The organism is Sporosarcina luteola (assembly GCF_023715535.1).
Classification (GTDB): domain Bacteria; phylum Bacillota; class Bacilli; order Bacillales_A; family Planococcaceae; genus Sporosarcina; species Sporosarcina luteola_B.
Window position 1 is genome coordinate 345661 of record NZ_JAMBOI010000004.1, and the last position, 57671, is coordinate 403331.

General features: G+C 38.0%; 68 protein-coding genes (2 of these 68 only partly in view). 61 read left to right on the top strand and 7 right to left on the bottom strand.

All coding sequences use genetic code 11. The features are described 5' to 3' along the window. The 7 genes in view from M3191_RS11110 to ccsB are tightly spaced (at most 46 nt apart) and all read left to right on the top strand, a layout consistent with a single transcriptional unit that may run on beyond the window. On the top strand, positions 1-630 hold the end of the coding sequence (locus tag M3191_RS11110) for a sensor histidine kinase (RefSeq protein WP_251700443.1). 732 nt of this gene lie to the left of the window's left edge; the window shows 630 of its 1362 coding nt (coding positions 733-1362); its start codon lies off the left edge, out of view; its stop codon occupies positions 628-630. 20 nt (positions 631-650) lie between these two features. Beyond that, entirely contained in the window at positions 651-1328 is a 678-nt protein-coding gene (locus M3191_RS11115) for a response regulator transcription factor (protein WP_251700444.1), read from the top strand. Between the two features lie 14 nt (positions 1329-1342). Next, positions 1343-2260: a F510_1955 family glycosylhydrolase gene (locus M3191_RS11120; protein WP_251700445.1), complete on the top strand. Its 918-nt coding sequence runs from the start codon at positions 1343-1345 to the stop codon at positions 2258-2260. Positions 2261-2280: 20 nt separating this feature from the next. Continuing rightward, entirely contained in the window at positions 2281-3015 is a 735-nt protein-coding gene (locus M3191_RS11125) for an urease accessory protein UreH domain-containing protein (RefSeq protein WP_251700446.1), read from the top strand. A gap of 46 nt (positions 3016-3061) precedes the next feature. Beyond that, positions 3062-3772: a cytochrome c biogenesis CcdA family protein gene (locus M3191_RS11130; RefSeq protein ID WP_251700447.1), complete on the top strand. Its 711-nt coding sequence runs from the start codon at positions 3062-3064 to the stop codon at positions 3770-3772. A 34-nt stretch (positions 3773-3806) separates the two neighbouring features. Next, positions 3807-5456 carry a cytochrome c biogenesis protein ResB gene (gene resB, locus M3191_RS11135; protein ID WP_251700448.1) on the top strand — a complete coding sequence of 550 codons (1650 nt, stop codon included), beginning with the start codon at positions 3807-3809 and terminating at the stop codon, positions 5454-5456. Then, the gene (ccsB, locus tag M3191_RS11140; RefSeq protein WP_251700449.1) at positions 5456-6640 is read left to right on the top strand and encodes a c-type cytochrome biogenesis protein CcsB; all 1185 of its coding nucleotides are present in this window, start codon (positions 5456-5458) and stop codon (positions 6638-6640) included. Before resB ends, ccsB begins: the two co-directional genes overlap by 1 nt. A gap of 145 nt (positions 6641-6785) precedes the next feature. Here the strand turns inward: ccsB and M3191_RS11145 are convergent, their stop codons facing one another. After that, positions 6786-7712 (bottom strand): endonuclease I family protein, encoded by a 927-nt coding sequence (locus tag M3191_RS11145; protein WP_251700450.1) that lies wholly within the window; start codon positions 7710-7712, stop codon positions 6786-6788. A gap of 44 nt (positions 7713-7756) precedes the next feature. Then, complete coding sequence (locus M3191_RS11150; RefSeq protein WP_371922506.1) at positions 7757-9901, bottom strand: copper-translocating P-type ATPase; 2145 nt, start codon at positions 9899-9901, stop codon at positions 7757-7759. Between the two features lie 114 nt (positions 9902-10015). Between M3191_RS11150 and M3191_RS11155 the strand changes: the two genes are divergently transcribed. The 16 genes from M3191_RS11155 to M3191_RS11230 all read left to right on the top strand — a co-directional run bounded on the left by M3191_RS11155 (position 10016) and on the right by M3191_RS11230 (position 25715). Next, positions 10016-10987, top strand: a complete 972-nt coding sequence (locus M3191_RS11155; RefSeq protein ID WP_251700452.1) for a plastocyanin/azurin family copper-binding protein — start codon at positions 10016-10018, stop codon at positions 10985-10987. Positions 10988-11002: 15 nt separating this feature from the next. Beyond that, positions 11003-11590, top strand: coding sequence for a peroxiredoxin family protein (locus M3191_RS11160; protein WP_251700453.1), 588 nt, complete (start codon positions 11003-11005; stop codon positions 11588-11590). Positions 11591-11821: 231 nt separating this feature from the next. Then, the gene (locus M3191_RS11165; protein WP_251700454.1) at positions 11822-12865 is read left to right on the top strand and encodes a C40 family peptidase; all 1044 of its coding nucleotides are present in this window, start codon (positions 11822-11824) and stop codon (positions 12863-12865) included. Positions 12866-13932: 1067 nt separating this feature from the next. Further along, the gene (gene spoIIP / locus M3191_RS11170; RefSeq protein ID WP_251700455.1) at positions 13933-14736 is read left to right on the top strand and encodes a stage II sporulation protein P; all 804 of its coding nucleotides are present in this window, start codon (positions 13933-13935) and stop codon (positions 14734-14736) included. 323 nt (positions 14737-15059) lie between these two features. Next, the gene (locus tag M3191_RS11175) at positions 15060-15680 is read left to right on the top strand and encodes a nitrite reductase (RefSeq protein ID WP_251700456.1); all 621 of its coding nucleotides are present in this window, start codon (positions 15060-15062) and stop codon (positions 15678-15680) included. A gap of 89 nt (positions 15681-15769) precedes the next feature. Then, positions 15770-16057, top strand: coding sequence for a metal-sensitive transcriptional regulator (locus M3191_RS11180; RefSeq protein ID WP_251700457.1), 288 nt, complete (start codon positions 15770-15772; stop codon positions 16055-16057). Positions 16058-16142: 85 nt separating this feature from the next. After that, positions 16143-16346, top strand: coding sequence for a copper chaperone CopZ (copZ, locus tag M3191_RS11185; RefSeq protein WP_251700458.1), 204 nt, complete (start codon positions 16143-16145; stop codon positions 16344-16346). Positions 16347-16495: 149 nt separating this feature from the next. Continuing rightward, on the top strand, positions 16496-18916 hold the full coding sequence (locus M3191_RS11190; protein WP_251700524.1) for a heavy metal translocating P-type ATPase: 2421 nt from the start codon (positions 16496-16498) through the stop codon (positions 18914-18916). A 197-nt stretch (positions 18917-19113) separates the two neighbouring features. Continuing rightward, positions 19114-19806 (top strand): response regulator transcription factor, encoded by a 693-nt coding sequence (locus tag M3191_RS11195; protein WP_251700459.1) that lies wholly within the window; start codon positions 19114-19116, stop codon positions 19804-19806. Continuing rightward, positions 19803-20879, top strand: a complete 1077-nt coding sequence (locus M3191_RS11200) for a sensor histidine kinase (RefSeq protein ID WP_251700460.1) — start codon at positions 19803-19805, stop codon at positions 20877-20879. Before M3191_RS11195 ends, M3191_RS11200 begins: the two co-directional genes overlap by 4 nt. 128 nt (positions 20880-21007) lie before the next feature. Next, entirely contained in the window at positions 21008-21190 is a 183-nt protein-coding gene (locus tag M3191_RS11205) for a hypothetical protein (RefSeq protein WP_251700461.1), read from the top strand. Further along, on the top strand, positions 21181-21702 hold the full coding sequence (locus M3191_RS11210) for a DUF2269 domain-containing protein (RefSeq protein WP_251700462.1): 522 nt from the start codon (positions 21181-21183) through the stop codon (positions 21700-21702). The genes M3191_RS11205 and M3191_RS11210 overlap by 10 nt, the downstream gene beginning before the upstream one ends. A gap of 185 nt (positions 21703-21887) precedes the next feature. Then, on the top strand, positions 21888-23390 hold the full coding sequence (locus tag M3191_RS11215) for a multicopper oxidase domain-containing protein (protein ID WP_251700463.1): 1503 nt from the start codon (positions 21888-21890) through the stop codon (positions 23388-23390). A 119-nt stretch (positions 23391-23509) separates the two neighbouring features. After that, positions 23510-24616, top strand: coding sequence for a stage II sporulation protein P (locus M3191_RS11220; RefSeq protein WP_251700464.1), 1107 nt, complete (start codon positions 23510-23512; stop codon positions 24614-24616). Positions 24617-24720: 104 nt separating this feature from the next. Beyond that, the gene (locus M3191_RS11225) at positions 24721-25047 is read left to right on the top strand and encodes a four-helix bundle copper-binding protein (protein WP_251700465.1); all 327 of its coding nucleotides are present in this window, start codon (positions 24721-24723) and stop codon (positions 25045-25047) included. A gap of 101 nt (positions 25048-25148) precedes the next feature. After that, complete coding sequence (locus tag M3191_RS11230; RefSeq protein WP_251700466.1) at positions 25149-25715, top strand: YdhK family protein; 567 nt, start codon at positions 25149-25151, stop codon at positions 25713-25715. 200 nt (positions 25716-25915) lie between these two features. Here M3191_RS11230 and M3191_RS11235 read toward each other — a convergent pair whose 3' ends face one another. Further along, complete coding sequence (locus tag M3191_RS11235; protein ID WP_251700467.1) at positions 25916-26473, bottom strand: TVP38/TMEM64 family protein; 558 nt, start codon at positions 26471-26473, stop codon at positions 25916-25918. Between the two features lie 938 nt (positions 26474-27411). Here M3191_RS11235 and M3191_RS11240 point away from each other — a divergent pair. The 14 genes from M3191_RS11240 to M3191_RS11305 all read left to right on the top strand — a co-directional run bounded on the left by M3191_RS11240 (position 27412) and on the right by M3191_RS11305 (position 38460). After that, positions 27412-28308 carry a DUF6744 family protein gene (locus M3191_RS11240; protein ID WP_251700468.1) on the top strand — a complete coding sequence of 299 codons (897 nt, stop codon included), beginning with the start codon at positions 27412-27414 and terminating at the stop codon, positions 28306-28308. Between the two features lie 15 nt (positions 28309-28323). After that, complete coding sequence (locus M3191_RS11245) at positions 28324-28503, top strand: hypothetical protein (protein ID WP_251700469.1); 180 nt, start codon at positions 28324-28326, stop codon at positions 28501-28503. Positions 28504-28589: 86 nt separating this feature from the next. Next, positions 28590-29711 (top strand): AAA family ATPase, encoded by a 1122-nt coding sequence (locus M3191_RS11250; protein WP_251700470.1) that lies wholly within the window; start codon positions 28590-28592, stop codon positions 29709-29711. Positions 29712-29833: 122 nt separating this feature from the next. Next, a complete protein-coding gene (locus M3191_RS11255) occupies positions 29834-31267 on the top strand; it encodes a VWA domain-containing protein (protein ID WP_251700525.1) in 1434 nt (477 codons plus the stop codon). Between the two features lie 345 nt (positions 31268-31612). Next, on the top strand, positions 31613-31927 hold the full coding sequence (locus tag M3191_RS11260; protein WP_251700471.1) for a hypothetical protein: 315 nt from the start codon (positions 31613-31615) through the stop codon (positions 31925-31927). A 217-nt stretch (positions 31928-32144) separates the two neighbouring features. Beyond that, a complete protein-coding gene (locus M3191_RS11265; RefSeq protein ID WP_251700472.1) occupies positions 32145-32468 on the top strand; it encodes a hypothetical protein in 324 nt (107 codons plus the stop codon). A gap of 137 nt (positions 32469-32605) precedes the next feature. Then, on the top strand, positions 32606-33292 hold the full coding sequence (locus M3191_RS11270; RefSeq protein ID WP_251700473.1) for a metal-dependent hydrolase: 687 nt from the start codon (positions 32606-32608) through the stop codon (positions 33290-33292). 170 nt (positions 33293-33462) lie between these two features. Then, on the top strand, positions 33463-33648 hold the full coding sequence (locus tag M3191_RS11275) for a hypothetical protein (protein ID WP_251700474.1): 186 nt from the start codon (positions 33463-33465) through the stop codon (positions 33646-33648). 757 nt (positions 33649-34405) lie between these two features. Beyond that, positions 34406-34666, top strand: coding sequence for a hypothetical protein (locus M3191_RS11280; protein WP_251700475.1), 261 nt, complete (start codon positions 34406-34408; stop codon positions 34664-34666). Between the two features lie 246 nt (positions 34667-34912). Continuing rightward, positions 34913-35461 carry a hypothetical protein gene (locus tag M3191_RS11285; RefSeq protein ID WP_251700476.1) on the top strand — a complete coding sequence of 183 codons (549 nt, stop codon included), beginning with the start codon at positions 34913-34915 and terminating at the stop codon, positions 35459-35461. 270 nt (positions 35462-35731) lie between these two features. Next, positions 35732-36157, top strand: a complete 426-nt coding sequence (locus M3191_RS11290; protein ID WP_251700477.1) for a hypothetical protein — start codon at positions 35732-35734, stop codon at positions 36155-36157. A gap of 574 nt (positions 36158-36731) precedes the next feature. Further along, positions 36732-36926, top strand: coding sequence for a hypothetical protein (locus M3191_RS11295; protein WP_251700478.1), 195 nt, complete (start codon positions 36732-36734; stop codon positions 36924-36926). Positions 36927-37536: 610 nt separating this feature from the next. Continuing rightward, on the top strand, positions 37537-37944 hold the full coding sequence (locus M3191_RS11300; RefSeq protein ID WP_251700479.1) for a hypothetical protein: 408 nt from the start codon (positions 37537-37539) through the stop codon (positions 37942-37944). Positions 37945-38181: 237 nt separating this feature from the next. Then, a complete protein-coding gene (locus M3191_RS11305; protein WP_251700480.1) occupies positions 38182-38460 on the top strand; it encodes a hypothetical protein in 279 nt (92 codons plus the stop codon). Between the two features lie 356 nt (positions 38461-38816). Here M3191_RS11305 and M3191_RS11310 read toward each other — a convergent pair whose 3' ends face one another. Beyond that, entirely contained in the window at positions 38817-39437 is a 621-nt protein-coding gene (locus tag M3191_RS11310) for an NAD(P)-dependent oxidoreductase (RefSeq protein WP_251700481.1), read from the bottom strand. Positions 39438-39592: 155 nt separating this feature from the next. Next, the gene (locus tag M3191_RS11315; protein ID WP_251700482.1) at positions 39593-40513 is read right to left on the bottom strand and encodes an MBL fold metallo-hydrolase; all 921 of its coding nucleotides are present in this window, start codon (positions 40511-40513) and stop codon (positions 39593-39595) included. A gap of 223 nt (positions 40514-40736) precedes the next feature. Between M3191_RS11315 and M3191_RS11320 the strand changes: the two genes are divergently transcribed. The 13 genes from M3191_RS11320 to istB all read left to right on the top strand — a co-directional run bounded on the left by M3191_RS11320 (position 40737) and on the right by istB (position 49885). Further along, positions 40737-41000 (top strand): hypothetical protein, encoded by a 264-nt coding sequence (locus M3191_RS11320; RefSeq protein WP_251700483.1) that lies wholly within the window; start codon positions 40737-40739, stop codon positions 40998-41000. 314 nt (positions 41001-41314) lie between these two features. Next, a complete protein-coding gene (locus M3191_RS11325) occupies positions 41315-41905 on the top strand; it encodes a hypothetical protein (protein ID WP_251700484.1) in 591 nt (196 codons plus the stop codon). 27 nt (positions 41906-41932) lie between these two features. Further along, positions 41933-42346 (top strand): SMI1/KNR4 family protein, encoded by a 414-nt coding sequence (locus tag M3191_RS11330; RefSeq protein WP_251700485.1) that lies wholly within the window; start codon positions 41933-41935, stop codon positions 42344-42346. Positions 42347-42388: 42 nt separating this feature from the next. Continuing rightward, positions 42389-42526, top strand: coding sequence for a hypothetical protein (locus M3191_RS11335; RefSeq protein ID WP_251700486.1), 138 nt, complete (start codon positions 42389-42391; stop codon positions 42524-42526). A 38-nt stretch (positions 42527-42564) separates the two neighbouring features. Next, a complete protein-coding gene (locus tag M3191_RS11340; RefSeq protein WP_251700487.1) occupies positions 42565-43041 on the top strand; it encodes an NUDIX domain-containing protein in 477 nt (158 codons plus the stop codon). A 60-nt stretch (positions 43042-43101) separates the two neighbouring features. Then, entirely contained in the window at positions 43102-43965 is an 864-nt protein-coding gene (locus M3191_RS11345) for a DUF2785 domain-containing protein (protein WP_251700488.1), read from the top strand. 276 nt (positions 43966-44241) lie between these two features. Further along, positions 44242-45459, top strand: a complete 1218-nt coding sequence (locus M3191_RS11350) for an IS110 family transposase (RefSeq protein ID WP_251700489.1) — start codon at positions 44242-44244, stop codon at positions 45457-45459. Positions 45460-45892: 433 nt separating this feature from the next. Then, positions 45893-46477, top strand: coding sequence for a hypothetical protein (locus tag M3191_RS11355; RefSeq protein ID WP_251700490.1), 585 nt, complete (start codon positions 45893-45895; stop codon positions 46475-46477). Positions 46478-46667: 190 nt separating this feature from the next. Beyond that, positions 46668-47027 carry a hypothetical protein gene (locus M3191_RS11360; RefSeq protein ID WP_251700491.1) on the top strand — a complete coding sequence of 120 codons (360 nt, stop codon included), beginning with the start codon at positions 46668-46670 and terminating at the stop codon, positions 47025-47027. Between the two features lie 125 nt (positions 47028-47152). Continuing rightward, complete coding sequence (locus M3191_RS11365) at positions 47153-47515, top strand: hypothetical protein (RefSeq protein ID WP_251700492.1); 363 nt, start codon at positions 47153-47155, stop codon at positions 47513-47515. Between the two features lie 86 nt (positions 47516-47601). Then, positions 47602-48018: a hypothetical protein gene (locus tag M3191_RS11370; RefSeq protein WP_251700493.1), complete on the top strand. Its 417-nt coding sequence runs from the start codon at positions 47602-47604 to the stop codon at positions 48016-48018. Continuing rightward, positions 47979-49136 carry a Mu transposase domain-containing protein gene (locus tag M3191_RS11375; RefSeq protein ID WP_251700494.1) on the top strand — a complete coding sequence of 386 codons (1158 nt, stop codon included), beginning with the start codon at positions 47979-47981 and terminating at the stop codon, positions 49134-49136. Before M3191_RS11370 ends, M3191_RS11375 begins: the two co-directional genes overlap by 40 nt. Then, positions 49133-49885 (top strand): IS21-like element helper ATPase IstB, encoded by a 753-nt coding sequence (gene istB, locus M3191_RS11380; RefSeq protein WP_251700495.1) that lies wholly within the window; start codon positions 49133-49135, stop codon positions 49883-49885. The genes M3191_RS11375 and istB overlap by 4 nt, the downstream gene beginning before the upstream one ends. 220 nt (positions 49886-50105) lie before the next feature. Here the strand turns inward: istB and M3191_RS11385 are convergent, their stop codons facing one another. Beyond that, complete coding sequence (locus M3191_RS11385; RefSeq protein ID WP_251700496.1) at positions 50106-50420, bottom strand: hypothetical protein; 315 nt, start codon at positions 50418-50420, stop codon at positions 50106-50108. Positions 50421-50663: 243 nt separating this feature from the next. Between M3191_RS11385 and M3191_RS11390 the strand changes: the two genes are divergently transcribed. The 5 genes from M3191_RS11390 to M3191_RS11410 all read left to right on the top strand — a co-directional run bounded on the left by M3191_RS11390 (position 50664) and on the right by M3191_RS11410 (position 53869). Then, positions 50664-51191: a sigma-70 family RNA polymerase sigma factor gene (locus M3191_RS11390; RefSeq protein WP_251700497.1), complete on the top strand. Its 528-nt coding sequence runs from the start codon at positions 50664-50666 to the stop codon at positions 51189-51191. Continuing rightward, complete coding sequence (locus tag M3191_RS11395) at positions 51181-52224, top strand: LCP family protein (RefSeq protein ID WP_251700498.1); 1044 nt, start codon at positions 51181-51183, stop codon at positions 52222-52224. The genes M3191_RS11390 and M3191_RS11395 overlap by 11 nt, the downstream gene beginning before the upstream one ends. A 162-nt stretch (positions 52225-52386) precedes the next feature. Next, the gene (locus M3191_RS11400; protein ID WP_251700499.1) at positions 52387-52746 is read left to right on the top strand and encodes a hypothetical protein; all 360 of its coding nucleotides are present in this window, start codon (positions 52387-52389) and stop codon (positions 52744-52746) included. A gap of 173 nt (positions 52747-52919) precedes the next feature. Further along, entirely contained in the window at positions 52920-53348 is a 429-nt protein-coding gene (locus tag M3191_RS11405; protein WP_251700500.1) for a hypothetical protein, read from the top strand. Positions 53349-53491: 143 nt separating this feature from the next. After that, entirely contained in the window at positions 53492-53869 is a 378-nt protein-coding gene (locus M3191_RS11410) for a hypothetical protein (protein WP_251700501.1), read from the top strand. A gap of 26 nt (positions 53870-53895) precedes the next feature. Here the strand turns inward: M3191_RS11410 and M3191_RS11415 are convergent, their stop codons facing one another. Next, positions 53896-54798 (bottom strand): DMT family transporter, encoded by a 903-nt coding sequence (locus M3191_RS11415; protein WP_251700502.1) that lies wholly within the window; start codon positions 54796-54798, stop codon positions 53896-53898. Positions 54799-54962: 164 nt separating this feature from the next. Between M3191_RS11415 and M3191_RS11420 the strand changes: the two genes are divergently transcribed. The 6 genes from M3191_RS11420 to M3191_RS11445 form a co-directional block, all read left to right on the top strand. Beyond that, positions 54963-55472 (top strand): lysozyme inhibitor LprI family protein, encoded by a 510-nt coding sequence (locus M3191_RS11420; protein WP_251700503.1) that lies wholly within the window; start codon positions 54963-54965, stop codon positions 55470-55472. Between the two features lie 34 nt (positions 55473-55506). Beyond that, the gene (locus M3191_RS11425; RefSeq protein ID WP_251700504.1) at positions 55507-55722 is read left to right on the top strand and encodes a hypothetical protein; all 216 of its coding nucleotides are present in this window, start codon (positions 55507-55509) and stop codon (positions 55720-55722) included. Positions 55723-55818: 96 nt separating this feature from the next. Then, a complete protein-coding gene (locus M3191_RS11430) occupies positions 55819-56205 on the top strand; it encodes a DUF3888 domain-containing protein (protein WP_251700505.1) in 387 nt (128 codons plus the stop codon). Positions 56206-56325: 120 nt separating this feature from the next. Next, the gene (locus M3191_RS11435) at positions 56326-56784 is read left to right on the top strand and encodes a hypothetical protein (protein WP_251700506.1); all 459 of its coding nucleotides are present in this window, start codon (positions 56326-56328) and stop codon (positions 56782-56784) included. A 45-nt stretch (positions 56785-56829) separates the two neighbouring features. Further along, positions 56830-57228 carry an ABC transporter permease gene (locus M3191_RS11440; protein WP_251700507.1) on the top strand — a complete coding sequence of 133 codons (399 nt, stop codon included), beginning with the start codon at positions 56830-56832 and terminating at the stop codon, positions 57226-57228. A gap of 10 nt (positions 57229-57238) precedes the next feature. Next, positions 57239-57671 carry the 5' portion of a hypothetical protein gene (locus M3191_RS11445; protein WP_251700508.1) on the top strand. 137 nt of this gene lie beyond the right edge of the window, so 433 of the gene's 570 nt are visible here — the first part of the coding sequence; the start codon lies at positions 57239-57241; its stop codon lies beyond the right edge, outside the window.

Genomic DNA, 57671 nt, shown 5'->3' on the forward strand with positions numbered 1-57671 from the left:
GAACTAAGTACTCCGTTAACCTATTTGATTGGCTATTTGAAAGTTGCTATGCGACATGATTTGACCGAAGAGGAAAGAAATAGCTATCTATTGATTATTGCTGAAGAATCCAATCGCATGAAGGATCTTGTGAAAAACTTAATGGATTTGGCGAAAATGGATGAAAGGGCATTCGTTGTATCTAAGGAGAATTTTTCATCCAAAAAGTTTGCAAAAGATATCTACCGACTAGTCGAACCTTCATTTGCCCTAAAGAAAGTAAATCTGAATTTGATATGCAAGGCTGATTTTTCGATTCATGCAGATCCTGTGCGACTTGAACAGGTTGTACTGAATCTATTAGATAATGCATTAAAATATTCAAATGAAAACACAACTGTGAGATTTGAAATTTCCAAAGAACAAAATCAAACTGTCATTTCAATTGCAGATGAAGGAATTGGAATACCGGAAGAACAAATCGATTTGATTTTTGAAAAGCTTTTTAGAGTTGAAAAATCCCGCTCTAGAACGTTTGGTGGATCTGGCCTTGGACTTGCCATTGTAAAAGAATTGGTAGAAGCTCATGGGGGATCGATAGAGGTGAAAAGTGAGTTTGGAAAAGGGAGTAGATTTACATTAAAGATTTAAGCCGGTAAGGAGTTGATAAGATGCAGACGATCTTACTTATAGACGACGAGCAGAGAATGCTCGATTTACTTGAATTGTTTTTGGAGCCCCATGGGTTCAACTGTATAAAAGCGGATACCGGGAAAAAGGGATTGGAAATGGTAAGGGATGAAAAGGTCGATATTGTTCTATTGGATGTGATGATGCCTGATTTGGATGGTTGGGAAGTGTGCAAGAACATACGGGAACTATCGACCATTCCGGTGATTATGCTTACAGCGAGGACAGACAAAGCGGATATTGTAAAAGGACTTGAATACGGGGCGGATGATTATATTACAAAGCCTTTTGACGAGCGGGAACTTGTGGCAAGAGTGAATGCATTACTACGCCGCACTTCAAGCGAAAACGTAGAAAACAGCAATACGGTGTATGGGGATTTCATGTTAAATCGGGATTCTTATTCATTGCATTATAATAACTTGGAAGTGCAGCTGACCTTGAAGGAATTTTATATAATTGAGGCGTTAATCACTCATCCGAAAAGGACTTTTACCCGGGAACAGCTTTTACGTACCGCTTGGGACTATAACACATTCACAGATATCCGGACAGTGGACTCGCATATCCGTAATTTAAGGGAGAAATTAAAAGCTGCGGGATTCCCTATCAATGACTTCTTATTAACAGTGTGGGGAATCGGATACAAATGGAATTAAAGGAGATCGAAATGATGAAAAAAATAGCGAAATATATTGGCATTGCGGGGATGATCACGCTTTTGTCTGCATGTAATGCGACTAAGGATGATACCTTCGGGTATGAGGAATTGGAAAACAGTAAAATTGATCATCTACATGGTCTAGGTTATATAAATGGAGGTCCGGAAGTGGTCATTTCAACACATGAAGGGCTCTACGCTTATGGTGAAGATGGTTGGAAAGAAGCGAATAGCGAAAAGCACGATTATATGGGTTTCCAAGCAGTACGTGAAGGTTTCTTTTCAAGCGGACATCCGGAACCAAATTCAGAACTTGAAAATCCACTTGGACTTGTGAAAAGTACAGATCGTGGTGCGAGCTTTGAAAAATTGGCATTTTACGGTGAAATCGATTTTCACTATATGGCAGTCGGATATGAGTCAAATGCCATCTATGCATTGAATGAAATGCCGACAAAAGATATGCCAGCGGGTCTTCATTATTCACTCGATGAGGGAAGTTCATGGAAGCAAGCTTCAATGAATGGTTTCGATTCCGAGTATATCTCGAATTTAGCAGCACATCCTTCCCGCGAAGAAATAATTACAATCGGGAGTAAAGATGGATTGTTTTTCTCACAGGACTTTGGTGAAAGCTTTGCCCCTCTAAATGAGGCGGGAATGGTTACATTTGTGATGTTGACTGAAACAGGAGGATTGTATGCCAGCTACGAGAATGACATTGTGAAGCTCAGCTCGTTTGTATCAGATGGAAAAGAGGAAGTGGAAATTTCGCTTCCAAACGAAATTGCTCCAATCGTATATATAGCGGTTAATCCAGATGATCAAGAGGAGATTGTAATTGCCACTTTTACTAATGATATTTATAGGACAACAGACGGAGGAGTAAATTGGGATACCCTTGCTAAAAATGGAGAGTTACTAAATTAAAGTAGGGTTGGTGATTTTCAATGTATGGATTTTTGTCGAAAATCAGTCAAATAATCACGGAGCCTGTCACTGGCCTTATTAATGCGTATGCAGATTTCCCACTCATGTTTGCATTACTGTTAGGAGTGGTTGGCGCTGTTGCCCCATGTCAATTGACAGGGAATATGAGCGCCATCACTCTTTACGGTAATCGGACCATTCAATTCAAAACGGATTGGCTAGAAATATTTTCTTTTATTGCGGGAAAGGTTGTCGTATTCAGTGCATTTGGTCTTTTGGCATGGATGTTCGGTCAAACATTCGAATCGAAGATGACGGAGTACTTTCCACTTTTCCGAAAGGCGATCGGTCCTCTCATTGTTGTCACTGGCCTTGTACTATTGGGAGTATTGAAACTGAGAATCTTTCAACGCATGACTATACATATACCGGTACGAATGCGAGAAGGGAAGGTTGGTTCTTTCCTTCTAGGTGCAAGTTTTTCACTTGCATTCTGCCCGACAATGTTCGTTCTGTTTTTCGTTTGGCTTATGCCAACCGTTTCGTCAACTTCGTATGGTTTTGTACTCCCCGCGGTTTTTGGAATCGCAACATCGTTCCCTCTCATTCTTCTATTCCTGATGATATGGCTTTTTGAAACAGACCGCCGCATCATGAGGAAGAGCGTGAAAATCGGTCGTGCCATTCAACGATTAGCGGGAGTGCTGCTTGTGTTGATCGGATTATTTGATACGCTGACGTATTGGGGAATCTAACTTTTGACTCTAGTAAATTGCTGTTTGTTATTAAGGAGTGTCATATATGTTCACTGATTTAAATTTATTTCTAGCATTCGGTGCAGGGCTACTTAACTTCATATCACCCTGCACATTACCTCTCTACCCGGCGTTCCTTTCTTATATTACGGGCATGTCACTGGATGAATTGAAATCCGATAAAAGGAAGATCCGGAAAAGCGGAATAGTGCACACACTGTTGTTTCTATTAGGGTTTTCAATCATTTTCATATTTCTCGGATTTAGCTCTTCATTCGTAGGGACTTTCTTTATTCAATACCAAGATCTCCTTCGACAAATTGGTTCCATTTTCATCATTGTATTTGGATTGATGATCATTGGCCTTTTTAAACCTGAATTCCTTATGAAGGAGAAAAAACTGCAATTTAAGAACCGACCTGCTGGTTATTTTGGTACATTTCTTATCGGACTTGCGTTTGCAGCGGGATGGACGCCTTGTACGGGTCCAATCACAGGGGCAGTCTTTATGCTGGCTTCTCAAAATCCGGGATCTGGCATCTGGTATATGCTTGCCTATGTTCTTGGATTCGCGATTCCATTTTTCCTACTCTCCATTTTCATCACCCGTGTTAAATGGATTCAAAAATATAGCCGAACAATTACCAAAGTCGGTGGTTATATCATGATTGCACTTGGAATCCTGCTTTTCTTTGATGGATTGACGTTCATTATTGCTTGGCTTAGTCCATTTTTCGGGGATTTCATGGGGTTTTAACAGCAAATTAAAATCTTTAAGGAGAAATTGATAAATGAGTAAAATAAAATGCCAATGTGGTCATGAAAACCCTTTTGGCACGGTTCTTTGTGAGCAATGCGGACGTCCTCAGACGGATGAGGCGAGGGAAAGTAAACTTATCGATATGCGATATGAAGGATCGGCAAGAAGATCACAGACATATAAACGATCGATTGTTGATAAAATATGGAACTTCTTTTCTAGTGTTAAGGTAGGAATAAATATCATTATTGCCGTACTTGTTACGTCGGCGATAGGCACAATTTTCCCACAGAAGCTTTTTGTTCCGGCAACGACCGAGGCTGACATCTTTGCATATTACGAAAAGCATTATGGTTTTGCTGGAACCTTGTATTATAAGCTTGGATTTTATGATATGTACAATAGCTGGTGGTTCATAATACTAATTGGGATGCTTGGTACTTCCATCATCATCGCTAGTGTGGATAGGGTTATTCCGCTCTACAAATCATTGAAAAAGCAACGTACGAAACGACATACATCTTTTTTAAAGAAGCAAAGGATTTATGCCGAAGGGGTAGTTGCTGATTCAAATAGCTCATTTGATAAAGCGGAGGAGAAGCTTAAAGAGCTTCGATACAACGTTAAGATAGAAGAAGGAGCGCTACTTGCGGAGAAAGGGCGTTTTTCCAGATGGGGTCCTTACGTCAATCATACGGGGTTGATCATCTTCCTGTTTGCGGTTCTTTTACGAACTCTTCCCGGTTTTTATGTCGATGAAACGGTTTGGCTTAGAGAAGGGGAGACACGTGCCATCCCGGGTGCTCCCGGCTATTACTTAAAGAACAATGATTTCATTATAGAGACTTATTCGAAGGAAGAAGATGCAGCTTTCGGTCAAGCTATAGATCGAGTTGGGACCATCGTGAAAAATTTCCAATCAGATGTCACCTTATTTAAAGATCCGGAGGGCGGTCTTCCAGGTCAATCAGAACAGATGGAATTTGTGAAAGACTACTCAATTACCGTGAATAACCCTCTAAACTTTGACGGATTCAACGTATACCAAATGGATTACCGTCTCAACGAATTAAAATCGATGACATTCCAGTTGATGGAAAAGACGACGGACAAGTCATTTGGCGAATTTACTGTTGACCTTCTCAATCCCGAGCGTTTGTATGAATTAAACGAAGGCGCGATTGTCGAGCTATTAGAATTCTATCCAGATTTTGATGGTGTTGAAGACGGAGAACCCGTTACTAAGTCACCGATTCCAAACAATCCAGCATTCATATTTAATATGGTGACGACAGCCAAACCGGAAGGTGAAAAAAGTTTTGTTGCTATCAGACAGACGCTTGAAACAAATGTGAATGATTATGAAGTGAAGTTTGTCAGCGCAGAAACACGAGACATTACAGGCCTAGTGGTTCGGAAGGATAAAACGCTCTATCTATTGCTCCTAGGGGGTATTATTTTCATGATTGGAGTTGCACAAGGCTCCTACTGGAACCATCGGAGAATATGGATACAAAAAGGTGATGGAAATGAACTTGTCCTTGCAGGTCATACGAATAAAAACTGGTTCAGCTTAAAAAAAGAGCTTGATAAAGTGAAACTTTACGCTGACTTGCCTCAATATGAAGATAGGCAAGAGACTAAGTTTGATGATGATGGTAAGAAAGGGGACAAGTCATAATGCAATTAGCATCATTGAGTGGAAATTTATTGTACTTCTCATTTGTTGCATATCTTGTTGCAACGCTATTCTTCGGCGGAGCAGTAAAAGGTGCAAAAACACAAGAGTCATATAAAAATAATCGATGGAGAAAAATTGCGATCAGTATTACGATAATTGGATTTATCACTCATCTAGGATATTTTATTACACGATGGATTGCTTCTGCTCATGCACCGGTTAGTAACATGTTTGAATTTATTACCGCATTTGCAATGATGGTTGTTGGCGCGTTCATCTTACTATTTTTCCTTTACAGAACACCATCCCTTGGGTTGTTTGCATTACCACTAGCTGTTGTGATGATCGGGTATGCAAGTATGTTCCCGAGGGAGCTCACGCCATTAATTCCAGCGTTGCAAACCCACTGGCTGACGATACACGTAATTACAGCGGCGATGGGTGAGGCGATTCTCGCAATTAGTGCGGTTGCAGGTCTCGTATTTCTATTGAAAAACATTGATCTAACGAAGAGATCAAAGCAACGTTTTTGGTTGGAATCAGTGATGTTCACTCTTATCCTTGTTGTCGGATTTATATTGTCCTCCTCCACATTTGCGATCATGGGGTATGAAGCGAAGTTCACCTATATTAATAAAAATGAACAAACAGCACAAATAGTATATAATTATCCGCCATTATTTGGGATGAATGAGTATGAATCACTTACTCCCGACAAGATGACGCCGCTGGCTGAAATGCCTCCAATCGTTAATGCGAAGACGCTTACGACATTCGTTTGGTCAGTTGCAACAGGCATAGTCCTTTATTTATTGCTAAGACTTATTTTGCGTCGCCCGATTGCAGCATTGTTTCAGCCGTTCGCGAAAAAGGCGAATTCCGAAGTTATGGATGAAATTGGTTACAGGTCAGTCCTGATCGGATTCCCGGTATTTACCCTTGGGGCACTCGTTTTTGCAATGATTTGGGCACATGAAGCATGGTCCAGATTTTGGGGGTGGGATCCGAAAGAAGTATGGGCGCTCATTACGTGGTTATTCTATGCAGCCTACTTACATCTTCGGCTCTCCCGCGGATGGGAAGGTGAGAAATCAGCCTGGCTTGCAGTCATTGGTTTTATCATTATCATGTTTAACTTAATTGCAGTTAACTTGATTATTGCAGGACTGCATTCATACGCATGATTCTGAAAAATAAACTGCTGATAATATAACCTGAGGCATTTTTTATACGGCCATAGAGGAATCTCGGTGCTATTGTCTCTTTTGTTACAGTGGCGATTAAACTAAAATTCCGGTGTGTATGATACTACTACACGCCGGAATTTTTTTATTGGAAATCTATTTCATTTGTCAGATTGGGAAAATCGATAAACGGATTTCGGTTTCCCTGAATCTCAAAAATAGCTTTATTTCTATGCTTTTCGTAGATGTTTACCGGGAATTGTTCATGCCACCGGACCAATAAAGGGAGACTAATGGTTTTTTTATAGTGCTGTAAGATTTCTGTTGGGTATCGCAATAAGAAATAAAGGGTTGCACGGGCAACTTGTCCTTTACCGTACTCTGGTTCAAATTGGTTGATATCAAATAAGCCGCAGTAACTACGTTTTCTAACCGACGCTGCTGATGAATCGAATTCATAATAGGGAAAGTTAGACCGTGTACTATTACACTCCGGCTCACATGCAAAGAGATGGTGTAAATCTCCTTTCATAGGTTCCCTCGCCTTAAACCAAGATTGGGGAACAACGTGTTCAGCATTGAATTTATGTTCATTCGAAACTCTTCTGACATGCCTGCCGATTTCTTTGCTAGAGTACCTTTGCTGAAAGACAAGTTTTCGGTACTTTTGAAACCGTTTTTGAACCGTATTGAAATCTTCTTCAATGACTACTTTAGGATTTTTTTGCACACCGGAATAGATGTTTTTTAGTTGACCGTCTGGTTGAAGGTCAACCCAAGTGTAAAGATATTGATCTTTACTAATGTGATAAGGGTGCTGATATTTGTGAGTTTCGGTTACAAGCTTACATAGGTCCTGGAATAAACGGTTAGGTGTAGTTTCACTAAAAGAAATTTGGCAGTAATAATGCTCGATCCATGATTGATCCTGTTCTTCCTTATAATATAGCTCATGGCTTGATGTAATTAGTTGTTGATTTTTTGTTAATTGGGCCACAAGGATATCGGAATCGCATTCCTCCATACACTCTAATTCTTTCAGCTCTTTTTGAATCAAGTCGTTATTCTCCATGACTCCACCGCCCTTAACTACTCTTTGCATAATCTCAGTAGTCCTTAAAGTTTCAGAAGTCTTGCATTGATTGCTACAATGATCGTACTTAAAGACATTAATATGGCTCCCACGGCTGGGCTTAGAACAATGCCAATAGGATATAAAACACCGGCGGCTAATGGGATTGCAGCGATATTATATCCTGCAGCCCACCACAAGTTTTGTGTCATCTTTCGATAGGTAGCCCTTGAAAGCCTGATAATATTTACTACATCAAGCGGATTGCTTTTAACAAGAACGACATCGGCGGTTTCGATGGCTACATCAGTACCTGCCCCTACAGCAATACCTAAATCTGCTTTTGCGAGAGCAGGTGCATCGTTGACCCCATCTCCAGTCATTGCTGTTCGGAGTCGTTCAACTTGTTGGATATGCTCAATCTTTTCGGACTTCTCGTGTGGAAGGACTTCAGCAAAAATTTCTTCCATTTTGAGTTGTTCACCTATATAATGCGCCACCTTCACATTATCGCCGGTCAGCATGATAGATTTGATATCCATTTCTTTTAACTGATTAATGGCGTCTATTGCTGTTTCACGTACGATATCCGCAAGAGCGATCATTCCTGCAAAAACTCCATCGATTAGCGTGAACACAACGGTTTTCCCTTCTGCAGACCATTCATCAAATTGCACTACATCAAATTGAAGGTTTTGCTCTTTCACATATCCTGGACTGACGACTAAAACATGCCTTCCATTAACAGTTCCTTCTAAACCTTTACCAGTCAATGACTGAAAATTCTCCACTCGTTGAAGAGAGATGCCCATTTCTTCTGCTTTTCTAGTTACACCTTTTGCAAGAGGATGTTGCGATTGCGCTTCGACCGCTGCTGCATAAGAAATGACATCTTCTTCTTTGAAGTCTCCAGACGTGTAAATGTTTGTTACACCGAACTCACCTTTCGTTAGTGTACCGGTTTTATCGAAGACGACTGCTTCAATATTTCGGGCGCCTTCAAAAGCAGCCCGATTTCGGATGAGAAGTCCATTTTTAGCTGCGATCGATGTTGAAACTGCCACAACCAATGGAGCTGCCAATCCTAAAGCATGTGGACAAGCAATGATTAGCACTGTCACCATTCTCTCCATGGCGAATGAAACGGGATAACCAAGGGAAATCCAAATAATGAACGTGATTAGGCCTGCTGCCAGTGCACCGTAAAACAACCACTTTGCAGCACGGTTGGCAAGGTCTTGTGCACGTGATTTGGATGCTTGTGCTTCTCTTACTAAGGTAATTACTTGTGAAAGGTACGTTTCACTACCGGTTTTCATGACAGAGATGACTAAGGATCCTTCACCATTTATAGATCCTCCTATTGCCTCTAGACCGGCTTCTTTTTCCACAGGCACTGATTCACCAGTAAGCATCGATTCATCAATTGTTGATTTTCCTTCAAGTATCATTCCATCAACCGGCACTTTTTCACCAGGCTTGACGAGTACATGATCCCCTTTTTTTAACTCCGTTACGTCAACTTCTTTAATATTTCCGTCAGCATCGATTAGATGTGCCTCCGAAGGCATCAGCTTTGCCAGCTCTTCCAAAGCCTTTGAAGCACCCATGACTGAACGCATTTCAATCCAATGACCAAGAAGCATAATGTCCACTAAAGTAGCCAATTCCCAGAAGAAATCATTGTCTGCAAAGCCGAAAACTGCTGCTGTGCTATACACATAGGCCACAGTAATCGCCAAAGTAATTAACGTCATCATTCCGGGATTTCTACTTTTTATTTCATCCTTAGCTCCAACAAGAAATGGCCAACCCCCATAAAAGAATACAAAGGTTGATAATGCGAAAAGAATATACATATCCCCGGTAAAACGCCAGTCAACGTTCAAAAACATTTGAATCATTGGTGACAAAATTAAGATTGGGATAGTTACAATTAGCGAAATATAAAAACGCCTTTTGAAATCTTTGACCATATGTGCATGGTGATCATGATGTCCGTGATTATGTTTTTCATGGGAATGTTGATCATGATGCCCGTGATGTTCTTCGTTGGAGTGATGGGCATGCTGATCATGATTGTGCTCTGATGCAGTATGTTTTTCCGATTTGTGGTGATGATGTGAATGGTTCGACACACCATTACCTCCTCTCTCAGCGGTTTTTAGGTATGTGTTAATTATACCCATTACATATGCAAAGATTATGCACTATTTGCCATTTAACATATTATTATTGAATTCTTCAAATGAATTCATCATTTAGAGGACAGATTCGACATACCCTTGTAAGGTATATAGCTTTTGAAATGTGATTATGGTTTGATGAATATTGCCAAAGGTGGGGGATTAATGGGGGATTATCAGTTATTTGTACTAGGTTCACTAGGTTTATTGACTTTCATCGTTGTTATCTTGGCTGCAAGATTGAAAAAAGTATTAGGTACTATGCAAGGTATGATCATTTCAATGTTCTACGGCATGAACGTGGGCTTGACTGCGGGTGTTTTACTAGGTGTAACTTATCAAGGGGACCTCTTCCTTTCAACTATCATCTCAATTGCGATTGGGGTTTTAGCTGGCTCGTTATGTGGACTGTGTTTTGGAATTCTTTCTGTATTAGAGGGATTTATGGCCGGATTAATGGGCGGTATGATGGGGGCAATGGTTGGAGAGATGATTCGTGCAGACCAGTCGATAAGCTTGATCCAGATTTTCTTGTTTTTATCAGTCTGCACTATTTTTATTATAGCTATTGTGAAAACTCCTCGAAATGCAAAGGTACACACTAAAAAGTGGTTATTAAAACCTTTGGTGATCTCAACATTTATTGCTGTTTACTTAATTGGTGGCAATTCCATAGCGGAGAAAAATAGAATGCTAGGGGAATCGTCATCATATAATAGTCATCATTCAGCAACATCTAATTCAACTGAAAAAATTAATAAAGAAAGACAAATTATTGCTATAGATGCTATTAATATGAAGTACTCAAATAATAAAATTAATGTTGAGAAAGACAGGGAGGTCACCTTGACACTCAAAAACCTAGATAATATAGAGCATGATATTGAAATTAAAGTTCCGTCCCTTCCAAATAATAATGAATCACATCATAATCATGAAACAGGAAGCAATGTAATACATCTCCATGCCTCACCAAAAAGTACTGAAACTCTTACATTTACACCTACTGAATCAGGAGTTTATGAATTTTATTGTACTATTCCAGGGCATAAAGAATTTGGTATGATTGGTCAATTCATTGTAAGCTAGCACTTATCAGAAGGGATGAATGTGATTAAATGGACCGTAGGTATTCTTATAGCAGTACTAATTATCAGTGGATTTATTGTTAAAATGGTCAAGTCAAATACAGAAATAACTGAGCCGATCGATACAGTTCAAGCCGCGTATGTAACATCGGTAATAGATGATGAATCAGGACTTGAAAAAGGAAAAGCATCACCGAATTTTGAACTTCCTACGCTTTCGGGTGAAAAAGTGAAGCTAACTGATTATAAAGGGAAAATAGTTATTCTTAATTTCTGGGCGTCATGGTGTGGTCCATGCAAGGTAGAAATGCCCCATATGCAAAATTATTATAAGAATAAGAAGGATGCTGCAAATGTGGAAATCATTGCAGTTAATATGACCTCCGAAGAGAGAGGAGGGAAGAAAAGTATTGAGAAGTTTGTCAAGGAGTACGGACTAACTTTTCCTATCCTACTGGATAATGATGGGAATGTATTGGATTTGTATAATATCATAACCATTCCGACCACGTACGTAATTGGCACGGATGGAGTTATTAGTCAAAAGATACTTGGACCTATGGATGAAAAGATGATAAATGAACTTGTTGAGAATCTGAATTAAAAGCCTTCAAAAAATATGATAATCTAAATAACGAAAACGCTTAGATGAATTTATCTAAGCGTTTTTTGATGCGTTCCTTTATTTCTAATTTTTTTATCTCCTTAAAAAATCCTAAAATTAGTAATATGAATGACATGATATTGTAAAGCGGATTTCATACTCTTTGTGCTAAAGTTTACCTAGAAATAGAAAAGAAAAAATAGATAGATAATAATACAATTGGGGTGGAAAATGAAAATACGTGTTTATCAATTAGTCATGGCTGTGTTTCTTATGAGCACAATACAATTTACGACACTAAATAAAGTCAGCGCAAATACTAATGACATAGCATCCTATGCCGAAAAGTTTCATGGCACGCCGTATAAATTTGGAGGTACAACTCCCAAGGGCTTTGACTGTTCGGGATATATACGGTACGTCTTTAACGAATTTAACATCAAATTACCAAGAACATCGGCAGACCAGTTTAAAGTAGGAACTTCCATCAGTAAGGAAGATCTGATGCCTGGGGATCTTGTGTTTTTTAAAAATACGTACAAAAAAGGGATTTCACACACTGGAATCTATTTAGGGGATAACGAATTTATCTCAGCCAAGAGCCGTGGTGTTCTTAAGGCAAATTTAAAAACAGATCCTTATTGGGCTCCGAAGTATGCCGGTGCCAAACGTGTGGCAAATATTACTAAAGTAGCTTTTGACCCAGTTCAAGTAAAATCAGATGAAAAGATGAGTGAAGTATTTAGTGATCTATCTATAGAACATCCTGCTTATGAGGCAATTATAGCACTAAACGAAAATGGCGTAATAAAAGGTTACGAGGATTCTACATTTAAACCTGAAAAGTCAATCACACGTGGTCAAGCGGCTGCAATGATAAACCGCGAGCTTAAATTAAAGGGTTCGACCGAAGTGACATTTTCGGATGTTGCGCCTGAGCACCAGTATGCAGCCGACATCGCGGCTTTAAATAAAGCAGGAATCCTTCAAGGTTATGCAACGGGTGAATTTGGTATTAACGACAAACTTACACGTGCACATCTTGCCGCAATCGTAGATAGAGCGTTTGATCTTCAAGAAAAAATAGATGGTAATGTTCAAGTCGCGTCCAATTATAATGATGTACCATCAAGTCACTGGGCATCCGAGGCAATTCATGCACTGAAGACATTTGATCAAACAACAGTGTTTCAATCTAAAACCTTTAACATCGCAAAAGAAGCGACTCGCGCAGAATTCTCAGCCGCAGTATACAGCGCAATTTCCGGAAGATAAAGGTACCAAATCATAGTAATGGCGCCCATCTTGTAGTATAGATTAACGGGTTCGGTTGATGGGGTGAAAACACAAAAACGCACAGTCAATGTTCTGTGCGTTTTTACTTGTCGTATTTTATTGGTGTAATTTAAATATGCCTTCCTAAACAATCGCGCCCAATAACTGAAGAAACCCTTATTCAATCATAAAATAATGGTATAGCGGGTGGTATCCCAGCTTCGGGTAGAAGGAATACAAAAATCGTAAAAAGCATTAATAGAAAAGAGAGTAACAATGTAAAATAAGGAGTTATACGGGTTCTTTTTCCGATAATTGATAAAAGTGATAGTATAAAGCCCCCCACAGAAAGGAAAACACATAATAAAAATCCGAACCACGGATTATACACCGCTATCTTGTTTAAGCCAGTTGATAAAAATAAGATAATATAAACTGATACAAACACAATACCCATTACTGAAAGCGATCGTGCATTTCTTTTTATCAATCATAACACCTCACTCTTACCCATTCTAATCATCAATAAATGGCTCCGTTTGTTAAATAAGCCGTCCTCTTATCATCTATTTTAGCACATAGTCCCTTGTCCTCTTCGATTTTATCAATTATTTCTAAATTGTTTACAAAGAAAGTATTCCACCTCCGATTAACAAGCATATTTGCACCGCAATTAGTAGGTACACATAAATTTATGTGCTGTTGTTAATTCGTTTACCAATTGTAATGCTATTCTCTATTGATATTCACCACGAACATTGATATACCAAAAATAGGTACACCAATTCAAGTGTGAGTTGCTTCCCCATATGCTATGTTTTTTAACGTTTTCTCCCCGTGTACCGAACCCGTTAAGTATAGATGGGTGCCTTTTTTTATTGTAGAGATTATAGATGATTTTGCAGATAAAGTGAGGCAAGCTATGCTCTACACTACGGTCAACTTTCACACCTTATGGCAATCGAATTTCTACTCAATATGTTCAATAGTATTACCTTTTCCAAATACAGTTCTACAATTCTATTCTGTTGATTAGATACATAGAATTATATTCGGAGGGGAATATAATGAGAAAAGAAACTAAAATATATTCAGTTTTCATATTAGCACTATTTTTATCTCCAATAATTGTCGCAAATTATTCTTCAACACCATTACAAATAACTAAAGCAGAGCCGATAAAAAAAAGTCTAATAGTGTATGCGGAAAATCTGTCAGAATCCGACGTTCCTCATTTACAACAAAAACCCTCAAAAACCCTAGTGTTTTTCACACATTCACATGAAGCCTTCCAACCTATAGTGCAAAACAAAGAAAATCTTACAGCCGTCTATCATCCCGCTTCAAATATTATGGCGTTCGAAGATACAATAAAAAATCATTTTGATCTAAACGGCATTCAATCGGAATTTCTTGCTATTGATACAATGGAAGAAATGGAAAAGCAGAATAGTGCTTTCCGCGAGGCTTATCATGTGGTGCGTCCCTTTGTTGAAAAACAAATCAAGGAAAATGAGTATGATTTAATCATTGACCTTCATAGGGATTCCGCTAAAAGGAAGACAACGACACTTACATATAATAATCAGACCTATGGAAAAATATATTTCGTTGTAGGAGAAAATAATCCGAATTTCCATAAAAACAAAGAATACGCCGAGCAGTTGTCTGCTCAATTAGATAAATTGGTGCCGGGTATTTCGCGTGGGATTTTTGGTAAAAGAGGAGAGCATGTAGACGGTGTCTATAATCAGGATTTGGCTCAAAACATGGTTCTTATTGAGCTTGGAGGTATAGATAATACAGAAGAAGAAATAAATCGATCAATTTCTGTTTTAGCAAAGGCGATTTCTACCGTTCTACAAGAGTAAAGTTCTTAGTATTAATGAAGTTTAGGAGGTTTTTTAAAAAAAGAAAGTACTTATTGCATTTGGTAAAAAGGATACACTTGTATGGGGAAGTGCAAGTTCAATCCATTTTTATAGATATACCAATAGTCACTTCTCAGTTGCAGCACACAAAGCAATTTACGGAAACTTAAGGTATCAAATCATAGCTGTAATTGCGTCCATCTCTGAATAAGGATGGGCGTATTTTAATGAATTTGGTTTGCTTTATATTAGGACTATCAGTAATAATGATATTGCAACTAACATTTGAATAAATGCAAATATAAAATTCAAAGGAGCAAATCATGAAGGATAATAAAATAAAAATCGCTGTAAATGGCGGTATCAATTATGGGGCTAAGCTTACTGCAAAACAGCTAATGGTATTGGCCAAACATTTAGGAGACGAAGAGGAACTGGAGTTAACTACCTTTCAACAATTATACGTTGAAATACTTGAAGAGAAAAAAGAAGAAATCATTGCAGAGTTTAAAGAAGCTGGACTTCATTGTTATCCAGTCGGGAATTATGTTAAAAGTTTACGAACATGTAACTTTTGCAAAGGCTCTGAAGAAGAAGGAATGCCTGTTGCGATTGAACTGAACAATAGAATAGCAGGAACTCCTGTTCCTGTCACGTTAAGACCTGCTTATACGGGTTGCCCAGTTGGTTGTGGAGAGCCGCTCATGAATGATATTGGTGTCATGAAGACAAGGGATACTTATAGTCTGTATATCGGTGGAAAATCAAAAGGAAACGATGCTTCAGTCGGTTATTTATTCAAGGATAAGCTTTCTCCGGAAGAATTGTATTCAGTTGTTGAACAATTAATTGACTTATATGGCAGAGAGGGAAAAAAACGAGAACAATTTCACAAGTTTGTAAAACGGGTTGGAAACGAAGCTTTACTTGAGCAAATCAAGTGAAACCGTCGTTAATTTGCATTGGAACTGAACGAAGTAAAGAGGTATAATAGGGGTAAGGGGTATGATAACTAGTCGGGGAGGGGAGAAGAATGCAGGAAACAAACAAATCTACTGTTCAACCAAATAAGCAGCAGCTTCTAAACCGTTTAAAACGCATTGAAGGGCAAGTGAGGGGGGTTCATCAAATGGTTGAAACCGACCGTTACTGTGTGGATATTTTACACCAAATCAGTGCCATTCAATCAGCGATGAATAAGGTTTCTCTCGCTTTACTGGAAGATCACACTCATCACTGCGTAGCAAATGCGATTAAAGGGCAAGACGGTGAAAATGCCATCAAGGAATTGATGGATATCATGAAAACAATGACGAAATAAAGAGCTCTGAATTTTTTTTAACAGTTGACATACCATGCGGGGGTATAGTAAATTTAAAGTAATAATTGATTAGGAGGTCGTCAAAATGAATGAAACATTGAAAGTTCAAGGGATGTCATGTAATCATTGCGTCAATTCTATCGAAGAAAGCGTTGGGAATCTTACAGGTGTTTCTTCCGTAAAGGTGGATCTTGGCAATGGTGAAGTTTCTGTAGAGTTTGACAGCGGGCAAACAACATTGGATCAAATTAAGGAAACAATTGAAGAGCAAGGGTATGACATCGCCTAATCTCGGGTATCATACTTTCGTAAATTGAATACACAAACAATCTTCCGGTTATACCACACGGGGGTAGAAGGCGGCGGGTAAGATCGTACCATCTGGTATGGTCTTTCTTTTTAATGTCAATATACCCCCACTATGTATTGGAGTGATAAATAATGGCAACTCAAGAAAAAACATTGCAAATTCATGGAATGACTTGTGCAGCATGCGCTAATCGAATTGAAAAGGGACTTTCGAAAATAGAGGGTGTTGAACGAGCAAATGTGAACTTTGCATTGGAACGTTCAACAATCGTCTATGACCCAGAGAAAACGAATGTCAATGAGTTTAAGGAAAGGGTAGAAAAGCTTGGCTACAATGTCGTTCAAGAAAAAGCCTCTTTTGATATTTCGGGCATGACCTGCGCAGCTTGTGCTACGAGGATTGAAAAAAGAATTAGTAAGATGGATGGAGTAACAAATGCAAACGTCAATTTTGCGTTAGAAACAATTGCTGTCGAATATGATGACAAACATGTGCAAACATCAGACATGATAACAGCTGTAAAAAAATTAGGATATGAATTGATTCCGAAGCAAGACGGGCAAAAGAAGATGGATCATAAAGAACAAGAAATCAAGAAGCAGCAGAGAAAGTTCATTATTTCACTGATCCTGACGGCTCCTTTATTATGGACGATGGTAGCTCATTTTGAATTTCTGTCATTTATTTATTTGCCTAATGTTCTAATGAATCCGTGGGTACAGCTTGCGCTTGCAACGCCGGTTCAATTTTTTGTTGGTGCCCAATTTTATAAAGGTGCTTTCAATGCTTTACGAAATAAAAGTGCTAACATGGACGTCTTGGTTGCACTGGGTACGAGCGCAGCGTATTTCTACAGTCTCTATTTGTCAATCGAATGGATGAATACAGGTAGTGTCGGACATCCGGAACTCTATTTTGAAGCTTCTGCTGTCATTATCACTTTAATCGTACTTGGTAAACTATTTGAAGTGCGTGCAAAAGGGAAAACGAGTCAGGCGATTCAAAAGCTACTTGGTTTGCAGGCTATAACAGCCCGTGTTCTGAGAAATAGCGTTGAAAAAGAAATCCCGATTGAAGAAGTCGTGACAGGAGATATTATCCTAGTCAAGCCGGGTGAAAAGATTCCGGTAGATGGGGAAATCATTGAAGGACGATCTGCAATCGATGAATCGATGATAACGGGCGAAAGTATACCGATTGATAAAGTTGCGGGTGACGTTGTAATTGGGGCAACGATCAATAAGAATGGTTCGTTGCAAATCAAAGCAACAAAAGTGGGAAAAGATACCGCATTAGCGCAAATTGTAAAAGTGGTTGAAGAGGCACAAGGGTCTAAGGCGGATATTCAGCGATTGGCTGACCGAATTTCTGGAGTTTTCGTGCCTATCGTTGTTGTCATTGCGATTGTCACTTTCTTTATTTGGTATTTTGCGGTGACACCGGGTGATTTTCGCTCAGCGCTTATCCCGACCATTTCGATTTTGGTCATTGCTTGCCCATGTGCACTTGGATTGGCAACACCGACTTCTATCATGGCGGGTTCTGGTAGGGCTGCTGAAATGGGCCTTCTCTTTAAAGGCGGAGAACATCTGGAGAACACACAATCAATTGACACTGTCGTATTAGATAAAACAGGAACCGTTACAAAAGGCGAACCTGCACTGACAGATATTCTGGTCGCCGATGGATTTGATGAAGTGGAAGTTCTTCAATTGATTGGAACTGCTGAAAATCAATCGGAGCATCCATTGGCACAAGCAATTGTTAAAGGTGTAAAGGAGAAAGGTTTAACACTTCTTGAAACGACTGACTTTGAAGCTTTACCGGGATTTGGTATTCGAGCCGAAGTAAATGGTAGAGAAGTGTTAGTTGGCACAAGAAAATTGATGAGAGAGCGTAACATTGCAACTTTGAATTCAGAAGCCTCGATGGAGGAGCTGGAAAGTGAAGGGAAAACAGCTATGCTTATAGCTGTAGATGCTAAACTTGCCGGTGTTGTCGCAGTAGCCGATACCGTAAAAGATACTTCAAAAGAAGCAATTGCAAGAATGCAGGAGCTAGGTCTAGAAGTCATTATGCTAACGGGTGACAATCAACGTACTGCAGAGGCCATTGCCCGTCAAGTAGGTCTGTCTAACGTAATTGCGGAAGTACTTCCAGAACAGAAAAGTGAAGAGATCAAAAAACTTCAGGAACAAGGCAAAAAGGTGGCGATGGTAGGGGACGGAATCAATGACGCTCCAGCACTTGCCATGGCAAATGTCGGAATGGCAGTCGGGAACGGAACAGATATCGCCATAGAAGTAGCAGACATTACGCTAATGCGAGGAGACTTAAATAGTGTTGCTGATGCAATTATTATGAGTCGAAAAACAATGCGGAATATAAAAGAGAACTTGTTTTTTGCTTTCATTTACAACACAATCGGAATTCCGATTGCAGCAATTGGCTTATTAGCTCCTTGGGTAGCGGGTGCAGCGATGGCCTTCAGTTCGGTTTCCGTGGTGTTGAATGCATTGCGTCTACAGAAAGTGAAAATAAGGAATTAACAATGAGAGGCCTATACCAACTCTTAACTGGAGTTGGTATAGGCCCTTTTATATCTAAAAAAGAACTCATCTTGGTGTATTAGGTTGCTTGATTGTCGTCTAACACATTCTGTTTTCTTGTCTTAATATCGATTGTGTTAACATTCTGTTCATAAAAGGATGCTACTATAAAGTGTAAAAGAATGAGAGGTCGGATGATGAACAAGCCAATTGAAGTTCTCGTCATCGAGGATGATTCATACATTTGTGATTTGATCAATTTATACGCAGAAAATAGTGGTTATGAAGTTAGCGTTGCAAACGATGGGGCAACCGGGTTAGATATGTTTCATGAAAGTCCACCTGATCTGGTCATCCTGGATATTATGCTGCCTGAAATGGACGGTTGGGAAGTTTGCAAGGAAATAAGGAGATATGATAAAACGCCTATTATCATGCTGACCGGGAAAGGTGAAAGCTACGATAAGTTAAAAGGTTTCGAACTTGGAACAGATGATTACTTGGTGAAACCTTTTGATCCGAATGAATTAATGGCACGGATAAAAGCGGTTCTTCGGCGAGCCAATCCTACATTAGATACTAATCAGATTATCGAGCTTCCTATGTTAGAGATTAATCTTCATCAATACAAGGTAATTTATGATGAAAAGGAAATCGGTTTGGCACCTAAAGAAATGGAGTTGCTTTACTTTCTCGCCACCCATCCCAATCAAGTATTTACTCGTCAGCAACTGTTGGACCAAATATGGAGCTTGGATTTTGAAGGGGATCCGAGAACGGTAGATGTGCATATCAAAAGGATTCGAGACAAATTGGGAAATCCCAAGTCTTATTGGAGAGTGAAAACTATAAGAGGAGTCGGATATAAATTTGAGGTGAACAACTATTGATTCGAATTAAAAGTATTTTTTTCAAGCTGTTTATCACATATATCGTCATATTAATTGTGTCACATTTCATTTATGCTACTACTTCATATTTGCTATTTCAGAACAACCTTACTGAAATGCACCTAAATCTTGAGGGTATAAACCAATTGAAATACATGTTAATAACATCTTCTATTATTTCTATAACGATTACAGGTTTATTTACCTATTACATCACTAAAAGAATTACCTCTCCACTTCGGGAAATGAATCGTGTTGCTCTTCAAATCGCTAGAGGAGATTTTAATCAAAGCGTTAAGATCAGAACACATGATGAACTGGGGGAACTGGGACAAACATTCAACCATATGACACATGAGTTGGCCAGCTTGGACAAGATGAGAAAGGATTTTGTTGCCAATGTTTCCCATGACTTACGCTCACCACTCACTTCGATTCATGGGTATGCCACGGCATTTCTGGATGATAAAATCCCCAATGATAAAAAACGACATTATTTTAGCGTCATTAAAGAACAAACTGAACGAATGATAAAGCTTGTAAATGATATTCTGGATATGTCTCAAATCGAATCGGGACAATTAGAAATTCGTCCAGCACTTTTTAATTTGTCAGAGCTGGTACGCCAAGTCATGGGTCGCATGGAAGTTGAGTTTGTAAATAAAAATTTGAATGTAGAGTTAATATCTAGAGAAGAACAAGATATCTACGTTTTTGCCGATGCTGACCGGATAGATCAAGTGATAGTTAATTTAATTCAAAATGCAGTACAATTTTCCACCTACAATAGTTCAATAAAAGTGTTTCTGAACAAGGGAAAACGAGCGGTGGTGTCGATTCGTGATTATGGACCGGGAATCAGTCAAGAAGAAATTCAAGCTATTTGGGAAAGATTTTATAAAGCTGATGCAGCTCGTACAAATAAGGCGGGCACAGGGCTAGGCTTATCCATTGTTAAGCACATATTAGATCTTCATCAAACCGATATTAAAGTGGAAAGTGAAGTAGGGACAGGAACAACCTTTACTTTTTCACTACCATTGACTTTGAACGAATCTACTAACAGGAAATAGGTAATTCTCTGTTCATCATCCGTTCATAATACATTGTTATACTAAATTGGCATTGGGTTTGAATACTAAGGAGGAAATCTAGATGAAAGAATTATTATCAAAGAGGTGCAACAGAGGAGGATACACATATGGCTGACCGTAAAACGACTTCAAATACACCTCGCTGGGTAAAAGTGTCTGGGATAATCGCAATCGTTCTAGTGTTACTAGTCGTCCTTATTATGATCGTCAGTGGTGGTAAACACGGCCCTGGTCGCCACCTACCGTCTTCAACCGGCGTTGAGCAAAGTGTGGAACAGCCATGGTCATGAAACCCGCTCTCCGCAAGTTAGCACTCACTGTGCATATCGCTTCTTCGGTGGGCTGGCTCGGCGCGGTAGTTGGTTTCCTGATACTTGTTGTTGCGGCTCTCTCCAGTCAAGATACTAAGACAGTTCAAGCTGTATGGATAGCGATGGAGTTGACTGGTTGGTTCGCTATTGTCCCGTTGGCTCTTTTCTCTCTACTTACTGGGCTTGTTATGTCAATGGGAACCAAGTGGGGGTTAGTAAGGCATTACTGGGTCCTTTTCAAACTTCTGCTAACTATACTAGCGACTGCCGTCTTGTTGCTGAATATGCAGACAGTGAGCTTCTTTGCTGAAGTTGCGATAGGGACGGGAAGTGCTGATCTTGGAGGGATGTGGGGTGAATTGCTCCATGCCGGGGGCGGCCTGCTAGTATTGCTCATCATCACAATATTATCGGTCTATAAGCCGCGAGGTATGACGCGGTATGGGCTGCGCAAGCAAGAACAACAGCGTAAGGTCACGACGATAGACTAAATAAGAGAACCCATGCCAACTTCTATAAGAGTTGGCATGGGTTTTCTTATTTCGTATTCCACAGACTATGCAAATTCTATGCATTAATTATGACGAATTTTAGACACACCTGTCGCATGCATATTTTTTTCATATGTTCTTGTTATGCTGAAAATAGAAATAATCATAGAGAGGGGAAAAAAGTGATGGGAATCAAGATAACACTTGCCGCAGCGGCAATTAGTATATTGGTTATCAGCGGTTGTAGTAATAACGTTAAGCCTGAGAAGGAAATGGATCATTCAACAATGAATCATGAAATGGAGGAAATGGATCATTCCACTATGGGTGAAATGATGGAAGGGCATATGAGTCATGACGAGGTAGTTATGTTAAACGACTCAACAGGGGAAAATGAATTGAAAATCCCTACTATGCTTGAACAGGACGACGGTGAAGATGTCGTATACACGGTTCGGGCACAAAAAGGAAAGACCGAAATATTCAATGGGACTGAAACTGAAACGTATGGATACAACGGGTCGTTTTTAGGACCAATGCTCCGTTTCGAAAAAGGCGACAAAGTTAAAATAAGAACGATAAATGAGTTGGATGAAGCGACGACTTTCCACTGGCACGGCCTGGAAGTACCCGCGGACGTTGATGGAGGACCGCATGATGCACTTGAACCGGGAGAAGAGAAAGTAATTGAATTTGAAGTGACACAAGAAGCGTCAACATTATGGTTTCATCCACATCCCGAAGGAAAAACATCTGAACAGGTATATAATGGACTTGCCGGTTTGATTTATATTGAAGATGATAATTCGAAAAGCCTTGGGTTGCCAAGTGTTTATGGTGAGAATGATATTCCTTTAATTTTTCAAGATCGGAAATTTGATGATAAGAAACAATTGAATTACAGTGCTGCAAAGAATGAAGATGGAACAATCGGCGATACACTATTGGTCAATGGGACGTTGAATCCCAAGTTGACTGTCAACAAAGAGAAAGTACGTCTCCGTTTACTAAATGGGTCTAATGCGCGGAACTTCACTTTTAAATTGAATACGGGTGATTCTTTTGTCCAAATCGCTACAGATGGCGGCTTTTTGAATGAACCGGTCACTTTAAAAGAAGTGACACTGACACCTTCTGAGAGGGCTGAAATTATTGTTGATTTTTCACAAATTGATACAGAAAAAGATTTAGCGTTAACGAATGAGGATGGATCTATTCTTTTACCATTTGAGGTCTTAGATCAAAGTAGAGCGATTAGTAAGATTCCAGGAGTAATGAATGACATATCATTAACAGAGGAAGAAATGGACCTGCCAGTAACAAAGAAGATAGAACTCTTTGGTATGATGGATATGGTAACGATAAATGGAAAGAAGTACGATCCGGAGAGAATTGACTTCACACAACAGCAAGGGGTTATGGAAGTCTGGGAGATTTACAACAAGCCAGACGATATGGGCGGTATGATTCATCCATTCCACATCCACGGGACGCAATTCAAAATAATTTCCAGAAATGGAGAAGCACCACCGGAAAATGAGCGGGGATGGAAAGACAGTATTTCGATTCATCCAGATGAGACGGTTAAGATAGCAATACAATTTAATCATAAGGGTGTTTATATGTTCCATTGTCATATTCTCGAACATGAAGACAATGGTATGATGGGACAAGTAAAAGTCGAATAAAGATCAATCTATTTAATTGCGTTAGAAAGCAGTAACAGCCAGTGTGTAGTGGTTTACACTGGCTGTTTTGGAATTCATCTAAGGAAAAAATTTCATTCTATCTAAAGGTAGGCCAAATAATGCTTCCAAAAATCAAACCATATTTAAAGAATAACAATAAGAAGAAAAAGAAAAAGAAAAAGTCCTTGCTCGCTGTTCTTTTATATTTTGCAATTGTATTATTTTTTATTTGGTTACTAATCGTTTCTATGCTTGCTTTATATATTCGGAAAGATGAAAACAAAGAAAATCCCGCGTCTGGAAGTGACTCTTCTTTTTCAAACTTTGAGATGGAAACGTTAGACAATCATTCAGGTATTCCGAATCCAGTTACAGAATTCAACATGTCTATTAATAGCACACCAGATGAAAAAATTATGAAGAGTAAAGAGCAACAACCAGATAGAGATGAATTCAAACCGCTCATGAAGGATCTTTTGAAAGATGGTGAGCTTACATTTAAGAATCTTGATGCTATCTTTGCGAATATGAAATCTCCCAAAATGATTCCTAAAGATTCAATACACTCGACTTTCGGCAGAGATGTTATTTTTATTTATCACACACATAACAGGGAATCCTTCTTACCGTATTTAAAAGACAGAAATAAACCGGAAGGAGCTTATCACTCAAAAGCGAATATGACATTGGTTGGTGAAATGCTTGGCAAAGCATTGGAAAGAAGAGGAGTAGGAACGAAAGTGGATTCAACTGATATTGTCCAAGAACTAAGTTTGCGAGGATTAGACTATAATAGTTCTTATCAGCTTTCAGGAGAAATAGTTAGGACAGCGCGGGGCGAAAATAAAGATTTAGATATTTTCTTAGACTTACATCGTGATTCATTGCGGAAAGATTCTACCACCATAAAAATAAATGGGGAAAACTATGCCCGGCTATTGTTCGTTGTGGGAACTGGACATGAAGATTACACAAAGAATCTTTCTTTTGCTGAGGAAGTGCATAATGTTCTTTCAAAGCAGTATCCCAGTTTGTCAAAAGGAATATTGAAAAAGGACAAAAGCCAAGGTAATGGGGTATATAACCAAGATCTTTCTCCGAATTCTATTATTGTAGAAATTGGCGGTGTCGATAATACGGTAGAGGAATTACAGCGAACTGTTGAAGCACTTGCGGATGTGTTAAGTGAATATTATTGGCACGGGAAAAGCAATTTGGTTGATTAACATATCGTGGAAATAAGGACTTTTTAAGGAGATGCTCACTTTCTGTTTAAAATAATTCCTTAAGGGAAAAAATACACCGAATGAAAATCTCAGGAGGTGAGACCGTGAATACGAAATACGCAGAAACACTTAAGGTGATTCTAGAATGCCTAGAGGAATGTAATACTTGTTTTGATGCATGCTTGAAAGAAGAAGATGTTAAGATGATGGCTGATTGCATACGATTGGACCGTGAATGTGCCGATGTTTGTGCGTTCGCTGCACAGGCTATAACTCGCAACAGCCCATTTACTAATCAGATTTTAGAACTTTGTGCAGATGTCTGCGACCGTTGCGCGGAAGAGTGTGCTAAACATGACGAGGATCATTGCAAACGCTGTGCCGAATCTTGCAGAAAATGTGCCGAAGCATGCCGTCAAGCGGTGGCTTAAGCATACTGAAAAAACTTCATTGGAGGAGCTATCCCGAGAAACTAAAACAGTTTCTTGGAATAGCTTCTTTCATAAATATGTTAAATTAGAGGTGTATTCAAATGAAGAAGCATTTACTTCTTTTAGGTCTCACGGTAGTCATTGGTTTAAGTGGATGTGGGAATAACGCGACCAATGAGAAAAACACAGACGTCAATAATGAACCGAAACAGGAAGATATGGAAATGGAGATGCACCACCATTCCAGCTCAGGTGAAGTTCCGGCAAACTTAAAAGTAGCGGAAAATCCAACCTTTGAAGTAGGAAGTGAAGCAATTATTGAAACTGGACATATGAAAGGAATGAAAGGTGCCGTAGCAACAATTGTAGGTGCTTATGATACTACTGCTTACGCTGTTTCATATACGCCGGTAACTGGTGGAGAAAGAGTGGAAAATCATAAATGGGTTATCCAAGAAGAGATTGAGGATGCTGATGGTAAAACTCTTGAACCAGGAGCTGAGGTCACCTTAGAGGCAGACCATATGGAAGGGATGAAAGGGGCATTAGCTGAAATTGATTCAGCTGAAAAAACCACTGTATACATGATCGATTTTACTCCGACTACCGGTGGTGAAGAAGTAACTAATCATAAATGGGTTACCGAAAGTGAACTATCTGCGAAATGAAAGCTTGAGTAAAACGAATCCGCATCATTGTTATTTTAATTTTATTTTGGTATCCATATAGACTGAAAAGAGCTAAATCCGCGTGGTTTAGCTCTTTTCATGTACGCCAAACATGGATGTAGAGGGCAAGTCGCGATTTGGTGTGCCATCGGACTTTTTGTTTAAAGAGGGAATAGTCCATTATCTTATGTTGTCTAGGTTTATTGACTCCACTTTCGCTTTAATTTTTTCCCTATTAAAAATAGTGCGAGTACATAGAGAGCAACGATAAATATAGTATCCCAATTGCCTGCCGCTATTTGATGACCTGCAAGTGAAAAGGCTAGTATGATTGGTAGCTTGCCTAAAAATGTTGCAGCGATAAAAGCACCGAGATTTACATTAGATATGCCTGCAATCAAATTAATACCCGCAGAAGGTAAAACTGGAATGATGCGACCAATCAGTACAGCTAAAAATCCGTTTTTTTCAATTAAAGCAAGGTATCTCGTTAAAAACTGCCGCCTCTTTGTTAAATATTTTAGTGCGACATGGCGCAGTAAGCCTTTACTTAGGAGAAATAAAAAGAAGGAACCTAGCGTTGTCCCGAGCATGTTAATTGCAAGACCAGGAAAAAACGCATGATTACTTGCAATGAATGCAGCTAGTACAGGAATTGGCGCAAAGGGAATCATTGAAACGAGTACCATCACAAAAAATTGATAAAGCCATGCTAACGGTCTTTCATTTTGTACAATGTCTAAAAAAAATTGATCCATAATAGTTCCTTTAAGTAATTTTAGTTATAGTATATCTGATTTAATACGGCCAATCGAGATTCCCGCATTTTTCAGGGAAATGTTGTTCGTACCAGATGCAAAAAACACAGACGGTTCAAACGTAGCAACCGTGGTCGGCTTTCTTTTCAAAATGAGCATCCAAGTAATTTTGTAATAACCAAAATATGCTTTTTTGAATGTGTAGCACTATTTGATAGGATTTTTCTTCACGGAACCAATGGGGTGTATATGCATTGGGAGGATGTTGGAATGAGTCCATCTGAGTTTGCGAGGAACCATAATGCAGCCGCAAGAGAAGCAGGACTTTTCTCCGGATATTAATAACACCTTTTTTACGTATAAAAGCTCTTCCATAACAATCTCAGTGGCAGGTCGGTTCTTATATTGGAACCAACCACCAATGGTCAACATCTTCAATCTCTTTAAATGTTAGCCCCGAAACGATCTTCTAAATCAGTTAGTAATACGCGATCATTAATCGACATGTTTGCGAAGCATAGTTGATTTTGATAATCTAGTAGCATATTCCAAATGTATTTAAGTCACTGTTTAATTGTTGAAAGCCGTTACACTTTTTGCATTTGCGGAAAGAGACTCGGCACAAATTTGCTAGCCTTAATATCTTCTTCTAATAAGAAGGAAGTTAGGCAGACAGTTTCGTCAAAAATGTGCCGTAACGCGGATTTGCATACATTATTTACGCGATTTGCGTGATATATATTAAAAGTCGATTGAGTCCTTAGGGATGCAATCGGCTTTTTTGTTTTACTAACTAGTTGGATGATAGAGGAGAGTCTGTCTGCAGGCTGGAATATGAAAAACAAACAAGGGTTATTTCAAAACGCATCTTATTTAGCTGAAAGCTAAGTGGATGCGTTTTTCTATCTCTAAAAAAAATAGGAAGGAAGTTGATTAACATGTCAATAAATCTTGAGAACATGACAGCAGTTCAAAATGAAAACCAAGAGGGAGTACTCGGCCATCTTGCGTGGTTCAGTGTAGGGAAGCAATTGATTAAAACGGCTGACTTAAAAGAACGCCTAATTCAGTCAGGTATGGAGGAAGAATGGATGCCAAATGCCATTCGGTCAGCCGATGCTTTCCGACGTGCCACAAAAGAGATTGAAACAAGAAAAGCTACTTCTCAAACGGGAGTATTTGAAAATTATCTGATCCGGGAAGTCTTTTCGGACAAGGATTATGTACAACGGAATATTGTTGTTGAATCTGTGAATCAAGCGGGAAAGAGGCTTGATTACAACAGCAAGGCTGGTGTGATTACGTTGGACAAGAAGAATCAGTCAATTACATTCATATCCGAGACTGAGACGGCTAAAGAGCTATGCTTGGAAGCGGAGCAGAAATTCAATATCTATAGGGATAATTATTCAGCCCAGCAATTGAGGGTTATGGTCAATAAAATTCTGCAGTCTCTTGCGCCTACACCTGTGCGCCCACATGGAGGTATTTACTTTGTTCCAGATTCGCACACCGAGGGATTGGAGAAGTTGGTTAAATTCACATCTTCCCTCGAAAATAGCGAAGGGTTTAAGATTCCAGTCGTCAATACATTCGACAATCGTAATATGGTCAATGCGAAATTGAAAGAGCATCTGGAATCCATTTTAAACGACTGTAAAACAAGCGGAAGTCTGAGAAAAGGGCAAGTGAAAGAGATCATTGAAAATGCGAACTCTGTCATCTCGAACTATAAAAATTATAAAGGAATCGTTCAAGAAGAGGCAGTGCAGCTTGAACAGAAAATCATGAGGATCCGTTCCGAAATTACTCGGATGGTTACAGATTTATCTTGAAAAGGGGGGATTAAAATGCCTGAATTCTATCAAACGATGATGGGTAGGAAATTTTATGAAAGGGATGTAGTCGATATAATTAAACAATTGAAGAAAATAGCGAATGAAATGGAGCGTGCGAACGAACTTAAAGAACGGGAGCTACGAATAAGAGAACAGGAGTTACAAGTTTTCTTAACCGAAAAAAGATGCTAAATGTTGAGGTTAAAAACGAGGAGGCAAGAATTGGACTTTCAATTCAGCTTCCTTTTTTATTTTAAATACGAAGGGATAGATTAATAATGAACAACTTTTCAAAGCTAGAGGAAATCAAAAATGCGTTGAATGCAAAATTTTTCGAAAGAGAAAATGAAGTGGAAGCAATTTTAATCGCCATATTGTCTCGGCAGCATATGTTGATGATTGGCCCAGCTGGTACCGCGAAATCTGCATTATCAGTAGAGCTCGCAAAGATTGTGCAAGGTACAGAATATTTTCAGTGGCTTCTGACAAGGTTCAGTACACCCGAAGAGGTATTCGGTCCGTTATCACTAAAGGACCTTGAACAGGGTGTATACAAGCGAAACACAGCCGGTAAAATGCCTGAGGCGAACCTGGTTTTCTTGGATGAAATCTTCAAAGCGAACAGTGCTATCCTGAACAGTCTTTTGACTCTCATTAATGAAAGACTCTTCTATAATAATGGATCGCCTGTCAAGGTTCCGTTGATGTCTGTCATCGGTGCCTCGAATGAGTATCCGGAAGAGGGAGAGGGCCTTGAAGCTCTATTCGACAGATTCCTATTGCGATTTGAAATTGACTATATTGCTAATGAAACGAATTTTATTTCCATGATGAAGGGGGAGGGAAAACATCAACCAATGCCATCCATGACGATGGAAGAATTGGTGCAACTACAGTTCTTCACGGATATGGTAGCTATTCCTGATGAAGTGTACGAGACCCTTTCCAAAATCCGCATGGAATTAAGGGATGAAGGGATTCGTCCGTCAGATAGGCGCTTCAAGCAGTCGTTGAGTGTCTTACAAGCGAAGGCATTGATCAATCAGCGGCAATTTGTAAAGGTTGATGATATTGTCATTCTTGAAAATGCTCTTTGGGAAACCGTCGATCAGAAAGATACAGTATCCCTGATTGTCCGAAGTCACGCTCAAGATGTCGTAACAAGAGCTATTGAATCCATTCAAAATGAAGCGCAGGAAGTGTTCAATTCCATGTTGAAAGATAATACAATTGATGCTGGAATGGAAGCCACTCAGAAATTGAAAGCCTTAGTAGCTGATTTGAATAAACTCTCCAAACATAATGAGAGTCGAAAAAATGACATTGATCCAGTACTGAGTCAATTAAAATCCATGCAGCAGGAGATATTGGACAGCATCTTGGAACCGATTGACTTTTAAGGTTCTTATTAATAGAAGAGATAAGTTGCCGTATTAAAAATCTGGAGGAAGTAAATTAGATGTCGAGGGTATTCCTTCGGCATCTTTTAAATATCTGAAGGGAAGTGTTCAATGTGACGGGAATGACAACAAGTATAGAAAACCGCTCGGTATTAAATACTGACGCTTTTGATAAAAGACGTTTCAATGAGATTTATAGTATGTCCCAAGGAATACAGAAGGTAAGGGATGAAGGGGAGTTGCCAACATTCGAACCTCTATTGGCTGACATATGGGCCTCCTTATATAAGATGAAACCGGAAATCGCCGAAGAGGAGGTTGCTGCCGATCTAAGGGTCAATAAATCATTGATGGAGAGAATCATGGCCGATGAGTCATTCGAAAACTATCGAAACTTCACGCGATTGGATGATTTATCGTCAGCCATCGGCACCATGAAATTTGGAGAGAAGACGAATCAATGGTTAGCTGACCAAAAGATGCAGGATAGCGAACTTCGAAAACAGTTGCAGGAAATCCAAGCGATGCAAAGGCAACTTGAAAAACAGGAACAGCAGGAAGGGGTCGGAAATGGAAATGAGCAACTGCAAGCCGATCTAACGCAAGCAATGGCTGGATTAGACAGTCAGATACAACAAACACTTCAAAATAATAGCCATAGCTTTTCGGAGCAAATGTCTCAAGCTGCTCAAGAAACAAGACAAGCGAAAGCAGACTTGAAATCATTGATGGGAGGTATTGGTTCCGGGAGCGGAGAAGCCGAATTAAAGAGAGTTCCCCTTCGCGACCAAATATCCTTGGCTGAAAAAGTGGCCACTGATAAACGTTTGATGGAAATCGCGGATTGGGCTGGTCGGTTTAAAAGAATAGCGACCAAAAAGCAGAAATCGAAATTCAACGAAGGAATCGAGAGTAAAGGTGTGATAACAGGAGATGTTATTGAAAGGTTATTGCCAATTGAACTGGGGTTGTATAGGCATACTGCAACCAAAATTGATTTCTTGCGGCGGTTTTCTGAGAAACAAACTATGATGTTTGAACAAAGCGGAAAAGACACGCTTGGCAAAGGCCCAATTGTTCTCTGTCTTGACCAGTCGGGAAGCATGCGTAAACTTGATTCTCAATCTAAAGGATTTGCGCTTGCGTTATTATCCATTGCTAAAAAGCAGAAGAGGGATTTTTGCTTGGTCTTGTTTTCGACTCGCACTGTTGTAAAAGTATATGAGAAAGGTAAAATAAAAACCGGAGACTTGATTGAATTAGCACAAACATTTTTAAGTGGAGGAACAGATTTCAACCTACCGCTAGCTAAAGCAGTTTCGATTATCGAGACCAGCAAATTCAAGAAATCTGATCTCATTTTTATAACAGACGGAGAGGACAGCCTAAAAGATTCGTTTATCAAATCGTTTATTCGGAAGAAGGAGAACATGGATTTTAATGTACTATCTCTTGTGTTGGGGACCGATGCAGGGACCGTTCAGCAATTTTCTGATGAGGTTATAGTAATTACAGATTTGAATGACGAAGGTAGCTTCAAAGCCTTTACTATATAAGAAATAATCTTGACATAATGAAAGCTGATCGTTATTGGTAAAAGTTCCGTAGTTGGGGAGAAAACATTAAATAACAATCTATTCGGAGACACAATTCACATTTGAATTAGTGTCTCCTTTTTTGTTACTACATCAATACTTCAATGGAATTAACACAGTAATTAGCACACTACCAAATAAAAATTGGAGATATCATATTACTTATCTTTTTAGAATTGGAGACATATGGTAAAATAAATTTAAAGTTGTGAAATTTTTAACTTAAACTAACGCGGTTAGTTCAAGGAAGTATCGGAAGTTTATGGTAATGAAAGTCGAGGATTGAGTGTTCTTAGGGGGAGTTTCATGAAACAAACGCTTGCTTACGGTGTTTATTTTCTAATAGTAGCCGCTATCACCTATTTTGTTGAATTTTTTTTATCTTTTATGATAAGTGGCATCCTATTCCATGCAGCCGACGCACCACCAGGAGATATTTCGGATACTGGTAAATTACTGTTCAGTGTAGGAATGCCTGTCGGCTATACCTTTATTCTATATTACTTATATAGGCAGATTTTTAAAAGTTTCAACATCCATCTGATGCTAAGCGTTGGGGTTTTATTCCATATAATAATTGCCATTTATCTCATTTGGAATATTGTACCAGACGCCTTCTGATTGACTAAAATATGTGTCTAATAATACATACATTTCGTATATCTGTTAGATTGTGAAGAAATGCACGAAAACTAGTTGGGTGCTTTACTTGAAGCTCTGAGCTTGTTTAAACGGCTTATTTTGCTTAATCAACTAACGCGGCAGTTTAGTTTAATAACAGATAGTAGGGTTATTTAAGTTTCAAAAAAGTCGGGCATCAAAATAAAGGAGGTTATCAATGGATGCTTTTCGTGGTTTTCATGTAGATATGTCAAATTATCCAAGTGCAATTTTTGCCTTTCTAATCGTGAGGCTAATCTTAATTGGATTACTGAATGACAAAAAAGAACTAAAAGAAATAGTGACCGCAGTCTGGGATCTTCTATTATTTATATTTATTTGCTACTTTACGTTTAAATATCGTGAATATATGCTGGACGATTTTGGTTACAAAGTCCATTTTGTTTGGTTGCTTATGATAGGGTTGCTTGTACTTCATGTCAAAGATATTTATTCGCTAATCAAATCTAAGAGTACAAAAGAAGAAAAACAACGACTATAATGCACATTTTTACTAACGGGTGCTTTACTTCAAGAAGGAGTAAAGCCTTTTTCTTATGAACTAACGGAGCAGAGCAGGTTGTTTAGGAAGTGTTGAAATATTAAATGATGCTTTATTAACCGAAAGGAGATAATCTAGTGGGATATATCATTCACGAAACACTTCATTTTTCCATTGGAGCTTGTGTTACATATGCACTTCTTAATAAGTATTATAATTCAATTGAAAAGGTAAGTTTGGTTTTGCTTATAGGTGGTATCGCTGGGATTACTCCAGACATAACTAAGTTTTTTGGTGATTTATATGGACATTCATTATTGTTAGTTCCGTTTTTAGGACTGGTCATAATGTTAATAACAAGAAAACTATTATTGGAGATATCAGTTGTTAAATTGTGGTTTGTGTTATCATTCTCTGTTTTAAGCCATATATTTATTGATTTCATAGGGAATGGAGTTGCATTACTCTATCCGCTAATTACAAAAGAGTATGCTTTTCACATAATTCGAGATGATTTGTTTTTATATATTCTATTAATAGCATTAATAATTGCTATTTTTTATAGTAAAGGAAAATTAGTGATTTTATCATCATTATTAATAGTGGCATTATATCTTGGTGTATTAACCTATTCAAAAATACAACTTCAACAAACATTAAAAAGCGAGTATAAAGAGGATGACATTACGTTACTGTTGGTTTATCCAAGATGGGATTATAGGTGGGAATTTATAATTAGAACAAATAAACTTTCTATTAGTGGGTCTTCTCCTATTTTCGGAACTGATATTCAAATAGAAAGAGAATATGAGTGGAACGATTAGTACTTTTCATCTTCCTTTTTAGACAGAATGTGAATAATCGTACTTACACTAACGGGTGCTTTACTAAAGATCGGAGCTGCTTAGACGTCTCTTTCTTGTTGCCTTCAACTAAAGCAGCAGGTTAGTTGAACAAGTAAAGAATGTTATTAACGAAAAAAAGGGGGGGTAGAATGTCAGAGGAAGAAAGAGAAAGGTTAAAAGCTAAAGAACAGCTAAAAAACCCTGGTGGTGCTTTGAACAAATGCGTGGGCTCAAGCCCACACAGGAGCACCCAGCAGCAGTGGGTGTTTAGGCATTTTAATTATTGTGGTAATCATTCTGCTGGTAGAAGCGTGCTCAAAATAATCTTATTGTAGTAACGGGTGCTTTACTTCAAGGAGGGGTAAAGCCTTTTTTCTTTTTCTACATGGGATGGCTTTTTATGCCTATTTGGTGCATTATATTTTGTTTGAATTTGGTTTCGATATTGAAAAAGGTAAAACACGAAGAGAAAACTACGGCCAATACAGTTTGGCTTATAATATCGTTTACTATTATCATGTGGAGCATTGCATGGCTATCAGTAGGTCCTATTTAACAGGTGCTTTATTTGAAATACGTTGAGCTGCTTAGAAGGCTCAAAAACTAACGCAGCAGTTTAGTTGAATAAGAAGGTTTTTTTGCGATTGTGTTGAATAAGTTAATATATGTAAAATGCAGTGCGAAAGGGGTACCTTACTCAAGTCTTGGGGTAGGAAATTTTACGGTAATTTCAATTCAGTTGTTGTTTCTTGGTTTTGTTTGTGGATAGTTTTGTTTTTTTTCAAAGAATTGCTTACCGTTTAAATAATAGTTGGAAGAAAGATATTACTGTTACATTCTTCCAAAGTATATTTGTCATAATTTCACTTCCTATACTAGCCTATTTCTTTGGAACTGAATAAATATGTTATTGCATAAACGGGTGCTTTACTTCAAGAAGGAGTAAAGCCTTTATTCTTATTGAACTAACGCGGCAGTTTAGTTGAACAAGAAGGTTTTTTTACGATTGTATTGAATAAGTTAATATATGTAAATCATTTGTGCGGAAGGGATGCTTAACTTCAAGTCTGGGGGTAGGAAGGGGTTAAACTTGTGAAAAAAAAATTACTTTCTAGCTATTTTGTACTGATTTTTTGCATTGGTGTATTGTTTGTACCTGTGTCATTAAAGTGGGGACCAAACTTTGAATTTCATAGCAAAAAATATGTTCCTTTATGGCAATTACAAACAGACTTTACAATTGATGGTTATTATCCAATTCATGAGATTGATATTATGAGAATAATATACGAAATTGGCATAGTAACCTTATTAATCTATACATTGTATTTAATATTAAAAAATAAAAAATAAATAATTTCTTGAAGTAAGTGAAATTTCGGCTTCTTTCATGGACAAGGAAGAAATGTGTCTGGAGAACTTGTGAATGAATTGGTTAAAACGATTGAAAGTTCTTTTTAAGCTAACGGGTGCTTTACTTGAAGATTGACGAGCTACTTAGACCTCTTTTTTCTAATTCAACTAACGGGTTAGTTGAATTAGGAATGATTGTAAACAAACAGGTTAAACTAAACCTAAATATTATTTAGGGTGATGTAATTGGCTAAAAGTAAACCTCTACTATTTCTTTTATTTTGTACATTCATTTGCTGGTTGTATATAGGAACAGTAAATGCAAAACCGAGTGATACACCTCAATCTTTTGAGGAACTATTTCCTGAAATAGGGTACAAATCGGTAGCTGATGCAGTAAACGATTTTGAAGATCATATGAACCAGGAACTTAAATTACCGACAAGAGTACCCCCAATTAGCTTTACTCATTACGTTGGTAGGTTTAGTAATCTGGATGGCGAGATAAACGATTCGTTGGAAGTCAAATTCATAAGTGACCAAATACCTGAGCATCATTTCAAAATCGATGTTCGGCCTATACAGCATAAAATTACAATTGGAAAGGATAAATCAAAAGTCTATAAATTGAAAAATGGAACGACTGCAACATATATTGACGACCTGAAATTTGGTTTTAATATGTTGGTCTTCGAATTAGATAATTGGCAATATATGTTTAGTGTTGATGCGGATATATCAGATAAAGTAACAGCTGAAATACTCATTCAGATAGCGAATTCTATTGATTCCTAATTCAATTAACGGGTTATTTACTTGAAGGTCGCTGCGCTGCTTGACGGCATTATTTCTTGTTAAACAAAAGAGACTGGGCAGTTGAAATGTAAGCACTTATCTATTAAGGTGAGTGCTTTTCGTATGCTTTAAAATAGTAAGCGATGGTGATGTAAAGTACACAATTGGGATGAACTACAGAAGAGTGGAACCAAACGTTAAATAGCTGTATAGCAAAGTGGTTCATGGGACAAAGTATAATTAGTTTAATTACACAGAGGAGGATATATTTTGAAAAAAGGCTTTTTAATATTATTTATTCCTAGCATACTTGTTGGGATGATAATATTCCTTGCTGAAAATACAATTGCAGAAACACAATCCCCGCCCAAGGCCACTGAAATGAATATAACGTTACCGGAACTTAAAATTAAAGAAGTTTTTAGTTATAAAACTGATTTTGAAGCTTTAGCTAATCTCCTGAATACAACTGAAAAACAATATTTCGCTCTACGGAAAGAAAGAAGTATGCTGGAAATTGCTGAATTGCAAGGTATATCGGAGCAAGAATTATTCAACCATTTGGCTTCTGAGAATTTTAATGCATTAAAAAGAGCTTATGATACGGATGAAGTCAGTTTAGAGTTCATAATGGATTATGTTCTTCACTTAAAAGAGGATCTTAATTGGGAAATGAGAATTAAAAAATCTAAGTGATCTTAAATTTAAACACCCCGAAAGATGGTTTCACTTTCGAGGTGTTTTACTATGGTTAAATGTAAAACAACATTATAACAAAGTATCCATATAGGGAGAACACTTTTCCTCCCATGAAAATTAAAAAACGCTCAAAATCTATAAAATCACATAACAAAAGAGACTCAGAAAAAGCTTTTTTAAAAAAAGGCTGAGCCTTCAGAGTGTGTTTATTGAGTTGGAAGATAGATCAGGAACCAACCCCATACTTCCTAGAACAAAGGCAGGCTGGTGCAATAACCAGAGTAGGATTAATCTCCCATGAGTGCTACTCGTATAGAGTGCGACAGTCTGTGATGCACCGTGGTCGTTGGAGTCAGACTAACGGATGGGCTCAATGGCACCATAGTTGATCGACCTTCTTCGCCAGCCATAATATTCTATACCCGTTCTGAAACAATTTTCGTCCTCTGTGGTGCAGCGTTTTTTGCTGCATGGATGGCTAACGGGTGCTTTAGTTGAAGAAGGTTTTTGCTACTCTAGGTGTACTATTGTAAAATAGAAGGAATATAAAAGCTGTGATGGGGTGTTTACATTGGCAGACATAATTCCTTTCAAGACAAAACAGCAGTTGCAAAAGGAAGAAGCGATGCAAGTAATTCAGGAATGGGAAGCGTTTGTAAAATGGGAAGAATCCCATCTGAAAGCAAGCCAAAAGGAAATAGAACAAGAAATATCTCAAGAGGAAGTAGATTGGTTAAATAAGTGGATTGAAACTCATGACGAATGAAAAAAATCTAGAATAAAAAGGTAAGCGTTCTAGAACTTAAACTACGTCAATAAATCATGTGAATAGTAGAACATAAAATCATTTTACACGAATTTTACACATCGGAACGCGTGAATGCTGTTAAATCAATGTTTACACGCGATAATAGAAGTCTGCCTGGGACGTTACAATTTGGGTTAGAAAGCCCTTTATATCAGTGTTTTCAGCGTATAAGGAAATAGAACAGGATACGAACTCTTATGTTTTATCCTTACTTTTTATCTTACGTTGAACAGACCGAAAACCTTCTAATAATTATATTGGGAGGTTTTTTGTTATGACAAAATGAACAGGTGTATTTGACGTGAAATTGGATATGCAGGACTTGGTTGTTTCTTTTAACGAACGAGTGCTCTGCAACGGAGCAGTTTAGTTAAAGGAGAAGGTTTTTTTGTGATTGTGTTGAATAAGTTAATATATGTAAATTTCTGTCGAAAAGGAGAAGTCTGAGTGTTGCACTTTTTTTCTTGAACTAACGAGGCTGGTTAGTTAAACAATTGCGATAGGATTCTTAGTAATATAAACTGATGTGAGAATAGTGAAATATTTTTTTCGGGATGGGGTGTGAATGTTGAATAAGTACATCTGTGTAGGGATTTTAATTGGGGTTATCGCTTTAGCTGGATGTAGCGTGAATGGGCAATCGGAAGGTCAAGCACAGGTAAAAGAAAAGACAACGGAAGATAAAACTAATGGGCAAGTAGTAGACGTTGAAAATTCGCCTGATAGAGTTAAGGGAGAAGTTGTGTTAGTAGTTCCTTTAGAATTAACGCAACAACAAAAAAAGGAATATTATAAGCAGTATGAAGAAATTATAAAGGAAGTAAATTCTGAGTATGACAAAGACTTGAAACTTAGTCCTTTGGAGGAATTTAAATCAGAAGAATGGGTGACAACAGAAGATTTTGAACAAATTGCAATAGATATGGCAACTATGGAATTTACCACTGTAGTCTTTGGTGGCGACCCTGTTGAATAAGCGTAATAAATCAAACAGCCTTAATAAGAAGATTTCACAATAATGAGTTTGTGAAATGTTGTACGGGTGCTTTACTTCAAGAAGGGGTAAAGCTTTTTTCTTATTTAACTAACGGTGCAGTTTAGTTGAACAAGGGATGAAAAAATAGAACGAAAAGGAGAATGGAAAAAATGAACAACGTGATGTTCCAGTAGGAAATTTAGAGCAAGAAAAAAATAGATGAATGGAGGCTGATTTATGAAGAAATATAAATTTAGTTTTTGGCTCACAATAATTGCTATCGGTATATGCCTTATCAATTTATTGGGATATGATGATAAATCCATATTATTATTTTTAGTAAGTCCACCGTTTCAGATAATGGGAACGCATTGGTTTGTTGAAAACTTTACACACCCTGCTAATATTTCAATAGAAATAAAGTATGTTTTAACTATATTGTTTTGGTTTTTATTTGGTATTACATTGGATAACTTTATCCGTAAGCTGTTAAACAAAGGCAATCGGAAAGAGTAAAAATGTTAGTTGTATTCAAAAGAACAGAAATACACTAATAAAAATAGCCGTTTCCTGGCTTTTTTTTATTGAGCATCTGGAACCTAATGTGCATCGTTCTTCTTCACTAACGGGGTGCTTTAGTTCAATAGGGACAGAAATGATACATCAAAAAAACGCTCAATTTGAGCGTTTTATTTGTTTTTTAAATAGCAATATCACTGTTGAGATAGATGCTGATTAACCTAGTAATTCCGTTGTTAATTGAACTTTTTATCCCCATCATCCGAACCGTAAGAAACCAATCTCACTCTGTATTATACAAAGTTTGTTTCGTCATCCAACACGGTAAACAAATAAATGGGTGCCTGATACTTTTAATAGGCAATCCCAACACGTGATTTTATAAATTCGTTGCTAGTAATTTGCTCATATGTAAATTCTGCTGTATCCGGTACATGTATTTTAGCTCCATCAACCGGCAAAAAATCACGTTCCACACGATAATCACCTAATCGATCTCCATCCGGCAAATACGTTGGACAGACAATCGTCCATAGGAGTGATGATTGTGCAAGCAACTCATAGGCTTTATGATGATCTTCTGCTGCACGGGTTAATTTGCGCTTTGATTCACTTGATTGATACCGTAGTAAATCGGGAGAAGTTCTGCTCTGAAGGATGCCTGCCGTTCCTATTGTAATAATCCGTTGAATCCCTTCGTTTTCAATTGATTCAATAATGTACGGCATACTGTCTGAAAGAGTTGTTGCCCCGTCTGTACTAAGCGCACTGATCACTACATCAATCCCTCGCATTGCACGTTCGATATCCTCTTTATGTAGAACATTACCCCGTACAATCGTTAGCAGTTCATTTTCTATTTGAATCTTCTCTGGAGAACGAACCAATGCAGTCACATGATGTTTGTCCTGAAGGGCATGATGAACGAGCTGAATTCCAACTCGTCCAGTTGCTCCTAAAATTAAAATATTCATAAGTAAAATACTCCTTTTTAGTCATTCAAGTAGTTCATCAATGGATTCTAAATATATATCGAGACGGTTTGCCAAGCTGAATGTATATCGATCATTTCCCAAGATATATGGTCGTTTCGTGACTTTATACCCACCTAAAGACACATGGAAAAACGCTATAACCACCACGTTTCCCCAATAAGCAGCTTCTTCAGCTGAGAAGGAGCCAATTGCAGCCTCTCCCACTCCGCATCCAATCTTGAAATGGCTTCCGGGCCGGTATCGTCCGCTAAATGGTAGGTACCGTAGTGCATCGGGATGAATGTCTTTCCATTCAACTCCAAAAAAGCCTTTACTGCGTCTTCCGGGTTGATATGGCTTACTCTCATGAACCACTCCGGCTCATAGGCGCCGATCGGCATGAGCACTGTCTGCACATTAAACTTCTCTGCAATCTCTTCAAATCCGCGGAAATATCCCGTGTCTCCCACGAAATAGATGGAGTGCTCGTTACTCTCAATGATCCAGCCACCCCAATGGGATGTGTTCGTGTCGTTGAGTGTCCGTTTCACCCAATGCTGTGCGGGTACAAACGAAAACGTCATGTCAGCCTGTTCGAATGTATCATACCAATTGCCCTCGATCACTTTTTCATATCCCCGCTTCTTGAAGGCGTGTCCCAACCCGATGGGGACGTAGTACGTTGGATTTCCTTTTAGCCTTTTTATTGTCGGGAAATCCAAGTGATCGTAATGCCCGTGGGAAATGAAGACGATGTCGATTGCAGGCAGATCCATAAAGGCAATCCCGGGCGCTGTCAGTCGTTTCGAAAAACCCATGCGCTTTGCCCACACAGGATCCGTGATCAAATTCAAACCATTCATCTGGATCAAAAATGTAGCGTGCCCGATCCAAGTGATGGATATGTCCGTTCGATTGCTGTTCAGTCTAGCGATATCCTTGTCTGAAGCCTGCTCAATTAGAAGGATTAGATCTTTTTTATTTGCTTTCCGTTCTTTCTGCCAACGGCGAAAGTCCGCGAATGTCTTTGTCGTATCCACTTGATCTACATTAGCAAAACGATGCTTTCGTGACATGGGTCTACCTCCATCGGTCTTAATTGTCTACTATGGTAACATGCGAACCTGCAGTGATGCGCGCTACCTGCTTTTAAGGGCCGTCAAATCTTTGTCGAAACATGAGTTGAACATAAAATGTTATACGCATTGAAGACACCTCATAAATTCGGAAAAGTCTTGGAGGATTATGGTAATATGGAATTGAATGTTAAGAAAATTTAAGCGAGGTTGGAGGAACAATATGAATCGACTACTTTTGTTTTTACTAGGGTTTACTTTGGTAGTAACGGGTTGTACTCCAGCTCAATCAGCTCTTGAAAAAGCAGTAGAAAATAATCGAGTCAATCCGATGGTCGATGGGCATTATGATTTTACATACCTTGAAGAACTGCCAAATGATAAATTGGTAAGCTATGATGACTTTCCACTTAATGAAAATATTAATAGTTTGAGCAATTTCACTCCAGAAGAAATGCTTTTAATTTATATGAATTTAGTTTACTAAAACAATATCGATAAACTTAATGCCCTTACTTATAGTGGCGGTCAACTTCCACCTAATTTAATAGAAGATTATTTGAGGTTTAGATTTGATGCAATCCAAATAAATGAAGCTAGTACGGACGAAGTGATCATTGTTCAATTCGAAATCAGTTTCGGGAGCACGTTATATATTAAGACATATCCTCTAAAACAGGAAGACGGCATTTGGAAGGTGGCCATTCATCAGGCAGAAGTAGAATAGATCCGCAACAGTAATGGACAGCGTTCCTTGTAGACGTATTTGCCTCGATGCAAGCTAAAAGGGAGGGGGATAAAATGAAAAGGTTAATTATAATCGTAGCTCTTCTGGTAGTTGTGTTAAGCGCCTGTGCTACTAACGATGCGAATTCAAATACTATTTCTGCTGTTGAATTAACGGAGAGAGAGAATGCGATTCTCTCGACCACTTCGGATTATTCATTTGTTTTTGATTTCAACGTTGAGAGTGAGTATGAAGAAGTAACGGTATGGATTGAAAAGTACGAGTTAGGTAAATTGGTTAATGATAGGATGAGTTCTATAACATCGCAGGTAGAGGAAAAGGGTTCTATTATTTTTACATCCTCAAAAGCAGTTGGCAGTCCAAAGCAATCTACATTTAATATTGGAATTAGCAGTAACAGTAGCATTGGTTCTAGTACAAGGACAAATACAGATGATTTAGATGCTATGTCAAGTGTTTGGGGAAACATCCAAGGAGAGAGCAATTCAGTTGAAGGAGTACTTGTATTAGCTAGCATCTGCTATTCAAGTGATGGTCATATGAGTAGTCTTAATCCCGGCTTTTATAAAAATGTTGATGATCATATGAACAAGCTAGAAGAGTACGAGGTTGTATATCTTCTGAAAGCTGAATTTAACAAGTGAGGATTTAAAAGGTGGTAAGTAGGAATTATGTGGAAAGATTATTTAGTAAGTGTTTCAAAAGAGTGCCAGTTTAAAGCACCCGCAACTGAAGCAGATAGTGCATTAATTAAAGAGAAATTAAATATTGACCTACCTAAAAAATTGGCTGATTTGTACAAAGAGACAAATGGTGTATTTGGTAACTGCGGAATTTCTTTTATTTGGTCAACAGAACAGATGGTCAAAGAAAATTTGTTTAGTAGGTCTATGAGGCCAGTAGACACTTTATTATTTTTCTCTAATGCTGGTAATGGTGATTTGTTTGGATATTTAATTAAAAACGGAAGTATTCCCAATGATGATATTTATGTATGGAACCATGAAGATGATAGCCAACGTGTAATTGCATCATCGTTAGAAGAGTTTATTAAAGGTTGGATTCTTGGTGAGATTTCCGTCTAAGATTTAACGCTTTTAATTAAGAATAAAGGGGGATTCTTAGAGATGCAAATACCGTGGATTGCAATTTTAGGACCTATCATATTGGTCTGGATAGCGTCGTATATCGTCTATAAGCTAATTCAAGAACATATAGATGAGCGTTTTAAGGAACTGAAAGAATGGATGAGGGAAAATCAATAAACTAAGGGAATTCAACCGAAACAGAAGGTCTGGTGCTTATGATAAGAATGCGGATAATGTCGGGGGCTTATCTTTTGTGTGGCAATAAAATTTTGATGTTGAAACGGTCCGGGGAAAGAGAATTAGCAGCTAATTTATGGACGGGTATTGGTGGACATGTCGAAGCCAATGAACATAACAGTCCTGAAGAATCTTGTGTAAGGGAGGTTTTCGAAGAGACGGGAATTGAAAGGAAGGATATCGAGCAACTTAAACTTCGTTATATCTTAATGCGTAGAAGCAAAGATGAAATACGCCAACACTATATTTATATCGGAAATACAAAAAAGATGGATGTAATAAATTCAGATGAAGGTACTCTGCATTGGATAGACCTTTCGAAAGTTTTACACTTGGAAATGCCTATGACCGTTAATCATATGCTTAAACACTTTTTTGAAAATCCTAATTCACAATCGGTGTTTGTAGGATCCATTAATCAATCAAGAATGGAATGGTCTTGTTTGGAAGAATAGCTTCCCTTTGTTCTACTTAGGGGAACATTTCTTATTACATAAAGTAAAGGGGCAAGAGAATTGAATAAGATTAGTATAAAAGCTAGTGACAATATGTCATTAAAATCAGAACTCAAGAATTTAGATGAAACATTACAACATGCTAATTTGGATCATCTAATTGAAAGAATGCTGGAGAATATAGGTTCAACCGACCCGGAACTTAGGGATTCGCTAATTTATAATTCATTTGGAAAACTAATTATGGAAAATTATTTAACGATAAAGCAAATGAATTACATCCTTGTTGTTTCTCTTAGAAACTTATTCCAGGGTATTGGTCAAAAGGAAGATGACTCGGTATTTAGTCGTTCTTTTTCATCTTTAGTTCTTGTATTACTCTTAATGAAAGATAAGGAAGAGCGATTCCTGTCAGATGATACGTTGAAACAATTGACTGAAGGAAGTATTGCATATTTAAAACTTGAAGAAGATATTCGAGGCCATGTAGCTGGAAAAGGATGGGCCCACAGTATAGCGCATGGGGCAGATCTGTTAACAGAAGCGATAAATCATCCGAATTTTACTATGACGTTTTCTTCTGAATGTCTCGAGACAATCAAACTAAGTTTATTCAAAGATAGCACGAGAGAATTACCCTATGTTGATGATGAAGAGGAAAGGCTTGTTTATGCAGTAGTAGCCCTTCAGGAGAAAGGCGTAAGTGATAGTGAAATTGAAGATTGGTTATCAACGATCTCTGATGACCTAACTAAACTAGTAGAAAAAGAAGGATATAGTTTAAACTTCTTTTGGAAAAGATCCAATGTAATAAAGTTTTTGCGAGGCTATTATTTCAGGCTGCTGTACAAAAATGAGTCCTTGCAAATACGAGAAAGTATCGTGGAGATATTAGAGCGATGGCATAAAGAAACCTTCAACTAAGATCATGATTTAACCAATACAAGAGTAGATTTAAAGAAGTTAAACCAACGGAGTGTAGGTCCAAAAGGATTAACGCTTTTTTTGTCGAATTTAGTTAACTAACGGAGCAGCATTCCTGTTTGAAGGATTTGCGCCATCTTGAAAGAAAAAGAGCCCTCTTGTATGATGCTGAGTGTCAACGCGAAATTGACCCATCATCAAACAGGAGGACTACACTATGAATTCTAAGTGGAATGAAAAGCTAATCAAGTAACTGAAAACACATTAATTGTCGGCATGGATATCGCCAAGAGTACTCATTACGCATGTTTCGTAGATGAACGAGGACGTGTGCTTGAGAAAGCTTTTGCCGTACATCAATCCAGACAAGGATTTGAAGCATTATATCAGAATGTTCTTCGTGCTATGAAAGTACATGAGAAAACTGATGTTATCGTCGGGATTGAACCTACCGGCCACTATTGGATGAACCTTGCTTATTTCTTGGATTCCTATGGAATCCCGCTTGTAATGGTCAACCCATTACACGTCAAGCGGTCAAAGGAACTTGATGATAACTTACAGACAAAGAACGATAAGAAAGATGCAGTGGTCATTGCTCGGCTCATGAAGGACGGGCGTTTCAGCTATCCCCGCATCCTAAAGGATATTGAGGCGGAGTTGAGGATTGGCTCTACACTTCGTTCAAAGCTGACAGAGGATTTGTCGAGCCTCAAGAACCGGATCATTCGCTGGCTTGATCGGTACTTTCCGGAGTTTACACAGTTCTATCCAACCTTTGGGAAGATGGCGTTCGCTACACTCGAGAAAACACCGTTGCCACAAGACATCATAGGGAAGACGGCTGAAGAGTTAGTCTTTCTCTACCGGCAGGTAGAGGGGATGAGAGCGCCGCAATTACCAAAGGCAAGACTTCTTGTCGATGTAGCCAACCAATCTATCGGGTTGACGGAAGGATCGCAGATGGCACGATTCGAAATCGCTACGCTCATCCGTCAGTACCGATTGTTAGAGGGAGAAATAGAAGAGGTAAATAGCCAATTAGCCGAGTTGGCTAAGTCTACAGGAGAGTATATATACCTTTCCACTGTACGCGGCTTAGGGGATGCTACAATCGTTGATCTACTCTCTGAAGTCGGTAGTTTTTCACATTATGAGAATCCACGCCAACTCATCAAACTAGCGGAATTAACATTGCGTGAAAATTCATCCGGCTTACATCAGGGGCGAAAACAGATCTCGAAACGAGGTCGGAAGAGGTTAAGGAATGTTCTATTTAAAGTCATCGTTCCACTAATCAGGCACAATGAAGCGTTTAAACGGCTACATGAATACTACACGACTCGCCAACAAAATCCCCTACGGGGAAAACAATCGATGGTCGTGCTATGCGGTAAATTACTGAAAGTGTTACATGGAATTTGTAAGAAGAAAGTTCATTTCGATGAGCGGCATATGATGAACGATCTCCACTGTCTCGCAACAGCAGCGTAAGACATTTCAAATCAATCTATCTATGACAAGAAGGATGACACGGAGAAGCCAGCACAGTACTAACAATAAGACCAAGAGTCCCGGCAGCAGCTTAGCAGGCCTCTGCCTTATGAATAGACCGAACGAAGGAATGTCAGCGCCCAGACGCCAAGAGACATGGGAGGGTACGTCATCATAAGCATCGCAGAGATCCATTGTGCATCGAATAATGGATTAGAAAAGCTAATGTTTTCCATTAGTTTTAGCGAAGCGTACACTCATCTTGGTAATAAAAACAATAAATTCAAATATATGTTATAAGCTAGCACAAAAATAATTTTCCTCACATCACGAAGTGATGTAAACCGTTGATACTTCAATGTTTATAGAGGGAGTTTAGTTAAAGAAATATTGGGGGTTTGCGGTTCATTACAAATTTATTTAGGGGGATTTTATGATAATAAGAAATCTTTCTAAAGTGTTACTAATTATTGTAGGAACAATTGTACTTTTACTTTGGATTAGTGGATGGCTTAATCTCTGGATAAAAGGGATTGGTGGTATTGCCGATGATGTTAAAGGTTATCAACTTCATTCATATCCTGTTGACGGAGAGTATTCTCTTAAGCTTGATTTGAGTGATCTTGAAAGTAATGAGGGGAAAGTGCTTTATGATGATGGGAAGAATCAAATTTACGTAAACAAAGTATGGGTCAATGATAATTCAGATTATGAAGTTAGCTTTAGGTCGAGTGGAACATATAATTTAAGGGGTGCAACATTAGTATCAGGTAATGAACATGCAAGAGTTGAAAATGGTTTTACATATGATAATCAGATTGACGCAACAGCAACATATCAAAAAAATACTTTTAAAATCTATTCTTCAGGTTCATCTGGTTTAAATTATAAGGATGGAGATTCATTTGGATTTTATTTGTTACCGCATGATAAAGAGGTAGATCTAGATATTGAAAAAGATTCCATTATAGAAGTGAAACTTTCTAATTTGCATATGCATAACTGGGAGAAAAAATAAATGTTGCTTAATAATTCTCTTCAACTAACGTGCGCTTTAGTCGAAGTTCATTGAGCATTGAGCATTGAGCTGCTTACTGCTCTTTACTCTTATTGAACTAACGGAGCAGTTTAGTTCAAAACGATAAAGGATGAAACTAATGAAACTTTAATTGTAAATTAGCGACTTATCATGAAAAGGAGAATTTCTTATGAAAATAAAATACTTTTTCTTTTCTTTAATAGTTATTGCTTTTTTATCGAGTTGCTCCAACGATCCATCAGCTATTATTAAAAGTTCATCAGCAAGTTGGGTTTCAGAATTTGTTGTTTGGGATGGTTATATTTACCGACTAAGTGATGAATATGTTGAAGATGTAGATGAAGAAATCGGTGAAGTAACAAAGTATTCGGTTATGGAGGGAACGTACTCTGGGAACTTCTCGAATGTGTATAAAAAAGGTACAAAATATTACGCTATGCAAGGAATAAGCACAGAAGAAGCAATTGCTATTGAAGAAGAAGGTAAGTATAGAAAAGCGATTAGGGATGAAAAGTATGGAGAAAAATAACTTTTATTTTTTACTAACTGGTGCTTTACTTGAGGATCATTAGCTACTGAGACAGCTCAACTTCTTGTCAACTAACGGTGCATGTTAGTTCTAGAAGAAGATGTTTTGTAGAAAGGGAGAATACATTGAAGAAAGCAATACCAATAGGTTTAATTCTTATTTCTATTCTGCTTTCAGGTTGTAATAAGAACGAATTAAGCAATGCTGAATTTACTAATCTTACACCAGCCGTAATTCACCTAGACAACTTAAATTATCTAATGACCGATGAAGTTTTATCTACTGACGAGATTGAAGAACAAATAGGTAAGATTACTCGAATACACGAGCTTGTGTCTTACTCTGAAGACCAAAACCCATACATAAATCCGAGTGAAATTTATAAAATAAAGGATATAAAAACCGAAAAGGCAATAGCAATTAAAGTTAATGACAAGATATATAAAGCTGTGAATGCTAAATTAGAATGGGCAGTTTTCAACAATTAAGATTGACCACTTTTATCAACTAATTCCCTTTCGATATACTGGATAGAGTATTTCGAAAGGAGAGTAAATTAGGAGTGGATAGAAAGATGAAATACAAAGAGATCTTTGAGTTGAAGAGTATAGGTTTGAATAACTCACAAATTGGTAGAAGATTAGGGATTTCCAGAAACACAGTTAGGAAGTATCTTGGGATGAGCCCTGAAGAATTTGAAGCCTGGCTTCATTCGTTGGAGACCCGTGAGAAAAAACTGGATCCACACAAGGATCGAATCCTGCATTGGTTGAAAGAATACCCAGACACATCAAGCGCACAAATTTTGGATTGGTTGGAAGAGAAACTCGGTGTCACTAATGTATCTGAAGGTACAGTAAGAAATTACGTAAATGAATTGAGAGAGATTTATCATATTCCAAAAACCGCTAATTATCGAGTGTATACAGCTGTGGAAGAGTTCCGCCGGGTGTGCAATGCCAAGTGGACTTTGGAGAGACAGTACTCCTAACGGAGTATGGAGAAAGAAGGAAAGTCTATTGTATTGGGTTTGTCCTCGCTCATTCCCGCTACAAGTATATAGAATGGCTAGATCGTCCTTTTCGTACGGTGGATGTTATCCGCATGCACGAGAACGCGTTCCGATTTTATGATGGGATGCCTGAAGAAATCGTTTATGACCAGGACAAGCTGCTTACTGTTTCAGAAAATGCAGGCGACCTCCTCTTGACTGAACAGTTTAAATCATACCGTGATTATCGGGGATTCCGTGTTCATCTATGCCGAAAAGCAGATCCCGAGTCAAAGGGAAAGATTGAAAGCGTCATAAAGTTTGTCAAATACAACTTCAGCAAGAATCGTACATTCGTAGATTTGGAGAAACTGAATCAGCAGACTGTGGAATGGTTGAAGCGTACTGGAAATCGGAAAGTTCACCAAACAATAAAAAAGAGACCTTTCAAAGTGTTTGCCCTTGAAAAACAACACTTGAAAAGTCTCTCTACTTCATACATTCTTTCACCATCTAGTGATATGAAAATTATATCAAGGAATGTACAGAAAGACAACACCATCAGGTTTGAAGGAAATCGGTACAGTGTACCTGCAGGTACATATCATCCCAGAACAGCGAATCGTGTCTTTCTAGATATCAACGAATCCAGACTACGCATACGTTTAGAGCCGGATGGCAATACCATAGCAGATCACCCATTATCTGGAGGCAAGGGGCATCTCATTACGGACCCCTCCCATAAACGAAAGTCGGGAACAAAGACAGCGCGCCTTTCCCAAGAGGTACAGCAACTATTCCAAAATCACGAATTAATTAAATGGTACCTTAAGGAATTGAGGGCGAAATATCCTCGTCATTTGATTGATCAGCTTGTGGTGATGAAACATGCGATACACCAGCATCCTGAATTTGCGGATGAGGCCCTTAGGCTAGCAAAGATGTATAACTTAATCAGCGCCAATGATTACCGAGATATCTTATTTTCTTTACATAAGGAGTCGGAATCAAAAGAAATCAAAGCAGCTGAAAACACACAAACGAAATATAGCCATTTACAAGCATCAGAGAGGGATGTATCGTACTACGTCGGATTACTGGAAGGTGATTCGCAATGAACCAACCGGTAGAAACACTTCAACAGCAGTGCAAGCAGCTGCGATTGGCAGAGACGGCGCGGGAGCTTCCCGCCCTCCTTCGGGAGGCGGAAAAAAAGAATTGGACATATCATGAGTTACTATTTGAACTGTTGGGAAGAGAAATTGGAAACAGAGAGAGAAAATTGATTGAAAAGCATATGAAGTGGGCGAATTTCCCCTACCATAAATCGCTTGATGAGTACCGGCTTGAGGAGCAGACAGCGATTGGAGAACGGCAATTTAAGCAACTCAGAACGCTAGATTGGATTGGTGAACGATTCACTTTGATTCTCATGGGTCCCCCAGGCGTCGGAAAAACCCATCTGGCCATCGGCCTTGGAATGGAGGCAATCAATGCCGGGATACAGGTTTCTTTCGTCTCAATGGCCGAGCTGATCTACCTTCTGAAAACAAGGGAATATATCTCGAAGTCCAAGACACGTCATAAGCGCCTGCAGGCGTCAGAGCTTGTGATTATCGACGATCTGATGTACATCGCTATGGAACCTCAAGAATCAAATCTGTTCTTCCAGTTCATTTATGAACTGTACGACAAGACTGCCTTTATCCTAACGTCTAACAAAGGCCCTGGCGAATGGGGAAAACTCCTTGGAGATCCAGCGCACACGACAGCTATTTTAGATCGACTTCTTCACAGAAGTGAAATCATTTCATATGGAGATGACCCAAGTCATCGCATGAAGAACAGGCAATCCCTGTTTGAATGAATCATTTAGGTGGTCAAACTTATTTGATGAAATATGATCAATTCTACTTGACGTTAACAAAAGCGTATTTATTAATTGAATGATAGGAGTTAATTGGTACCTTCTGAACGATTACTTTCGTGAATCGGGTTGGTAAAGTTACAACAAAAAAACGCTCAGTTGAGCGTTTTTTTATTGCTAATTATATAGCCCGTTAGATGGACGGTTCGCTTCCACTCCATCAGTAAGCCAACTCTACTTTTACATCCATTTCAATTTCACTCATAGCAAAGAAGTTGGTCAGTCTTCTTGTAATGGATTCAACTAATGCCTCCGCCATTTCATCGGGAATCGGATTTTGATAAATCATCGTGAATCCGATAAAACAATCCTCGATCGGGTTAAAGGCCGTCCCTCCTTCGCCTTCCCCTTTGCTGACGACTTCCACGAAACCCGCGAGGACGATTGTGTTCAAAATACCCGTGTGTAGAATGTTTTTCTCCCGTTCACTTAACCCTGAACGGTCTTCAATCTTAATGTGAATGCCTTGTTTCAATTCCCCAACTCCCTTTTAATTAACTCTTCACAAGTTTACAATAGCTTGTAGGAGAAGTACATATTATTTCCAATTTTGTATATGCAGTATTATTTAATACTCTGACGCTCATCATGCAGCAGTTTAGCGAAGTAAGGAGATTACCAACAATAAAAGTAAATGATTCTAAAAATTTGAACCTATTATGAATCGATAATCGTCTAATAGCAGAATTCGAAGTTGTTGGAAAGGGGGGATCGTAGATTGGACAAAGCAGAAATAGATTACCTATTAGAAAAAGTAATGATTGAATATGGAAATGAGTTAGTGCGATTGGCATTTTCCTATGTGAAAGAGACAGAGATTGCTAAGGATTTAGTTCAAAATGCATTTATTAAATGCTATAAGAATCTTGATTCGTTTCGAAATGACGCACACATTAAAACGTGGCTCTATCGTATAACCATTAATGAGTGTAAAGATTACTTGAAAAGCTGGAATTATAAAATGGTTCAAGTGAAAAGTTTTATAAATGAAACGGCAAGGTCCATATCACCATCAGTGGAGAAAACTGTTCTGGACAAACATAAAAGCGAAGAAATGAGACAAACCATTTTCGCTATACCTATAGTGTATCGGGAAGTGGTTTACCTATACTACTATGAGTCATTGAAGATAGAGGAAATTGGAAAGGTGTTGGATATTCCGGTTAATACAGTGAAAACTCGACTAAGAAGAGCAAAAAAAAGATTACAGCCGATGATAAAGGAGGCAGAACTTAATGAAAGATAAACGAGTAAGAGATAAGTTTTATAATACTTCCGATCAAGAATTAAAATTCACGAAAGAAGATCGTAATGAAGTGTTTGAGCAAATCCATAAGCTTGAGAAGAACAATGCAAATAAGAAGTCTCTAGTTTTTCATTCGAAAAGAATTGCCCCAGTTACAGCGTCTTTATTCGTGATAGGCTTATGTCTGTTTTTGTTTATTCCATCGAATTTTTTTGGAAACATTAATAAAGCACACATCAGTAGCGATTTCAATAAAGCATCTAATAGCAGTGATACAAGTGGTGGGTCGGTAGTTGAGGAGGCTGAATATTTAACTACTTTAATCACGGTGAAGTCCAAAGAGATGGAAAATCGAATATATCTTAATCTATTACTTACTTATAATAAAGATAAAAAGATAATGAAAGTTGTCTCGCTCCCTCATGGTACGTATGCACCAGTAGCGGAAAAAGATGACGGAACTACTTTGTACGATAACTTATTATTCGCTTATCGTTTTGGTGGTGCTGAAAATGTAAGAACAACCGTTTCAAAACTACTAGAATTTCCAATTGATTATTATGCTGTAATCGATTTAGAAACCATTTCAGCGTTAGTTGATTCCGCGAATGGTCTAGATTATGACTTGCAAGAAGATATTCGAATAAGAGGGATAACACAAGTTGCATTTGACTTCGAAAAAGGAACGAATCGTTTTACTGGAGAAGAAGTTGTGGCATTAATGATGGCTGCAACGGAGGGAATCAGCTTAGATGAAGTAGACTTATTAAATCTAATGGATGACGTTATGAACATAACAGAAAATGAAATTCCACAAACAAAATTAAAAGAACTGTTTAATCAAATAGAAGCCAATACATCACTTGAAAATTTGTTAGATCTTATAGAAATTAATTCTATAGAAGCATTATCTATAAGTGATGGAATGATAGCAGATGCAATAATAGTAAGTAGTACTGAAGGTAAACATTTTTATAGGTTTGAAAAAGACTTTCTGAATTCTGTTTTAGAAAAGTTAACTACATTTAACTAAGAGGAGTTTTCTACCTGAGCTGAAAGGGGCTTTAGCTTGAAAATCGTTGAGCTGCTTAAAAAGCTCTTTGTCTTCTTTAACTAACGAAGCAGTTTAGTTTAATAACCATAAGTGAAAATTTAATTAGAAATTAACTACTTATTATGGAAAGGGGGAATTTTTGTGAGATTAAAATACTTTTACTTTTCTTTAATAGCTATTGCTTTTTTATCGGGTTGCTCCAACGATTCATCAGCTAATATTAACAATTCATCAGCAGAATGGGCTTTTAAATTTGTCGTTTGGGATGGTTATATTTATCGATTAAGTGATGAATATGTAGATGATGTAGATGAAGAAATCGGTGAAGTAACAAAGTATTCGGTTATGGAGGGAACGTACTCTGGGAACTTCTCGAATGTGTATAAAAAAGGTACAAAATATTACACTATGCAAGGAATAAGCACAGAAGAAGCAATTGCTATTGAAGAAGAAGGTAAGTATAGAAAAGCGATTAGGGATGAAAAATATGGAGAAAAATAACTTTTATTTTTTACTAACGGGTGCTTTACTTGAAGATCGGAGCTGTTTAAACGGCTCTTTTCTCTTGTTCAAATAATGCATGTAAGTTGAAGAAGCGGTACGATTAAATTTGTGCGAAAAATGAAACTTTTAAGATGAATCGTACGTATCCATGTAAAGGGGAGGTGGGTAGTATGTATCGATTTTTTTTCATTCTTATGTTTCTACTGATTTTAACAGTAGGCTGTCAGCAAAATAATAGTAGCTCATCAAACACTCCAAAAGAGGCCTTGGAACAGATTCATATAGACGAAGGCTATGCAGAGGTAGTGGATATATATGAAACAATTGAAATTGGCGATGATAGAGTTATTAGCGTCTATAAAGGGATAATAAATAATAGTGAGGAAATTTATGTGGCAAACATTGAACAAGTAGATGGTAGATGGTTAGTAACAGATGCCCAAAATATCGGTATGCCTTCAGATGATAGACTTAACCAAAGTTCAGTTACTGAAAAATTCAAAGCGGGTTTCGTAGATAAAAATTCATTTTCGAACGATGAAATTATAACAATTGATTTGAGTAATAGTAACTTTAAGGTTTGGATAGAAGTATTTTAATAATAATACTTGAAGATCGCAGTTGCTTAGACGGCTCTTCTCCTTGTGATTAACGTTCATGTTTATTGAGAGTGTTTCCTAACTTGCGTTTGATTGTCCTAGAGGGATAATGAGAAATTTGTTTTTAAACAGGGGGCCATTATGTGAAACGGGTTGGAATTCTCTTGGGCGTATTAGTAGTTGTTGTTGCAGTCTTTATATTTGTAAATAAATCATACTATCCTTCTCTACCGATAGATAATCTATCCGCAAAAGAAGCCATTGAGAAGCTTAGAAATTCCGATGAAACAATAGTAGAAATCGCAACGGACGATGATTACACTTGGTATATTACAAAGAGTCAAAGTGAAGTCGATGAAAATGTTATACGAATGATCGGTGCGAACGGCTGGGAATTTTCAGAGAAAGATGGTGCAGGTTTGTTCTTTGAAAAAGAGGTTGAAAGATTAATTGTAACTACTCAGATGTGGACTGGAAATTATGTTCTTATTCAGGTGCAAAATAAATTTAATGAACGTTAAAGGATAAACAGTGTGGAGCGAAGGCTTCACACTGTTTTGTTACGCGTTTTTCTTAATCTTACCGGAAGCTTCATTGAATTATTCTCACTGACAAACGTTGAGCCTAAGAGCAATGCACCACCAAGTAGTTGAACAAATGTCGTTTGTTCTTGCAAAATCAAAATCGAAATTAGTAATGACGTGATTGGATCTGCATAGCTGAGTGCAGCGATGCTTTGTCCTTTTAACTTTTGCATACCTGAGAAGAATAACAAGAATCCAATCCCGGTATGTCCAATCCCTAAGATCAAAATGAATGGAATGGACGCACTTGACACCTCCATAATTCCGAAGCCTTCCGTGAAGAACACATACGGCACTAGAAGGATCGTCGCGGTTCCGAGTTGAAGTACGGTCGTCGCTAACCCATCCATGTTCTTGATGAATTTGTTCAGGAGCATTAAGGAAGCGTAGAAGACAGCTGCCAGTAATCCGAAACCAATCCCGATTAAATCATCCAATCCGGATGTACTTACACGGCCGTTCCCCACAATGAAGAGCATCCCTAGCATGGCGACACCGATGCAGATGATTTTCTTAGCAGATAGTTTTTCCTTCAGTATAAGTGGTGAGAGCATGAGGACAATCACCGGTGCGAAATAGTAGCTCAATGTTGCGTTGGAAAGGGTTGTACGCTTGATAGCTTCAAAGAAGAAAATCCAATTTCCACCTAGAGCAATACTCGAAAGTACGATGATTACAGCATTTACTTTAACGAGTACCCATGAAATCTTCTTCTTCATGATGAACATGACTGTCGCTAAAAATAGACTGCCGATGAGCCCGCGTACTAACGCTATTTCACTCGATGATAAATCAATGTATCTTACAAATACACCAATTGTACCGAAGATGATCATTGATAGTAAGAATTGAATTTTAGATGACATCGTCTGCTCCTTCGAATCTGCTACTCTGCAGAGTCTAAATCTATGATAATTCAACCTATTCATTACTGCACTCATTATACAAGATACTTCTAGAACTGTCCGCATCATTTAAAGAGAATATTAGGTAATGGATTGGTATAATTTTCTATAGGGAGTTGAAGCTGATGTATAATCGAAGGATTTTATTAGTACTGTTTACGGTAGCAGTTGGTGCAATGGCTGCTTGTGGAAACACAAACCATAGCATAGTCATTGAACCGGAAAGCGAGTCGGCGATTGAAGAAACTTCAGCCAGTACGAGTGACGATGAATTTACTGAAAGCCAAAGAATTGAATACCTTCAGAAATTAAATGCCACTAAAAAAGAGCTGGAACAAGTAGAACCGACCGATTCATCTACATATGCTTTAAAAGCAGTGGAAAACGATCGATGGGAAACTTGGGATAACATTTTGAATGAAATTTATGGAATGCTAAAAGAGCAACTGTCGCCTAAAGAGATGGATCAATTACGAGAAGAACAACGGAATTGGTTAACGTACAGAGATGAAAGTGCATTGGAAGCATCACTACAATATAAGGGCGGTACGCAGGAACACTTAGAATACGTAGCTGTACTCGCAAATCTGACGGAAGAAAGATGCTATGAGTTGGTTGAGAATTATATGAAGTGATTTGCACAATCCTTAAAAGAATGGGGGAAGGAACATGATGTTTTGGGAGTTTTGGGGGGCCGTTTTGTTATTTATTTTCAGTATTTTACTTTTGTACGTAATAATTTATGTAGCTGTTAAAGAAGCCATTGATAGGTCAGTAGTCGGTCAGTTCATAAAAACAAAATACGGGATTGGGGTTAAGGAAGAAGTTCCTGTCGTTAGTGACGAGGAAATTGAAAAGGAATTGGAAAAGGAATTCAATAAATAACATAGAGTCGATGTAACGGGATCGGTCTAACGTAGCCGGATAGTTTAGTGAGCAATGGGAAAGCTACTCGGTAAGAAAACAGCGGGTGGTGATTCCATGAGAAGACCTTCTATTTTATTAGTAAGTATTACATTATTGTTTTTAATAACAACTAAAGTCTATTCGCAAGATGAACTTACAAGAGAGAAACTGTTGGAGGAAACTTTGCTGGTTAGGTTTGATCCAACCATTTTAGAGATTACTGATAAGTTATTTATGTGTGAGCGAATTATTGATATAAAAAGGGTTGATGGAGATCGCAAGCACGAAATAACAATAGAAGTCGTAACCTTTGAACAGGCACATTCGCCCCCGTACGACTTATTTCGAATAACACTAATCGATACGCCAAGTGAGATAAATGTTATAAACGTGAAACGCGCAAGAAATTTATCAACTGAACAACTAAACAAACATTGCGGATTCAAAGAAGGCGATATGTAGTGTATAAATCTTTTACGATCGGTTCTAATTAGAGTCGATCGTTTTTTGACTTTATAAATGTTTGAAAAATCCGAACAATTGTAATATAATGGTGAAAAATGTATATTTTCTTCTGGGAGGATGGTTATAATTGAAACAGTAATGAAAACTGGAAATGGTAACAAAAAAGAGCGTTGGATAGTAATCATTACACTGTTAGCCTTACTATCAATTTTTTTACTCACTCACTTTTTATCTATATACCCAGGCGGATACTCTATTGAAAAACAGAGTGGCGAGGTGTTAATTGGAAAAGGCGCAGACATTAAACGTGTCGTATTAACTAACAGTGAGCTGCTGAATGAGTTGAAAATAGCTTCATTAGAAAGTCAAATAGCACACATTAAAAATCTTTGGTATTTAGGTTTATTATTTACAGCAACGTGTTTAATAGGAATAGTCAATTTCAAAAGATTAAAGTTAAAGAAAGCTGCTATTATAACAGCCTCATTATATGTTGTTTTAGCTCTATTGATTATCCTCTCATATGCAAGCTCAATATCATCAATAGAGGATTCAATTAATCATCTATTCAACTAAAAAGAGTTACCTTTTGATTGCTAGGGAGCGAGGAGGGGGGAACTAATGTTAGGGGAAGATTTTTATGAGCAGGTACAAAAGAAACGAACGAACTTTTTGATCATAAGTATTATAGCAATCGTTTTTAATGCAGGTATCACATTTACTTTTGTCATTCCTGCATTAAAAGGATTTAAGTTGTTCTCCTTACTTATTGCACTATTCCTGTACTTTATAGTTGCGAATATATTTGTAGGTTTATTTAGTGATCGACTATTACTAATATTTGTAAGCAGTTTACTGCTTAGTGCACTGGGAATGGGATGGCGTTTATTACTTGAATGGGGAGAGTTTAGCTTAGTTGAACATACGAATCCAATTGTGCTCATCGGTTATCCTTGTATTGTCGCAGTTATCATTTCCTTTATGTATTATTTCTCCACTAAATTTAAGTTAAGTAGTTAATAGCTAAAGAATGTTAAAAGGTCGTGGTGTTTTGCGTAGAAATTCAAAAAATATTTTCAGTATCTTCTTTATATTAGTTGCTTCTTATTTTATTACCATTGCATTAAAAGACGATGTTAAAGAAATCGAGAAAGCATTCTCTTCGATGAACCAGCCTTTAACAACAATTGCTCATATTAAGGTGTTAGATAATAATAAGGCAATCGTATTTTATAAGACTCAATTTGCTAATATAGAGTACTTTGGAAATGCGAGGTTAAAGAAAAATATATTTGGTTGGAAATTAGTAAGTAGTAGTAGTGGTCAATCCCCTAATGATTCTAAATTAGGTTGGCACTTTTCTAATTTGGAATTTGATTTCCCTAAGTATACAGATTTGTTGAGTGGAGAAATATTAGATTCTGAAATAACAGATGTCGTCATTGTAACAAAAAATAATAAAG

Coding starts and splice junctions, on each gene's coding strand:
- M3191_RS11245 (WP_251700469.1), top strand. CDS start 28,324: ATGCCTGAATTCTATCAAACGATGATGGGTAGGAAATTTTATGAAAGG.
- M3191_RS11330 (WP_251700485.1), top strand. CDS start 41,933: ATGTGGAAAGATTATTTAGTAAGTGTTTCAAAAGAGTGCCAGTTTAAA.
- copZ (WP_251700458.1), top strand. CDS start 16,143: ATGAATGAAACATTGAAAGTTCAAGGGATGTCATGTAATCATTGCGTC.
- M3191_RS11260 (WP_251700471.1), top strand. CDS start 31,613: ATGAAACAAACGCTTGCTTACGGTGTTTATTTTCTAATAGTAGCCGCT.
- M3191_RS11360 (WP_251700491.1), top strand. CDS start 46,668: ATGAAAATAAAATACTTTTTCTTTTCTTTAATAGTTATTGCTTTTTTA.
- istB (WP_251700495.1), top strand. CDS start 49,133: ATGAACCAACCGGTAGAAACACTTCAACAGCAGTGCAAGCAGCTGCGA.
- M3191_RS11275 (WP_251700474.1), top strand. CDS start 33,463: ATGTCAGAGGAAGAAAGAGAAAGGTTAAAAGCTAAAGAACAGCTAAAA.
- M3191_RS11405 (WP_251700500.1), top strand. CDS start 52,920: ATGTATCGATTTTTTTTCATTCTTATGTTTCTACTGATTTTAACAGTA.
- M3191_RS11335 (WP_251700486.1), top strand. CDS start 42,389: ATGCAAATACCGTGGATTGCAATTTTAGGACCTATCATATTGGTCTGG.
- M3191_RS11125 (WP_251700446.1), top strand. CDS start 2,281: ATGTATGGATTTTTGTCGAAAATCAGTCAAATAATCACGGAGCCTGTC.
- M3191_RS11415 (WP_251700502.1), bottom strand. CDS start 54,798: ATGTCATCTAAAATTCAATTCTTACTATCAATGATCATCTTCGGTACA.
- M3191_RS11355 (WP_251700490.1), top strand. CDS start 45,893: ATGATAATAAGAAATCTTTCTAAAGTGTTACTAATTATTGTAGGAACA.
- M3191_RS11165 (WP_251700454.1), top strand. CDS start 11,822: ATGAAAATACGTGTTTATCAATTAGTCATGGCTGTGTTTCTTATGAGC.
- M3191_RS11305 (WP_251700480.1), top strand. CDS start 38,182: ATGAAGAAATATAAATTTAGTTTTTGGCTCACAATAATTGCTATCGGT.
- M3191_RS11120 (WP_251700445.1), top strand. CDS start 1,343: ATGAAAAAAATAGCGAAATATATTGGCATTGCGGGGATGATCACGCTT.
- M3191_RS11230 (WP_251700466.1), top strand. CDS start 25,149: ATGAAGAAGCATTTACTTCTTTTAGGTCTCACGGTAGTCATTGGTTTA.
- M3191_RS11175 (WP_251700456.1), top strand. CDS start 15,060: ATGAAGGATAATAAAATAAAAATCGCTGTAAATGGCGGTATCAATTAT.
- M3191_RS11310 (WP_251700481.1), bottom strand. CDS start 39,437: ATGAATATTTTAATTTTAGGAGCAACTGGACGAGTTGGAATTCAGCTC.
- M3191_RS11440 (WP_251700507.1), top strand. CDS start 56,830: ATGTTAGGGGAAGATTTTTATGAGCAGGTACAAAAGAAACGAACGAAC.
- M3191_RS11115 (WP_251700444.1), top strand. CDS start 651: ATGCAGACGATCTTACTTATAGACGACGAGCAGAGAATGCTCGATTTA.
- M3191_RS11235 (WP_251700467.1), bottom strand. CDS start 26,473: ATGGATCAATTTTTTTTAGACATTGTACAAAATGAAAGACCGTTAGCA.
- M3191_RS11420 (WP_251700503.1), top strand. CDS start 54,963: ATGTATAATCGAAGGATTTTATTAGTACTGTTTACGGTAGCAGTTGGT.
- M3191_RS11250 (WP_251700470.1), top strand. CDS start 28,590: ATGAACAACTTTTCAAAGCTAGAGGAAATCAAAAATGCGTTGAATGCA.
- M3191_RS11145 (WP_251700450.1), bottom strand. CDS start 7,712: ATGGAGAATAACGACTTGATTCAAAAAGAGCTGAAAGAATTAGAGTGT.
- M3191_RS11180 (WP_251700457.1), top strand. CDS start 15,770: ATGCAGGAAACAAACAAATCTACTGTTCAACCAAATAAGCAGCAGCTT.
- M3191_RS11130 (WP_251700447.1), top strand. CDS start 3,062: ATGTTCACTGATTTAAATTTATTTCTAGCATTCGGTGCAGGGCTACTT.
- resB (WP_251700448.1), top strand. CDS start 3,807: ATGAGTAAAATAAAATGCCAATGTGGTCATGAAAACCCTTTTGGCACG.
- M3191_RS11315 (WP_251700482.1), bottom strand. CDS start 40,513: ATGTCACGAAAGCATCGTTTTGCTAATGTAGATCAAGTGGATACGACA.
- ccsB (WP_251700449.1), top strand. CDS start 5,456: ATGCAATTAGCATCATTGAGTGGAAATTTATTGTACTTCTCATTTGTT.
- M3191_RS11210 (WP_251700462.1), top strand. CDS start 21,181: ATGGTCATGAAACCCGCTCTCCGCAAGTTAGCACTCACTGTGCATATC.
- M3191_RS11195 (WP_251700459.1), top strand. CDS start 19,114: ATGAACAAGCCAATTGAAGTTCTCGTCATCGAGGATGATTCATACATT.
- M3191_RS11430 (WP_251700505.1), top strand. CDS start 55,819: ATGAGAAGACCTTCTATTTTATTAGTAAGTATTACATTATTGTTTTTA.
- M3191_RS11240 (WP_251700468.1), top strand. CDS start 27,412: ATGTCAATAAATCTTGAGAACATGACAGCAGTTCAAAATGAAAACCAA.
- M3191_RS11255 (WP_251700525.1), top strand. CDS start 29,834: ATGACAACAAGTATAGAAAACCGCTCGGTATTAAATACTGACGCTTTT.
- M3191_RS11325 (WP_251700484.1), top strand. CDS start 41,315: ATGAAAAGGTTAATTATAATCGTAGCTCTTCTGGTAGTTGTGTTAAGC.
- M3191_RS11370 (WP_251700493.1), top strand. CDS start 47,602: ATGAAATACAAAGAGATCTTTGAGTTGAAGAGTATAGGTTTGAATAAC.
- M3191_RS11350 (WP_251700489.1), top strand. CDS start 44,242: ATGGATATCGCCAAGAGTACTCATTACGCATGTTTCGTAGATGAACGA.
- M3191_RS11150 (WP_371922506.1), bottom strand. CDS start 9,901: ATGGGTATAATTAACACATACCTAAAAACCGCTGAGAGAGGAGGTAAT.
- M3191_RS11395 (WP_251700498.1), top strand. CDS start 51,181: ATGAAAGATAAACGAGTAAGAGATAAGTTTTATAATACTTCCGATCAA.
- spoIIP (WP_251700455.1), top strand. CDS start 13,933: ATGAGAAAAGAAACTAAAATATATTCAGTTTTCATATTAGCACTATTT.
- M3191_RS11205 (WP_251700461.1), top strand. CDS start 21,008: ATGGCTGACCGTAAAACGACTTCAAATACACCTCGCTGGGTAAAAGTG.
- M3191_RS11265 (WP_251700472.1), top strand. CDS start 32,145: ATGGATGCTTTTCGTGGTTTTCATGTAGATATGTCAAATTATCCAAGT.
- M3191_RS11425 (WP_251700504.1), top strand. CDS start 55,507: ATGATGTTTTGGGAGTTTTGGGGGGCCGTTTTGTTATTTATTTTCAGT.
- M3191_RS11160 (WP_251700453.1), top strand. CDS start 11,003: ATGAATGTGATTAAATGGACCGTAGGTATTCTTATAGCAGTACTAATT.
- M3191_RS11220 (WP_251700464.1), top strand. CDS start 23,510: ATGCTTCCAAAAATCAAACCATATTTAAAGAATAACAATAAGAAGAAA.
- M3191_RS11320 (WP_251700483.1), top strand. CDS start 40,737: ATGAATCGACTACTTTTGTTTTTACTAGGGTTTACTTTGGTAGTAACG.
- M3191_RS11340 (WP_251700487.1), top strand. CDS start 42,565: ATGATAAGAATGCGGATAATGTCGGGGGCTTATCTTTTGTGTGGCAAT.
- M3191_RS11435 (WP_251700506.1), top strand. CDS start 56,326: ATGGTTATAATTGAAACAGTAATGAAAACTGGAAATGGTAACAAAAAA.
- M3191_RS11215 (WP_251700463.1), top strand. CDS start 21,888: ATGGGAATCAAGATAACACTTGCCGCAGCGGCAATTAGTATATTGGTT.